The organism is Streptomyces sp. YIM S03343 (assembly GCF_054729195.1).
This window is the reverse complement of sequence record NZ_JBPUKX010000001.1, coordinates 6296180-6350688: the sequence shown is the minus strand read 5'-3', so window position 1 is coordinate 6350688 and position 54509 is coordinate 6296180. Positions and strand designations below refer to the sequence as shown.

59 protein-coding genes, 3 tRNA genes and 3 pseudogenes are annotated in these 54509 nt (G+C 70.0%); 27 read left to right on the top strand and 38 right to left on the bottom strand.

The genetic code is table 11. From position 1 onward, the window contains the following. The first annotated feature begins 22 nt into the window (after nucleotides 1-22). Both ACSYGN_RS27780 and ACSYGN_RS27775 read left to right on the top strand, forming a co-directional pair. Nucleotides 23-796: a hypothetical protein gene (locus ACSYGN_RS27780; RefSeq protein ID WP_460400249.1), complete on the top strand. Its 774-nt coding sequence runs from the start codon at nucleotides 23-25 to the stop codon at nucleotides 794-796. An 81-nt stretch (nucleotides 797-877) separates the two neighbouring features. Continuing rightward, nucleotides 878-1624 (top strand): PP2C family serine/threonine-protein phosphatase, encoded by a 747-nt coding sequence (locus ACSYGN_RS27775; RefSeq protein WP_460400247.1) that lies wholly within the window; start codon nucleotides 878-880, stop codon nucleotides 1622-1624. 181 nt (nucleotides 1625-1805) lie between these two features. Here the strand turns inward: ACSYGN_RS27775 and ACSYGN_RS27770 are convergent, their stop codons facing one another. The 20 genes from ACSYGN_RS27770 to ACSYGN_RS27675 all read right to left on the bottom strand — a co-directional run bounded on the left by ACSYGN_RS27770 (nucleotide 1806) and on the right by ACSYGN_RS27675 (nucleotide 11166). Then, complete coding sequence (locus tag ACSYGN_RS27770; protein WP_460400245.1) at nucleotides 1806-1970, bottom strand: hypothetical protein; 165 nt, start codon at nucleotides 1968-1970, stop codon at nucleotides 1806-1808. Further along, nucleotides 1967-2623 carry a hypothetical protein gene (locus ACSYGN_RS27765; protein WP_460400243.1) on the bottom strand — a complete coding sequence of 219 codons (657 nt, stop codon included), beginning with the start codon at nucleotides 2621-2623 and terminating at the stop codon, nucleotides 1967-1969. The genes ACSYGN_RS27770 and ACSYGN_RS27765 overlap by 4 nt, the downstream gene beginning before the upstream one ends. Further along, nucleotides 2616-3017 carry a hypothetical protein gene (locus ACSYGN_RS27760; RefSeq protein ID WP_460400241.1) on the bottom strand — a complete coding sequence of 134 codons (402 nt, stop codon included), beginning with the start codon at nucleotides 3015-3017 and terminating at the stop codon, nucleotides 2616-2618. Before ACSYGN_RS27760 ends, ACSYGN_RS27765 begins: the two co-directional genes overlap by 8 nt. Nucleotides 3018-3041: 24 nt before the next feature. Then, nucleotides 3042-3668 carry a hypothetical protein gene (locus ACSYGN_RS27755; RefSeq protein ID WP_460400239.1) on the bottom strand — a complete coding sequence of 209 codons (627 nt, stop codon included), beginning with the start codon at nucleotides 3666-3668 and terminating at the stop codon, nucleotides 3042-3044. Between the two features lie 77 nt (nucleotides 3669-3745). Further along, nucleotides 3746-4024, bottom strand: a complete 279-nt coding sequence (locus tag ACSYGN_RS27750) for a helix-turn-helix domain-containing protein (protein ID WP_460400237.1) — start codon at nucleotides 4022-4024, stop codon at nucleotides 3746-3748. Then, a complete protein-coding gene (locus tag ACSYGN_RS27745) occupies nucleotides 4021-4182 on the bottom strand; it encodes a hypothetical protein (protein ID WP_460400235.1) in 162 nt (53 codons plus the stop codon). The genes ACSYGN_RS27750 and ACSYGN_RS27745 overlap by 4 nt, the downstream gene beginning before the upstream one ends. Then, entirely contained in the window at nucleotides 4182-4667 is a 486-nt protein-coding gene (locus tag ACSYGN_RS27740) for a single-stranded DNA-binding protein (RefSeq protein WP_460400233.1), read from the bottom strand. Before ACSYGN_RS27740 ends, ACSYGN_RS27745 begins: the two co-directional genes overlap by 1 nt. A 20-nt stretch (nucleotides 4668-4687) precedes the next feature. Then, nucleotides 4688-4924, bottom strand: coding sequence for a hypothetical protein (locus ACSYGN_RS27735; protein ID WP_460400231.1), 237 nt, complete (start codon nucleotides 4922-4924; stop codon nucleotides 4688-4690). Beyond that, complete coding sequence (locus ACSYGN_RS27730; RefSeq protein WP_460400229.1) at nucleotides 4921-5790, bottom strand: hypothetical protein; 870 nt, start codon at nucleotides 5788-5790, stop codon at nucleotides 4921-4923. The genes ACSYGN_RS27735 and ACSYGN_RS27730 overlap by 4 nt, the downstream gene beginning before the upstream one ends. A 49-nt stretch (nucleotides 5791-5839) precedes the next feature. Beyond that, a complete protein-coding gene (locus ACSYGN_RS27725) occupies nucleotides 5840-6343 on the bottom strand; it encodes a RusA family crossover junction endodeoxyribonuclease (protein ID WP_460400227.1) in 504 nt (167 codons plus the stop codon). An 88-nt stretch (nucleotides 6344-6431) separates the two neighbouring features. Then, nucleotides 6432-6560, bottom strand: a complete 129-nt coding sequence (locus tag ACSYGN_RS27720; RefSeq protein WP_460400225.1) for a hypothetical protein — start codon at nucleotides 6558-6560, stop codon at nucleotides 6432-6434. A gap of 14 nt (nucleotides 6561-6574) precedes the next feature. Further along, a complete protein-coding gene (locus ACSYGN_RS27715; RefSeq protein ID WP_460400223.1) occupies nucleotides 6575-6973 on the bottom strand; it encodes a hypothetical protein in 399 nt (132 codons plus the stop codon). Next, a complete protein-coding gene (locus tag ACSYGN_RS27710; protein ID WP_460400221.1) occupies nucleotides 6970-7500 on the bottom strand; it encodes a hypothetical protein in 531 nt (176 codons plus the stop codon). The genes ACSYGN_RS27715 and ACSYGN_RS27710 overlap by 4 nt, the downstream gene beginning before the upstream one ends. 129 nt (nucleotides 7501-7629) lie before the next feature. Continuing rightward, complete coding sequence (locus tag ACSYGN_RS27705; RefSeq protein WP_460400219.1) at nucleotides 7630-8016, bottom strand: hypothetical protein; 387 nt, start codon at nucleotides 8014-8016, stop codon at nucleotides 7630-7632. 216 nt (nucleotides 8017-8232) lie between these two features. After that, complete coding sequence (locus tag ACSYGN_RS27700; RefSeq protein ID WP_460400217.1) at nucleotides 8233-8514, bottom strand: hypothetical protein; 282 nt, start codon at nucleotides 8512-8514, stop codon at nucleotides 8233-8235. A 16-nt stretch (nucleotides 8515-8530) separates the two neighbouring features. Next, nucleotides 8531-9091 carry a hypothetical protein gene (locus ACSYGN_RS27695; protein WP_460400215.1) on the bottom strand — a complete coding sequence of 187 codons (561 nt, stop codon included), beginning with the start codon at nucleotides 9089-9091 and terminating at the stop codon, nucleotides 8531-8533. Nucleotides 9092-9380: 289 nt separating this feature from the next. Continuing rightward, nucleotides 9381-9791, bottom strand: coding sequence for a hypothetical protein (locus tag ACSYGN_RS27690; RefSeq protein WP_460400213.1), 411 nt, complete (start codon nucleotides 9789-9791; stop codon nucleotides 9381-9383). 958 nt (nucleotides 9792-10749) lie between these two features. Beyond that, nucleotides 10750-10826 (bottom strand) — tRNA-Ile (locus ACSYGN_RS27685). Between the two features lie 189 nt (nucleotides 10827-11015). Next, nucleotides 11016-11088: transfer RNA gene (locus tag ACSYGN_RS27680), tRNA-Asn, on the bottom strand. Between the two features lie 5 nt (nucleotides 11089-11093). Then, a tRNA-Asn gene (locus ACSYGN_RS27675) sits at nucleotides 11094-11166 on the bottom strand. A 183-nt stretch (nucleotides 11167-11349) separates the two neighbouring features. Here ACSYGN_RS27675 and ACSYGN_RS27670 point away from each other — a divergent pair. The 4 genes from ACSYGN_RS27670 to ACSYGN_RS27655 all read left to right on the top strand — a co-directional run bounded on the left by ACSYGN_RS27670 (nucleotide 11350) and on the right by ACSYGN_RS27655 (nucleotide 17285). Then, a complete protein-coding gene (locus ACSYGN_RS27670) occupies nucleotides 11350-11655 on the top strand; it encodes a YtxH domain-containing protein (protein WP_460400211.1) in 306 nt (101 codons plus the stop codon). 157 nt (nucleotides 11656-11812) lie between these two features. Beyond that, nucleotides 11813-13267, top strand: coding sequence for an FGGY family carbohydrate kinase (locus ACSYGN_RS27665; RefSeq protein WP_460400209.1), 1455 nt, complete (start codon nucleotides 11813-11815; stop codon nucleotides 13265-13267). Between the two features lie 356 nt (nucleotides 13268-13623). After that, nucleotides 13624-15357: an ABC transporter ATP-binding protein gene (locus tag ACSYGN_RS27660; RefSeq protein WP_460400207.1), complete on the top strand. Its 1734-nt coding sequence runs from the start codon at nucleotides 13624-13626 to the stop codon at nucleotides 15355-15357. Then, nucleotides 15357-17285: an ABC transporter ATP-binding protein gene (locus tag ACSYGN_RS27655; RefSeq protein WP_460400205.1), complete on the top strand. Its 1929-nt coding sequence runs from the start codon at nucleotides 15357-15359 to the stop codon at nucleotides 17283-17285. The genes ACSYGN_RS27660 and ACSYGN_RS27655 overlap by 1 nt, the downstream gene beginning before the upstream one ends. Before the next feature lie 160 nt (nucleotides 17286-17445). Here ACSYGN_RS27655 and ACSYGN_RS27650 read toward each other — a convergent pair whose 3' ends face one another. The 5 genes from ACSYGN_RS27650 to ACSYGN_RS27630 form a co-directional block, all read right to left on the bottom strand. Next, nucleotides 17446-18705, bottom strand: a complete 1260-nt coding sequence (locus ACSYGN_RS27650) for an RNA polymerase sigma factor (protein WP_460400203.1) — start codon at nucleotides 18703-18705, stop codon at nucleotides 17446-17448. 256 nt (nucleotides 18706-18961) lie between these two features. Next, a complete protein-coding gene (gene dnaG, locus ACSYGN_RS27645; protein ID WP_460400201.1) occupies nucleotides 18962-20884 on the bottom strand; it encodes a DNA primase in 1923 nt (640 codons plus the stop codon). 300 nt (nucleotides 20885-21184) lie between these two features. Then, on the bottom strand, nucleotides 21185-22450 hold the full coding sequence (locus tag ACSYGN_RS27640; RefSeq protein WP_460400199.1) for an NAD(P)/FAD-dependent oxidoreductase: 1266 nt from the start codon (nucleotides 22448-22450) through the stop codon (nucleotides 21185-21187). Between the two features lie 151 nt (nucleotides 22451-22601). Beyond that, nucleotides 22602-24002, bottom strand: coding sequence for a deoxyguanosinetriphosphate triphosphohydrolase (locus tag ACSYGN_RS27635; protein ID WP_460400197.1), 1401 nt, complete (start codon nucleotides 24000-24002; stop codon nucleotides 22602-22604). Nucleotides 24003-24182: 180 nt separating this feature from the next. Then, on the bottom strand, nucleotides 24183-24980 hold the full coding sequence (locus tag ACSYGN_RS27630) for a sirohydrochlorin chelatase (RefSeq protein WP_460400195.1): 798 nt from the start codon (nucleotides 24978-24980) through the stop codon (nucleotides 24183-24185). Between the two features lie 277 nt (nucleotides 24981-25257). Here ACSYGN_RS27630 and ACSYGN_RS27625 point away from each other — a divergent pair, with 277 nt between their 5' ends. From ACSYGN_RS27625 to ACSYGN_RS27615, 3 genes are all read left to right on the top strand, one after another. After that, the gene (locus tag ACSYGN_RS27625; RefSeq protein WP_460400193.1) at nucleotides 25258-25962 is read left to right on the top strand and encodes a SanA/YdcF family protein; all 705 of its coding nucleotides are present in this window, start codon (nucleotides 25258-25260) and stop codon (nucleotides 25960-25962) included. A 114-nt stretch (nucleotides 25963-26076) separates the two neighbouring features. Then, complete coding sequence (locus ACSYGN_RS27620) at nucleotides 26077-28185, top strand: molybdopterin oxidoreductase family protein (RefSeq protein ID WP_460400191.1); 2109 nt, start codon at nucleotides 26077-26079, stop codon at nucleotides 28183-28185. A 127-nt stretch (nucleotides 28186-28312) separates the two neighbouring features. Continuing rightward, nucleotides 28313-28834 (top strand): DinB family protein, encoded by a 522-nt coding sequence (locus tag ACSYGN_RS27615; protein ID WP_460400189.1) that lies wholly within the window; start codon nucleotides 28313-28315, stop codon nucleotides 28832-28834. 204 nt (nucleotides 28835-29038) lie between these two features. On the opposite strand, the pseudogene arsM reads toward ACSYGN_RS27615, so the two are convergent. Beyond that, nucleotides 29039-29783, bottom strand: a pseudogene (gene arsM / locus ACSYGN_RS27610) (arsenite methyltransferase); the annotation flags it as partial. Between the two features lie 173 nt (nucleotides 29784-29956). Between arsM and ACSYGN_RS27605 the strand changes: the two are divergent. Continuing rightward, entirely contained in the window at nucleotides 29957-30322 is a 366-nt protein-coding gene (locus tag ACSYGN_RS27605) for an ArsR/SmtB family transcription factor (protein WP_460400187.1), read from the top strand. 69 nt (nucleotides 30323-30391) lie between these two features. Here ACSYGN_RS27605 and ACSYGN_RS27600 read toward each other — a convergent pair whose 3' ends face one another. From ACSYGN_RS27600 to ACSYGN_RS27580, 5 genes are all read right to left on the bottom strand, one after another. Further along, nucleotides 30392-30634, bottom strand: a complete 243-nt coding sequence (locus ACSYGN_RS27600; protein WP_460400185.1) for a thioredoxin family protein — start codon at nucleotides 30632-30634, stop codon at nucleotides 30392-30394. A gap of 17 nt (nucleotides 30635-30651) precedes the next feature. Beyond that, nucleotides 30652-31701: a permease gene (locus ACSYGN_RS27595; protein WP_460400183.1), complete on the bottom strand. Its 1050-nt coding sequence runs from the start codon at nucleotides 31699-31701 to the stop codon at nucleotides 30652-30654. Continuing rightward, nucleotides 31698-32033 carry an ArsR/SmtB family transcription factor gene (locus tag ACSYGN_RS27590; protein ID WP_460400181.1) on the bottom strand — a complete coding sequence of 112 codons (336 nt, stop codon included), beginning with the start codon at nucleotides 32031-32033 and terminating at the stop codon, nucleotides 31698-31700. Before ACSYGN_RS27590 ends, ACSYGN_RS27595 begins: the two co-directional genes overlap by 4 nt. Nucleotides 32034-32232: 199 nt before the next feature. Then, on the bottom strand, nucleotides 32233-33318 hold the full coding sequence (gene arsB / locus ACSYGN_RS27585) for an ACR3 family arsenite efflux transporter (protein ID WP_460403789.1): 1086 nt from the start codon (nucleotides 33316-33318) through the stop codon (nucleotides 32233-32235). Nucleotides 33319-33335: 17 nt separating this feature from the next. Continuing rightward, nucleotides 33336-33644, bottom strand: a complete 309-nt coding sequence (locus tag ACSYGN_RS27580) for an ArsR/SmtB family transcription factor (protein WP_460400179.1) — start codon at nucleotides 33642-33644, stop codon at nucleotides 33336-33338. A gap of 91 nt (nucleotides 33645-33735) precedes the next feature. Here ACSYGN_RS27580 and ACSYGN_RS27575 point away from each other — a divergent pair, with 91 nt between their 5' ends. Further along, complete coding sequence (locus ACSYGN_RS27575; protein WP_460400177.1) at nucleotides 33736-33903, top strand: hypothetical protein; 168 nt, start codon at nucleotides 33736-33738, stop codon at nucleotides 33901-33903. Between the two features lie 32 nt (nucleotides 33904-33935). After that, nucleotides 33936-34355: an arsenate reductase ArsC gene (locus ACSYGN_RS27570; RefSeq protein ID WP_460400175.1), complete on the top strand. Its 420-nt coding sequence runs from the start codon at nucleotides 33936-33938 to the stop codon at nucleotides 34353-34355. Nucleotides 34356-34573: 218 nt separating this feature from the next. On the opposite strand, the gene ACSYGN_RS27565 is transcribed toward ACSYGN_RS27570, so the two are convergent. Next, on the bottom strand, nucleotides 34574-35062 hold the full coding sequence (locus ACSYGN_RS27565; RefSeq protein ID WP_460400173.1) for a GNAT family N-acetyltransferase: 489 nt from the start codon (nucleotides 35060-35062) through the stop codon (nucleotides 34574-34576). A 136-nt stretch (nucleotides 35063-35198) separates the two neighbouring features. On the opposite strand from ACSYGN_RS27565, the gene ACSYGN_RS27560 reads away from it, so the two are divergent. Both ACSYGN_RS27560 and ACSYGN_RS27555 read left to right on the top strand, forming a co-directional pair. Further along, the gene (locus tag ACSYGN_RS27560) at nucleotides 35199-35366 is read left to right on the top strand and encodes a hypothetical protein (RefSeq protein ID WP_460400171.1); all 168 of its coding nucleotides are present in this window, start codon (nucleotides 35199-35201) and stop codon (nucleotides 35364-35366) included. Between the two features lie 52 nt (nucleotides 35367-35418). After that, nucleotides 35419-35747, top strand: a pseudogene (locus tag ACSYGN_RS27555) (low molecular weight phosphatase family protein). 92 nt (nucleotides 35748-35839) lie between these two features. On the opposite strand, the gene ACSYGN_RS27550 reads toward ACSYGN_RS27555, so the two are convergent. From ACSYGN_RS27550 to ACSYGN_RS27540, 3 genes and pseudogenes are all read right to left on the bottom strand, one after another. Further along, nucleotides 35840-36085: a hypothetical protein gene (locus tag ACSYGN_RS27550; protein WP_460400169.1), complete on the bottom strand. Its 246-nt coding sequence runs from the start codon at nucleotides 36083-36085 to the stop codon at nucleotides 35840-35842. After that, nucleotides 36082-36330 carry a hypothetical protein gene (locus tag ACSYGN_RS27545; protein WP_460403787.1) on the bottom strand — a complete coding sequence of 83 codons (249 nt, stop codon included), beginning with the start codon at nucleotides 36328-36330 and terminating at the stop codon, nucleotides 36082-36084. Before ACSYGN_RS27545 ends, ACSYGN_RS27550 begins: the two co-directional genes overlap by 4 nt. A 102-nt stretch (nucleotides 36331-36432) precedes the next feature. After that, a pseudogene (locus ACSYGN_RS27540) lies at nucleotides 36433-36795 on the bottom strand (ATP-binding protein); the annotation flags it as partial. A gap of 190 nt (nucleotides 36796-36985) precedes the next feature. On the opposite strand from ACSYGN_RS27540, the gene ACSYGN_RS27535 reads away from it, so the two are divergent. Both ACSYGN_RS27535 and ACSYGN_RS27530 read left to right on the top strand, forming a co-directional pair. After that, complete coding sequence (locus tag ACSYGN_RS27535; protein WP_460400167.1) at nucleotides 36986-37873, top strand: helix-turn-helix domain-containing protein; 888 nt, start codon at nucleotides 36986-36988, stop codon at nucleotides 37871-37873. A 3-nt stretch (nucleotides 37874-37876) separates the two neighbouring features. After that, complete coding sequence (locus tag ACSYGN_RS27530) at nucleotides 37877-38071, top strand: DUF397 domain-containing protein (RefSeq protein ID WP_460400165.1); 195 nt, start codon at nucleotides 37877-37879, stop codon at nucleotides 38069-38071. Between the two features lie 1033 nt (nucleotides 38072-39104). Here ACSYGN_RS27530 and ACSYGN_RS27525 read toward each other — a convergent pair. Continuing rightward, nucleotides 39105-39476 (bottom strand): AAA family ATPase, encoded by a 372-nt coding sequence (locus ACSYGN_RS27525; protein ID WP_460400163.1) that lies wholly within the window; start codon nucleotides 39474-39476, stop codon nucleotides 39105-39107. 473 nt (nucleotides 39477-39949) lie between these two features. Here ACSYGN_RS27525 and ACSYGN_RS27520 point away from each other — a divergent pair, with 473 nt between their 5' ends. Then, complete coding sequence (locus tag ACSYGN_RS27520) at nucleotides 39950-41101, top strand: metallopeptidase domain-containing protein (protein ID WP_460400161.1); 1152 nt, start codon at nucleotides 39950-39952, stop codon at nucleotides 41099-41101. Nucleotides 41102-41220: 119 nt separating this feature from the next. Here the strand turns inward: ACSYGN_RS27520 and ACSYGN_RS27515 are convergent, their stop codons facing one another. Continuing rightward, nucleotides 41221-41358, bottom strand: a complete 138-nt coding sequence (locus tag ACSYGN_RS27515; RefSeq protein WP_460400159.1) for an RICIN domain-containing protein — start codon at nucleotides 41356-41358, stop codon at nucleotides 41221-41223. Nucleotides 41359-41792: 434 nt separating this feature from the next. Here ACSYGN_RS27515 and ACSYGN_RS27510 point away from each other — a divergent pair, with 434 nt between their 5' ends. Further along, nucleotides 41793-43283: a hypothetical protein gene (locus tag ACSYGN_RS27510; protein ID WP_460400157.1), complete on the top strand. Its 1491-nt coding sequence runs from the start codon at nucleotides 41793-41795 to the stop codon at nucleotides 43281-43283. 48 nt (nucleotides 43284-43331) lie between these two features. On the opposite strand, the gene ACSYGN_RS27505 is transcribed toward ACSYGN_RS27510, so the two are convergent. Beyond that, a complete protein-coding gene (locus ACSYGN_RS27505; protein WP_460400155.1) occupies nucleotides 43332-44693 on the bottom strand; it encodes an MFS transporter in 1362 nt (453 codons plus the stop codon). A 136-nt stretch (nucleotides 44694-44829) separates the two neighbouring features. On the opposite strand from ACSYGN_RS27505, the gene ACSYGN_RS27500 reads away from it, so the two are divergent. From ACSYGN_RS27500 to nirD, 9 genes are all read left to right on the top strand, one after another. After that, nucleotides 44830-45399, top strand: coding sequence for a PadR family transcriptional regulator (locus ACSYGN_RS27500; RefSeq protein WP_460400152.1), 570 nt, complete (start codon nucleotides 44830-44832; stop codon nucleotides 45397-45399). Between the two features lies 1 nt (nucleotide 45400). Further along, entirely contained in the window at nucleotides 45401-46384 is a 984-nt protein-coding gene (locus ACSYGN_RS27495; RefSeq protein WP_460403785.1) for an NADPH:quinone reductase, read from the top strand. A gap of 320 nt (nucleotides 46385-46704) precedes the next feature. After that, the gene (locus ACSYGN_RS27490; protein ID WP_460400150.1) at nucleotides 46705-47250 is read left to right on the top strand and encodes a hypothetical protein; all 546 of its coding nucleotides are present in this window, start codon (nucleotides 46705-46707) and stop codon (nucleotides 47248-47250) included. Between the two features lie 201 nt (nucleotides 47251-47451). Then, entirely contained in the window at nucleotides 47452-48045 is a 594-nt protein-coding gene (locus ACSYGN_RS27485; protein WP_460403783.1) for a class F sortase, read from the top strand. Between the two features lie 141 nt (nucleotides 48046-48186). Then, entirely contained in the window at nucleotides 48187-49293 is a 1107-nt protein-coding gene (locus ACSYGN_RS27480; protein ID WP_460400148.1) for a polyprenyl synthetase family protein, read from the top strand. Next, nucleotides 49290-49970 (top strand): biliverdin-producing heme oxygenase, encoded by a 681-nt coding sequence (locus ACSYGN_RS27475; RefSeq protein ID WP_460400146.1) that lies wholly within the window; start codon nucleotides 49290-49292, stop codon nucleotides 49968-49970. Before ACSYGN_RS27480 ends, ACSYGN_RS27475 begins: the two co-directional genes overlap by 4 nt. A gap of 178 nt (nucleotides 49971-50148) precedes the next feature. After that, on the top strand, nucleotides 50149-51429 hold the full coding sequence (locus ACSYGN_RS27470; protein ID WP_460400144.1) for an NAD(P)/FAD-dependent oxidoreductase: 1281 nt from the start codon (nucleotides 50149-50151) through the stop codon (nucleotides 51427-51429). After that, the gene (nirB, locus tag ACSYGN_RS27465) at nucleotides 51429-54038 is read left to right on the top strand and encodes a nitrite reductase large subunit NirB (protein WP_460400142.1); all 2610 of its coding nucleotides are present in this window, start codon (nucleotides 51429-51431) and stop codon (nucleotides 54036-54038) included. Before ACSYGN_RS27470 ends, nirB begins: the two co-directional genes overlap by 1 nt. Continuing rightward, the gene (gene nirD, locus ACSYGN_RS27460) at nucleotides 54035-54385 is read left to right on the top strand and encodes a nitrite reductase small subunit NirD (protein ID WP_460400140.1); all 351 of its coding nucleotides are present in this window, start codon (nucleotides 54035-54037) and stop codon (nucleotides 54383-54385) included. Before nirB ends, nirD begins: the two co-directional genes overlap by 4 nt. The last annotated feature ends 124 nt before the right edge of the window (nucleotides 54386-54509 follow it).

The window sequence follows — 54509 nt, the reverse complement described above, 5'->3', positions numbered from 1 at the left end:
ACACAGACGAACGGAGCACACCATGAACGCCACCGCCAACGACCTGAACGGCACCTACTACCCCGCCGCCCCCGGCGCCCGCACCCTCCGCGACGCCCGCGACCTCTACATCAACCGGCAGCGCGTCAGCGCCACCGTCACCGACCGCCACGCCACCGTCTTCACCGGCGGCGAGATCGTGTTCGACGGCCAGCTCCCCGCCGACATCACCACTGGCCACGAGGTCAACGCCTGGGCCGCCCACACCGCCCTCGCCGCCGCCGAGACCCCCGCCCCGGCGCCCACCTTCCCGGGCAGCGTCGCCGCCCACCTCGCCGCCACCGCCACCACCCCCGACGAACACCGTGAGACCGCCGCCGCGTACGCCACCGCCCGGCAGGAGTCCTACGACCGCTGCGACACCGACGGTGCCCTCTCCCAGTGGGCGTACGGCCTCAACGAGGCCAAGCACCACCTCGCCGCACAGATCGCCGAGCAGGGCGGCACCTGGGAGTTCGCCGGGCTGTTCGACCTGAACGGCAACCCCGTCCCGGCTGTCCGCGTCCAGGGCCGCTACGGCTGGGCCTGGAAGCTCCTCGACGACAACGGCCGCACCACCGCCTGGTTCAACGAGTCCAAGGCCAAGGACGACACCCGCCGCACCGCCGCCCACGCCCGCAAGGGCTACTACGTCGGCACCGTCCGCGTCCCCGCGTACGCAGACCTCGCCGCGGGCGGCATCGGCTGCATCACCCCGGTCGCCCTCCGTAAGGACGGCTACTCCCCCGACGCCGAGATCGTCGACAACGGCCAGTAACCCCGCCCTGGAGGCCTGCCACTCGACCGGGCAGGCCCCCCACCCCGCCCGCCACACCACCACCGGAAGGGACCAGCCCTGATGCGTACCTACGCCACGGCCCAACTCATCGGCGACCGCAGCCACCAGTGCGACGCCACCGCCGTCTACACCGCCCCCACCGGCGCCCGCGCCTACGTCCTCCTCGACGGCATCGGCTCCAACGACGCCGTCCGCGACTGGACCCGCAACGCCGCCCGGCAACTTGCCCGGGCCGCCGCGCGCCGTGGGGACGCCGAGGCCGGCCTGCGCGCCGTGTACGACCGGTACGCCGCCGAGCCCGCCCGCCAGTACCGGTGGGCAGACATGCCCTCGGCCGCCGCCGTGGTCGCCGTCACCGCCCCCGGCCGCCCGCTCACCGTCGCCTGGTGCGGCGACTCCCGCGCGTACCTCTACGCCCGGGGCACCGTCACCCGCCTCACCGCCGACCACAACCTCCGCCGCGTCTACCCGGCCCGTGACGGCCGCCCCGCCGGTAACCGGAACCGCATCACCTCCTACCTCGGCTCCACCTACACCGACCAGGAGACCAAGGACCACTACAACCACCCGGCCATCGAGACCGCCACCGGCTACCCGGAGGACGCGCGTCTCCTCCTCGCCTCCGACGGCGCGTACGAGCCCCACGAGGACGCCAACCACCCCCTGCCCGCCTACCTCACCGGCCCCCTCGGCGAGGTCGCCCGCTGCTTCGTCGAAACCGCGGTGGTGACCGCCCGAGCCGTCCCCGACCCCTACGCGGACAACGCCACCGTGCTCGTGGCCGACATCCCCGCCCCCGTCCTCTAACCGCCCCGGCTGGCCCCGCCCCTCGACCTGGCGGGGCCAGCCCAACGCACCCACCCCACCGACGTCTGACCCCGGAAACGCGAAAAGGGCCCCCGAGCGGAATGCTCGGGGGCTTACGCGCGTGAACCGTCAAGACCAGCAGAGACACGCCCGGCCGTCATGACCATGGGCGGGTGTGTAGCTACGGCTGGCGGGTGTGTCGGGCGGTATGGCGGGCCTGGGTGGGGCGGCGGATGGTGCGGATGAGTGCTGCGGTCCCGGTGACAAGGAAGTTGAGGAGGCATGCGGCGGTTGCGGCAGCGGAGGCGAGGGCGGCGAGGACGTAGTCCCCGGGGGTGAGGTTCACCGCGGGTTCTCCGCGGGGTGTGGCGGCCGTGGTGGGGTGCCGAGGGCGTTGTCGAGGAGGGTGAGGTTGTCGCGGGCGTGTTCGGCGGCTTGGACGCGGCAGGAGTCGACGGTGAGCGCGTTGAAGCGGCGGAGGGTGCCGAGGGCGCGTTCCAGTTGCTGGATGCGCTCGGCGAGGCGCCGCAGTTCGTCGGAGGTGGTGGGGCCGGTCGCTTCGGCCGTTTCGCTGGGGCGGGCGGCGCGCAGGGCGGTGCGGAGGTCGGCGGCCATGGCTTGGGCGAGGGGGTCGGGGGCGTCGGCCCATACGTTGGCGAGGCGGAGTGCGGCGTCGCGTTCGGCGCGGGCCTGGGCGAGGTCGTCGTCGCGTTCGGCCAGGACGACGTCGGCCAGTTCGTGTTCGGTCATGCCGAAGGCTGGCCGGCCGCCGGGAATGGTGGGCGGGAAGGTGTTGGCCTTGAGGTTTTCGCGGATGACGGTGGCGTAGCGGTCGCGGCGTTCCTCGTCTGGGTGCCGGGGCACCTCGGGGCGTAGGGGCACGGAGGCGAGGGTGCGCGCGAGCTTCGCGAAGTCGAGCGGGGGCCGGCCGTTGGGGCGTGTCGTGCACGCGCAGAGGTCTACGTGGAGGCGGTTGGGCTCGTTCGGCTGGTCAGTCATCGGGGTCCTTGTTCGTGATCGCGGCGAGTACGGACGCGGCGGCAGCGCGTTTGGCGGGTATGTGGGTCCAGCGCTGGGCGAGGGTGGTGACGCGTTGGACGGCGGCGTGGGCCTCGGCGTCGGGGGGCGGCGTCGGCTCGGTGCCGACGGCGTGGTCCTTGCGTCTCGATGCGTGCACCCTTTTGCGTAGGTTGTTGTATTTGCGGCGTAGTCGGGTGAGGTCGCTGCTGTCGATGACGACGACGCCGGCGACCGGCCCGTGCTGCTCCGCGAGGGCGTGGAGGCCGACGCGGAGCCGCGTGCCTTCGGCGACGTTGAGGCCTCCCTTGCGTTCGGCGCGGTCGACGAGGTTGAGGAGCTGGGCGAGGGTGGGCGGCGGGGTGGTGTTGGGCATGAGGGGGGCGGTCCCGTGGTGCGGTCAGGCGGTGGTACCGGCGGGCTGTGCGGCGGAAAGGTCCGTGCCGCACGGGCAGTAGACGTGTCCGTTGCGGGCTGTAAGGCCACGCCATCGGTGGAACGGGCACGGGGCGACGAGGCCAGCGCCGGGCGGATGCTGGACGATCGCGTAATGCGAGTTGTACGGGCCGCCCATGGCGCGGAGGGGGTGGTTGTCCTGGCAGGCGAGGCAGCGGCCGACGCTGCCGCCGGGGAGTTCCTCGAACATGCCGGTGCGGGAGCCGGGGCAGTGGCGGGGCGCGGTGAGGTGCCGGGGCTGGAAGGTGAGGGTGCGCCCGGCGGGGCCGTCCGTCTCCTGGCCGGCGCCGACGGCGCGGCCGTCGCAGGTGGCGCAGATGAGGTCACCGGCGGGGACGGTGCCGGTGGTGAGGGCCTTGTGCTCGTAGATGTACGGGCCGCACCACAGGTCGTAGCTGACGACCTGGTCACCGTGCCGACGGTGTCCGGAGCGGGGGCGGTGCCAGCGGGTCATGGCCGCGGTGCGGAGGAAGCGGGGGCCCTCAAGGAGTGCGGTCGCTTCGATCCGGCCGAGGTAGCTGGTGGTGGGTGGGAGTAGGAGGACGGTGGCGGGAGGGTCCTGCTCGGTCATGCCGTACCTGCTTGAGGGGCCGCCCCCGGGCCGTCTGTGTGGCGGCCCGGGGGCGGAGAGGCGGGGTGCTGGGGTAGTCAGTCGGCGTCGCCGCGGATGGCGGCGACGAGTTGGGCGTAGTGCGCGGCCTGCTGGTCGGGGCTGGTCGGCATGCGGCCGTCGGGCGGCCGGTATTCCTTGACGCGGCCGGTGGGGACGGCCTCGGCGTACAGGCGGCCGAGGACGTCGGCGGGCGGCATGCGGAGGGCTCGGCGGGCCCGGGCCACGGTCATCGGGTGGCAGTGCACGCGGGCGGCGATGGAGCTGTTGGTGTGCCCTTCGCGGATGAGGGCGGCGATGTCGGCGCGGACTTTCATTCGCTGAACTCGGCTTTCTGGTCGGTGAGTTCGGTGCGGTGGAAGGAGCTGGGGCGGTGTGCGTCGCAGCGCCAGCCGGCCGCGTAGAGGCGGGCGGGGGCGCCGCAGAGGGGGCGGCCGGTGTCGCAGCGCCCCGGCTCCGCGGGTGGGGTGGCCACTAGAACGGGGGTTCGTCGTCGTAGTTGCCGGCGCCCTGCCCGTTCCAGCCGCCGCCGGCGGGGGCGCTGTTGGCCCACGAGTCGCCGCCGCTGGCGTTGTCCTGCTGCTGGCCGTCGTTACGGCGGGCCTTGTCGACGCGGGCGGTGGCGTTGCGGAGGGACGGCCCGACTTCCTCGACGTCGAGTTCGTACACGGTGCGGCGCGTGCCTTCGTTGTCCTCGTAGGAGCGCTGCTTGAGGCGGCCCTGGACGATGACGCGGGTGCCGCGCTGGAGGGATTCGGCGACGTTCTCGGCGGTCTTGCGCCAGGCGGAGCAGGTGAGGAAGAGGCTTTCGCCGTCCTTCCAGCCGTTGGTCTGCTTGTCGAAGAAGCGGGGGGTGGAGGCGACGCGGAACTTTGCGACGGGCTGTCCGGAGGGGGTGAAGCGAAGTTCGGGGTCGTCGACGAGGTTGCCGACGACGGTGATGAGGGTTTCGCCTGCCATGGCTGCGTGTGTCCTGTCGTTCAGGCCGCGGTGTCGCGGTGGGCGGTGAAGGGGGCTCCGGAGCGCCGGTAGGTCTGGAAGCCGGGCGGGTTGCCGATGTGGAAGCAGGGGCAGTAGCGGCACTTGTAGACCTGGAGGTGGCGGCGGCCGGGCTGGCGACGGAGCCACTTGAGGGCGCGTTTGGCGTCGCCGCGGGTCTCGTACGGGACCTTGGTCCGGCAGGAGATGTCCTCGTCGCGGGTGGCCGGGCTGGTCATGCCGACCTGGCCAGGCCGAGGTAGAGGGCGCGGTCGGTGAAGCGGGGCTCGTCGACCCAGCACGGCTGTTGGCCGCTGGCTGTCCGTTCCTGCTCCTTGATTCGTTCCCAGGCGCGGCAGGCGGAGCCGTGGGTCATGCCGAGTCGTTCGGCGATGACGTCGAGGGGCATGTCGAGGTGGCGGGTGCCGTAGCGGATGGCGAGGGTGCGTGTCCGCCCCGACATGCGGACCTTGTCGCCGTCGAGGGCGCGTTGCGCTGCCGCATGGTCGGGGGATCCGAAGTGGCCCTGGTGGTCCTGCGCGCCGGTGCGGGGCTGTGCTCGGGGGTCGTCGATCTTGTCGTCGTCCCAGGCGAGGGGGGTGAAGCACTTCGTGTACTGGGCGTCGTGGCGGGCCTGTTCGGCGTCGTGGACGGGGATGCCGTGTGTCTCGGGGGTCCAGGCCCATCGCTGGTCGTAGAGGGCGCACACGGCGAGGTGGTCGATGACGGGCAGTTGTTCGACGACCGGTTCGGGGTGCTGGGTGTAGAGGTCGACGACCTTGTAGGCGGGCCAGTCGAGGGCGGCGGCGAGGGCGGGGAGGGGCCAGCCAAGGGCGTGCAGGGCGCGGAGTCGGCGGCGGGTGCCGGTGCTGCGCGTCAGGGCGTGCAGGCCGGCCGTGTCCGGGATGCGGAGGGAGCGGATGCGGTGCTCGACGTCCCAGCCGATCGGGCCAGCGCGGAGGGCGCGGTGCAGTTGCTCGGCGTTGATGAAGGCGCGGGCGGTGATGTCGCGGTCGGTCAGGCCGGTGTGGCGGAGTGCGCGGAGGTGCACGGCGGCGGGCAGGCTGCGCACCATCCGGGTGACCGGGGCGGTTGCGGTCGTCATGCTGCTCGTTCTCCTTCCTAGGGTGTGGTGGTGCGCCCGGTGTGGCTGGTCACGACGCCTGCTCGCGGGCGGGGACGAGGTCGGGCTGGTCCCGCCAGATGAGGACGACGGCGCCGGGCTGGGCGAGGGGGTACGGGCCGGTGCCCGGGTAGTTCTTCGACATGTCGAGGTAGCGGACGACTCGGGCGTCGTCGGCCCAGACACCGGCCTGGGTCAGGGCGTCCTCGGTGGATCGGAGGAGCTTGGACAGGTCTGGGTAGACGGTGTGGGCGGTGCGGTCCTTGGGCATCCGCTGGGGTGCGGGGAGCGTGAAGTGCATTTCGGCGACGAGGGGGCCGTCGAGCTTCACGAACCGGCCGCGCTGGAGGAGGATCTTCGTCTGCGCGGCCTGCTTGACCGAGTCGCGCCAGGGCTTGACCTTCTTCGACGATTCGACGAGGACGGGGACGAGGTTGCCCTTTTTGGAGAGGCGGTTGCCGACTGGCTTCTTGCTGCCCTGGGGGGCGGGGATGCCGTAGACGGTGAGGACGAACGCGGGCTGCGGGATGGTCACAGGGGTTCTCCGAGCAGGTGAGGCGCCCGGCCGCCGCCGCGCAACGGCGGCGGCCGGGGCGGGGGCGGCCGGGGCGGGGGCGGTCCGGTCAGTCGAAGCTCTCGACGGAGATGAAGAAGCGGCCGTCGGTGGTCTCGACGCCGATCTCGCCGTCGTCGATGACGTCGGCGGAGAGCACGTCGTCGTTGCAGGTGAGGGCGTCGCGAATGAGGCTCATGAGCTGCTCACGGGTCACGGGGTGCTCCGGGGGGTGTGGCGGTCCTGGCCGGGGGTGCCGGTCGCGCGGGTGATGAGCCAGAGCGGGGTGGGCGTCTCGGCGAGGCGCGGCATGACGGGCTGGGCCTGCGCGGTGCAGTCGGCCGTGTCAGCGCGGACCTGGTCGAGGTCGTCGGGGTAGGTGACGGCGGCCCGGTGCAGCCTGTGGTGACGGCAGTAGACGAGCGCGTCGAACGGCTGCTCGGCGCCGGTGAAGAGGAGGGTGGTGCCCTCGTCGTCGGTGAACGTGGCGGTGCCGTCGGGGAGACCGGTCCAGTCGTCCAAGGTGATGGCAAAGCCGCAGACGACGCCGTGGAGGTAGGCGCGGGCCTGGGCCTCGTCGGCGGCGGTCGGCGCGGGCGTGGTGGCGTTCACTGCGCGCCCCCGCCGGTGAGTTCACGGAGGCCGACGAGGTGCCGCAACTCACCGGCGGCCCATGCGGCGGCGACGGCGGTCTTGGCCTCGTCGCCCTCGAAGCGGACCGAGTGGGTTCGGGTGCCCTCCTTCATCCTGATGCCGTTGACGGGCACGATCTCGCCGCCCGACGTGACGGCCTCCGCGGCCTTGGCCTTCGTCATCTCGGCGAAGAGGGCAGTGAGGTAGGCGGGCCGGACCTCGCGGATGGTGACCTGACGCTCCACCAGTTCGCCGGGAGCGTGCTCGGCAACCCAGTCGAGGAACTGCTCCTCGTCGGTGATCTCGGGCTTGGGGTCGGGGTTGGTGGCGACGACGGAGGCGACCTTGCGGCCACCGGGGAGGCGGATGCCCAGTTTCTCGATGTCGGTGGACTCCAAGGTCTCCTGCATCGTGGTGCGGAGGCCCTTGACGTAGTCGGCGACCTTGTCCTTCAGGAGGGTCCCGACGGCCTCTTCAAGGGCCTGCTGGGCGAGGTTGGTGCTCACGTGTGCTGCTCCTTGCAGGGTTGGGGCCGGGCCGTCGCCGGTCGAGGGGCGGCGGCCCGGTGCTGGGGTGGTGGCGCGGCCGGGCGGGCGGGAGGCGGTGCTCAACCGCCCGCCCGGCCTGCTTGGGGGTCAGGCGCGGTAGTAGTCGGCCCAGAGGTCGTAGCCGTGGTCGCCGGGGCCGCCGGTGTTGTCGGCGTGGCACTGGTCGCAGCGGATGATCCCGGCGTCTTCCTCGGCGAGGGCGCCGTCGACGAGGTCGGCGCACCCGTAGCACCGGGCGATCTCGCAGCCCGGGGTGAGGGCGAGGCCGATGGACCAGGCCGCGAGCACGCTGAGGGAGAGGCGTTCGGTGCGGTCCATATAGGGGACGGGCGGGGTGTCCTCGGCGAGGCCGTCGGCGGTGCCGAGGCGGTTGAGGACGTGCCCGACGACGAACCGGGTCTGGGTGGTGGTGAGTTCGGCGGCGGGGATGCGGCGGCGCCCGAGTGGCGGCGCGGTGATGGTGCTGGTGGTCATGTGTCTGGGTCCTCCCATGGGGAGTTCAGGCAGCGGGACCGGGGTCCTGCTGCCTTGTCGGCACTGACCACGCTAAGGGTTTTGTGTTACGCGCGCAACATGGAACGTTCTAGTTTTCCCAGATCACAGCCGGTCCATGCAGTAATACATGCGCGCGGGGATGACGAAGGCCCCGCCCCCGGGGGATTACGGGGCGGGGCCTTCGGACCGGCGGGCTTACGCGCTGCGCCGGCCGCTCGCTGCGATCCAGCCGTTGACCAGATCACGGTGGAACTCGAGGAGCACCGACCGGGAGATGTGCTCACCGCGCCGCCCGTACACCGTGTACGTGGGGCGGTCGGCAGCCTTGTACTTGCGGCGCAGGTCGCGGGCGCTCATTGGGTGGGGGCTCGTCGCGACGACGGCCTCGGCCTCGTTCCAGTTGATGAGGTCGGGCGGCATCTGGCCGAAAAAGGCTGCGGTCACACAGCCCGCGCGACGGGCGAGGGTTTCGGGCACGTTCCTTCCACTCAGGTCAGGCGGCGTGAGCGTCGCGGTCGGTGGTGAGGTGGTGCTGAGCGATCTCGACGAGAGTGAAGACCCGCGGCTCGCCCGGCTCGACGGCGCAGCGAGCCACACTGCACGCCACGGCCCAGGCGCCATCCGGCGTGCGGGTGCCGACGAGGGACCAGCAGAGGCAGGCGGGACAACTGATCCGCCCGAGTATGCCGTCCGCCTCGCCGACGCTAAGCGCGGCCTTCAAGTCGTGGATGAGGCGCAGTCGGCCGTAGCTGCGGCGGGCAGCGGGGCTCTGCTCAGCGAGTTGTGCGGCGTACGCGGCGACCGCGGTGCGGCCGGCGGGGACGTCGTCGCTGCCGTAGCGGTGCGCGAACGACGCGAGGGCCTCGTCGAGTTCGAGGGCGAGGTCGTAGACGGTGAGGTTGTACGGCGTACCGGCGGCCGAGCGGCTGGCACGCCTCTCGGGCAGGGCGAGCGCGCCATCGAGCCGGGTCGTTCCTGCGGTCGACCAGTACGGGTCGGCGGCGATTGCGTACGCGAGGGCGGAGCGCTGGTGCGTGGGCCCCTTGTTACTCATGTGACGCCCCTCGTTCATCGGTGAAGTGCGCAGCAGTGGCCGCATGTCCGAATGTTCCGCTCCGGTTGCGGCCAGCGTTCGACATCTTGCCAGGTGTGATCACTTGTGCGGGGTTCGGCTGGTCGGCCAGGGTAGACGTCGCCGGACCTTTACCGAACACTTGCACGATTTTTACAGTTGGTGTGTCAGAAAACTAAGGCCGCCCGCACAACCCTTCCCGACGTGCCCGTGTTTGACGGGGTGTGGGGGGTGTGGGGCGGCCTGCTCGATACGGAGCGCCTGGTGGGGGTCAGGACTGCACGTGTGCAGCCTCCGAGGCACTGGCAAGGTCCCGGAGAATGCCGGTGATCTCGACCGCCGAGGTGAGATCAACACCGGCGTCGGGGTTCGGCGGAAGCCGGTCGCCGTGTCCCTCGCGAAGCACGACGAGCCCGGAGACGAGACGTTCGAGTTCCTTGGTGACGAGCCGGATGACGGCGCGCGTCTCGGCACCGCCGAGGGCGATGCCCGCTGTGTCGAACACCCCGACCCAGTGCCGATATGCCTGCAACACAAGGTCGTTGTCGACGACGTCACCCACGACGGTGGCGTGAGCGGAACTGCCGTCCGGGGCTTTAACGCCGCGGCGGCCGGATAGGGAGACGACCGGGGCGAGCGTGTGCTCGCCGCCGGGTTCCGGCTGCGGGGCCGTCGCTGGCATGCGTGTCTCGTTTCGTGCTGAGGGGCGTGGCGGCGAGTGTGTAGACAACACCGGACTGCGGTACCTCTACCCCGCAGCGTGGCAGACCCGGACCCGAATCCGCTACCAGGGCCGGGCCATGAATGTCGACTCGTACGCGCGAGCGCTCAGCATAGCCGCCGGTAACGTCTCCTCCGCTCGTGCCCAGTTTTGCCGACATGATCACGAGCGGGGAAGGCGGCCAGTCCCACAAAGGAGCCGGGATCATGATCCCGGCATGCGGGCGATTGTAGACAGGTCTCACGGCAAAGCGGTAGCCCCCAGCTTCCAGGGGTGACCGGCCGGGGTGAGACTCGGGCAGCGTGCCGTGCGGTTGTCCTGGGTGATGTCCCCACGGTGCGGCTTGTTCTTGCCCCCTCCGGCCGAGGGCCGCGACCCGCGCGCGACTACAACCTGCGCCTTCGGCGGAACAGCAACCACATCGCCCACGCCACCCACTACCTCAGCCTTAGGAACGGACACCAGCCCACCGAACTGAGGCGGGTCCGTGAAGAGGGTTCCTGATTCGTGCAACAAACCGGGGCTCTCGGGGTCCTACAAACCGCGCCGGTCACCCTCCAATAAACCGTGCCGGTCGGGGTCCTACAAACCGCGCCGATTGCTTTCGGCGGTTTCGTCCACTCTGTCCTGCCCCGTGGGCGCCGACCACTCGAGGACGGCCCGCCACGGCTGCCCTGCCCCTCACGGTGACTGGCGCTCGCCATAGCGAGGAGCGGAGCCCGTGTGTGCTACGTCCGCGGGCGGCGAGCCATCCGCCCGCAGGGGCCGGGAAGCCGAACTCGCCGCGCCGAAGAACAGGGGCCGACACTTCGGGCGAGCATCGGGCGAGCTAATGATCATGAACGCTTTGCGGGCGAGTCGACGGCCATCGATGTGACTCCTGCTTCGCAGGTCAGATCGATTCCGCGCGCGTAGCGAGTGGTGGGGCGGGTGGGACTCGAACCCACGGCCGACGGATTATGAGTCCGCTGCTCTAACCGGCTGAGCTACCGCCCCATAGCGGCGTGTCGCGTACATGTGTGCGCGCCGTCTGCCGCAGCATAGCCGCTCATACGATCTCCTGCTTCGGATGGTCCGCTTGTCACGGGCCTCGTGACCACGAGGACCGCGCTGCGGCGTGCGCGATTCCCGAAGGCACGGGTGCGGGCATGAAAAAGGACCCCGACGGGGTCCTCGTTCAGCATGCTCCCCCGACTGGACTCGAACCAGTAACCTGCCGGTTAACAGCCGGCTGCTCTGCCAATTGAGCTACGGAGGACCGAGCTCCCCCGACTGGACTCGAACCAGTAACCTGCCGGTTAACAGCCGGCTGCTCTGCCAATTGAGCTACGGAGGAATGCCTCGTCGCATCGAACCCGTCTGCCTGGGTATTCGCCCGGGGAGCGCGCGCTCGCTGCGACACATACATTAGCGCAAGCTGGGGGGTGCTCCGCCAATCGGTTCCCCAGGCGTCCACGGAGCACGCGCAGGCAGCACCACAGGGCAGCACCAGTGGCTAGGCAAGGGAAGGGTGGCCGTCATGCGTTACCGGCTCACGTTCATCGCCGGACTCGTCGTCGGTTACGTGCTCGGCACGAGAGCGGGACGCGAGCGCTACGAGCAGCTGAAGAAGTCCGCCCAGCAGGTCGCCCAGAACCCCGCGGTGCGCAACACCGCGGAGAGCGCGGCGCAGCAGGGCCGCGAGATCGCCGGGCGCGCCTATCACGCCATGAGCGACCGCGTCGGCGACCGTCTTCCCGACTCCGTGGCCCAGCGCGTGCGTTCCCTGCGCGAGCGCAACGCCACCGGCGCCGGGCACGACGACTGGGGCAGCAGCAACGCGTAGCTCGATCCCACGTCACCGTCTCCCGTGCGTCACTCATGACTCACCTCATGCGTCACTCATGTGGCGTACTCCCCGCCCATAACATGCGCCTCCCCACGCACACAGGGGCCATTGGACTCTGCACAGCCACCACTCGGTGTGCGGCAGAATTTTGGCCATGGGGATAGTCGCCGGGCTGGACAGTTCGCCCGAATTCACTCGTATCGTCGTCTGTGACTCGGATACGGGGGCCGTGCTCAGGCAGGGGTATGCCGCGCATCCGCTCGAGGGTGCCGACGGCGCCGGTCGCCCGAGTGACGTGGATCCGCAGGCCTGGCTGCTGTCCCTGGGCGAGGCCGCGGGCGGCGGGCTGCTGGAGGGCGTCCAGGCCATCGGCGTCTCCGCGCAGCAGAACGCGCTCGTCCCCCTCGACACGCAGGGCGGCACCGTACGGCCCGCCCTCGTCGGCGGCGACAAGCGGGCCCAGGTCGCGGCGGCCGACCTCGTCGACGCGCTCGGCGGACGCGCCGCCTGGGCGCAGGCGGTGGGCTGTGTCCCGCAGGCCGCCCAGCCGGTCACCAAGCTGCGCTGGCTCGCCAAGAACGAGCCGGACAACGCCCGCCGCACCGGTCTGCTGCTCCAGGCCCACGACTGGCTGGTCTGGCAGCTGCTGGGACGGCCCGCGCGCCGCACCACCGACCGCGGCGGCGCCTCCGGCACCGGGTACTGGTCCGCGGCGACCGGCGCCTACCGGCCCGACCTGGTCGAGCTGGCGCTCGGTCACCAGACCCTGCTGCCCGACGTCATCGGGCCCTCGGAGGCCGCCGGTACGACCCCGGAGGGGCTGCTGATCTCCGCCGGCACCGGCGAGACCATGGCCGCCGCCTTCGGGCTCGGCATCGGTCTCGGCGACGCCGTCGTCTCACTCGGCGCCTCCGGCTCCGTGATGGCCGTCCACCCCGAGGCCCTCACCGATGGCAGCGGAATCATCACCTCCCTCGCCGACGCCACCGGCATGCACCTGCCCGTCGTCACCACCCTGAACGCCGTACGCGCCCTGCGCGGCACCGCCGAACTCCTCGGGCTGCCCGACCTCGAAACCCTGTCGGATCTGGCGATGAAGTCGACCCCCGGGTCGCACGGCCTGGTCCTGCTCCCCTACCTGGAGGGCGAGCGGACGCCGAACCTGCCGCACACCGCGGGCACTCTCGCCGGGCTGCGCCGTGAGTCGATGAAGGCCGAGCATCTGGCGCGGGCCGCGTTCGAGGGGATGCTGTGCGGGCTCGCCGACGCGCTGGACGTGCTGCGCGGCCGGGGTGTCGACGTACGGCGGATCTTCCTGCTCGGCCCGGCCGCCGAACTCCCCGCCGTACAGGCCGCGGCGCCCGCGCTGTTCGGCGCGCAGGTCGTCGTACCGCAGCATGCCGACTACGCCGCGATCGGCGCCGCCCGCCAGGCCGCGTGGGCGCTCGCCGTGTCCCAGGGCGCCCTGGACCCGCGTACCCCGCCCGCCTGGCAGGGCGCGGCGGCACAGGTGCTGGAGCCCGGGGAGGAACTGGCCGTGGGTCAGGCGGTGCGCCAGCAGTACATGTCCGTACGGGAGCAGACCCATCCGGGGGCATTCCGGTCGTAGCGCCGGTGACGGCTGTCGTAGTCGTGCGGCGGTCGTGCTGCGTTCGTGCGGCGGTCGTGCTGCTTTCCGGTCGCCGCGCCGCGACACGTCGTCAGTACTCGTCAGCAGTCGCCGACAGCCGCCGGCCCGCGCGCAAGAGGCGACCGGCCCCTTCTCCACGGGTCGCACGCCCCGCTCGCCATGGCCGAACGCCCCCGGGACCGCAGTTCAAACGACCCCGGAGCACTCCGCCGACCCCGCTGCTGGCTTAATGGGTTGAGGTAACACCGGTGGAGTGTTCGACGATAGGGGCCAAGGGCAATCAAAACGCCCCCTCCATGCCGACCGCCCCTGCCGCCGACTCCGAGAGAAGTAGCGTGCTCATACGACTTCTGCGGACCTTTCTCAGGCCCTACAAGAAACCCATTGTTCTGCTGGTGGCGCTCCAGTTCCTCCAGACCTGCGCCACCCTCTATCTGCCCACGCTGAACGCGCACATCATCGACAACGGTGTCGTCAAGGGCGATACCGGATACATCCTGACCTACGGCTCCCTGATGATCGGCATCTCCCTGGCGCAGGTGGTGTGCAACATGGGGGCCGTGTACTACGGCGCCCGCACCGCGTCGGCGCTGGGCCGGGACGTCCGGGCCGCCGTGTTCGACCGGGTGCAGTCGTTCTCGTCGCGCGAGGTCGGGCACTTCGGCGCGCCGTCCCTGATCACCCGTACCACCAACGATGTGCAGCAGGTCCAGATGCTGGTCCTGATGTCGTTCACCCTGATGGTCTCAGCGCCGATCATGTGCGTCGGCGGCATCGTGCTGGCGCTCGGCCTGGATGTGCCGCTGTCGGCGGTGCTGGTGGCCGTCGTACCGGTGCTGGCCATCTGTGTGACGCTGATCGTGCGCAGGCTGCGGCCGCTGTTCCGGGCCATGCAGGTACGCCTGGACACGGTGAACCGGGTGCTGCGCGAGCAGATCAGCGGCAACCGCGTCATCCGCGCCTTTGTGCGCGACGACTACGAGAAGGACCGTTTCGGTAAGGCCAACGCCGAACTGACGGATATATCGCTGGCGACCGGCCGGCTGCTCGCGCTGATGTTCCCCATAGTGATGACGGTGGTGAACCTGTCGTCGATCGCCGTGGTGTGGTTCGGCGCACATCGCATCGACAGCGGCGGGATGCAGATCGGCGACCTCACCGCGTTCCTCGCCTATCTGATGCAGATCGTGATGTCCGTCATGATGGCCACCTTCATGTTCATGATGGTGCCGCGCGCCGAGGTCTGCGCCGAGCGCATCGAGGAGGTCCTCGACACCGAGAGCAGTGTGGTGCCGCCGTCCGCGCCGGTCACCGAGCTGCGCCGGCACGGCCATCTGGAACTGCGGGGCATCGGGTTCCGCTACCCGGGTGCCGAGGAGCCGGTGCTGAAGTCGGTGGACCTGGTGGCCCGGCCCGGTGAGACGACCGCGGTGATCGGCTCGACCGGCAGCGGCAAGTCCACACTGCTGGGCCTGGTGCCCCGGCTGTTCGACACCACCGAGGGCCAGGTGCTGGTCGACGGCGTGGACGTGGCCGACGTGGACCCGAAGCTGCTCGCCAAGACGGTCGGCATGGTGCCGCAGAAGCCGTATCTCTTCGCCGGGACCGTGGCGACGAACCTGCGCTACGGCAGCCCGGACGCCACCGACGAGGAACTGTGGCACGCGCTGGAAGTGGCGCAGGCCAGGAACTTCGTCAGCGAGCTGGAGGGCGGGCTGAACGCGCCCATCGCGCAGGGCGGGACGAATGTCTCCGGCGGTCAGCGCCAGCGCCTCGCCATCGCCCGCACCCTGGTGCAGAACCCGGAGATCTACCTCTTCGACGACTCCTTCTCCGCCCTGGACTACGCCACCGACGCCGCCCTGCGCGCCGCGGTGGGCCGGGAGACCGCGGAGGGGACCGTGGTGATCGTCGCGCAGCGCGTGGCGACCATCCGGGACGCCGATCGGATCATCGTCCTGGACGAAGGCCGGGTCGTCGGCACCGGACGCCATCACGAACTGATGGCGGACAACGAGACATACCGGGAGATCGTGCTCTCCCAGCTGACGGAAGCGGAGGCCGCCTGATGGCAGGGCCCATGGGGCGGATGATGTCCGGGGGCGGCCCGGAGAACCGCTCGATCGACTTCAAGAACTCCAGCAAGCGGCTGATCGGCAACTTCAAGCCGGAACGCGCCGTCATCGGCCTGCTGCTGCTGTGCGTCGTGGTGAGCGTCACCCTGAGCGTGATCGGCCCGAAGATCCTCGGCAACGCCACCGACCTGGTGTTCGGCGGGATCATCGGCCGCCGGATGCCGGCGGGGCTGACCAAGGAGCAGGTCCTCCAGTCGATGCACCAGCGCGGCCAGGGCGCGGTCGCCGACATGCTCAAGGGCACCGACTTCACCCCGGGCAAGGGCATCGACTTCGGCGCGGTCGGCAATGTGCTGCTGCTCGCGACGGCCGCGTTCCTCGCCGCCGGCGTGCTGATGGCGGTGGCGACCCGCCTGGTGAACCGGTCCGTCAACCGCACGATGTACCGGATGCGCCAGGACGTCCAGGCGAAGCTGTCGCGGCTGCCGCTGTCGTACTTCGACAGGCGCCAGCGCGGTGAGGTGCTCAGCCGCGCCACCAACGACATCGACAACATCGGGCAGACGCTCCAGCAGTCGATGGGCCAGCTCATCAACTCGCTGCTGACCATCATCGGTGTGCTCGTGATGATGTTCTGGGTGTCGTGGCTGCTGGCCCTGGTCGCGCTCATCACGGTGCCGCTGTCGTTCATCGTGGCCATGCGGGTCGGCAAGCGCTCACAGCCGCACTTCGTGCAGCAGTGGCGTTCGACCGGCAAGCTGAACGCGCACATCGAGGAGATGTACACCGGCCACACGCTGGTGAAGGTGTTCGGCCGTCAGGAGGAGTCGGCGAAGCAGTTCGCCGAGCAGAACGACGCGCTCTACGAGGCCGGGTTCAAGGCGCAGTTCAACAGCGGGATCATGCAGCCGCTGATGATGTTCGTGTCGAACCTGAACTACGTCCTCGTCGCGGTCGTCGGCGGTCTGCGCGTGGCGTCGGGCGCGCTGTCGATCGGTGATGTCCAGGCGTTCATCCAGTACTCGCGGCAGTTCTCGATGCCGCTGACGCAGGTCGCCTCGATGGCGAACCTGGTGCAGTCGGGTGTGGCGTCGGCGGAGCGGATCTTCGAACTGCTGGACGCCGAGGAGCAGGAGGCGGACCCGCTGCCCGGCGAGCGTCCGGCCGAACTGCGCGGCCTGGTGGAGCTGGAGAACATCTCCTTCCGCTACGACCCCGACAAGCCGCTGATCGACGACCTGTCGCTGAAGGCGGAACCGGGACACACGGTCGCGATCGTCGGTCCGACCGGCGCGGGCAAGACCACGCTGGTCAATCTGCTGATGCGGTTCTACGACGTCTCGGGCGGCCGCATCACGCTCGACGGCGTCGACATCGCGAGGATGTCCCGGGACGAACTCCGTGCCGGAATAGGAATGGTGCTCCAGGACACCTGGCTGTTCGGCGGCACCATCGCGGAGAACATCGCCTACGGCGCCTCGCGCGACGTCACCCGCGGGGAGATCGAGGAGGCGGCGCGGGCTGCGCTGGCCGACCGTTTCATCCGCACCCTGCCGGACGGTTACGACACGGTGATCGACGACGAGGGCTCCGGGGTGAGCGCCGGTGAGAAACAGCTGATCACCATCGCGCGGGCGTTCCTGTCCGACCCGGTGATCCTGGTCCTCGACGAGGCCACCAGCTCCGTCGACACCCGTACCGAGGTGCTGATCCAGAAGGCGATGGCCAAACTGGCCCACGGGCGCACGTCGTTCGTGATCGCCCACCGGCTCTCCACGATCCGGGACGCGGACACCATCCTGGTGATGGAGAACGGCGCGATCGTCGAACAGGGCGCCCACGAGGACCTGCTGTCCGCCGACGGCGCCTACGCACGCCTCTACAAGGCCCAGTTCGCCCAGGCGGTCGCGGAGGTCGACTGAACGGACGGACGCACGGATACCGCTGAGGTGTCGGGGGCCGCTGACCAGCGGCCCCCGTCGCGTTCCGGCCGGCCCCGCGACCGGTCGGCAGATCTCAGACGGGCCTCAGACGGGCCTCAGACGGGCCTCAGGCGGACCTCAGGCGGACCTCAGGCGGACCTCAATCCAGATACCCCCGCAACTGGTCCGCGAAGGCGTGGTCGCGGAGCTTGTTGAGCGTCTTCGACTCGATCTGCCGTATCCGCTCGCGTGTCACGCCGAAGATGCGGCCGATCTCCTCCAGGGTGCGCGGGCGGCCGTCGACGAGGCCGTAGCGCAGCTGCACGACCTTGCGCTCGCGTTCGCCGAGCGTGGAGAGCACCGCCTCCAGATGCTCCCTCAGCAGCAGGAACGCCGCCGACTCGACGGGGCTCGCGGCGTCGCCGTCCTCGATGAGGTCGCCGAGCGCGACATCGTCCTCCTCACCGACCGGGGCGTGCAGCGACACCGGCTCCTGGGCCAGGCGCAGCACCTCGCCGACCCGCTCCGGGGACAGGTCGAGATGGGCGGCGACCTCGTCGGCGCTGGGCTCGTAGCCGCGTTCCTGGAGCATCCGGCGCTGGACGCGGACGACACGGTTGATGAGCTCGACGACATGGACGGGAACGCGGATGGTGCGGGCCTGGTCGGCGAGGGCGCGGGACATCGCCTGGCGGATCCACCAGGTGGCGTAGGTGGAGAACTTGTAGCCGCGGGCGTAGTCGAACTTCTCGACGGCGCGGATGAGCCCGAGGTTGCCCTCCTGGACGAGGTCGAGCATGGTGAGCCCACGTCCGACGTACCGCTTCGCCACGGACACGACGAGCCGCAGATTGGCCTCGATGAGCCGCCGTTTGGCCATCCGCCCCATGACGACCAGCCGGTCCAGGTCGAGCGCCAGCTCGCTGTCCAGGTCGGGGGTGCTGCCGAGCTTCTCCTCGGCGAACAGTCCGGCCTCGACGCGCCGGGCGAGCTCGACCTCCTCGACGGCGGTGAGCAGCGAGACGCGGCCGATCTCACGCAGATACTGCCGGAACAGGTCCGAGGAGGGCCCGGCGGTCTCGGTGACCCGGGCGGGCGGCGGCTCGACGGCTTCGGGCGTGTCCTCCAGCGCCTCGGCGGGCGGCTCCTGCGGCTCCGGCACCGTCTCGGGGTGGTGGGCGGCGCGGTTCTGCGACGGCACGCCCGGCGGCGCCTTGTCGGCATGGGTGAGGGCGTGGGTCAGGGTCTGGGTCTGCACGGGGGCGACCTCCAGGGTGATCGCTGCTGAGGCGTGCGGCAGCGCTGCTTCGAGGGCGGAGTCGGCGGCCATGCCGCTGTCCGTCCCGTACTCGATGAGCGGATCCGCGGTGGTGCGGGACCCGTGGGTGACGAACCGGCCGCGCTCCGAGGACTCAGGCACCGCTTCCAGTGTGGAGTACGACACACAGCCGCCACGAGGGGCGTGCGGTGACTTTTTGCGTCCGTGCCCGTCCGGTAAGTGACCGGACCCGGTCAGACCGTTTCCCCCATAGCCCGTCCGGCGTTTGAGGACGAGGCCCGAAGGGCCGATAGGGGGTCTGGGGGCGGAGCCCCCAGGGACGGGAACGGGAAGGGGCGGCGGGGGCGAAAAACCCCACCCCGCACCAGGGGCACCCCACCCGCCCCCAAGGGGACCGTCAGAGCGCCGCCGCCCCCTGCCCCCGCAACGCCTGGTCGTACTGCTGCAGCACCCACAACTCGTTCTGCACCGCCGCGAACTGCGCCGGATCGGCATGAGACCCGAGCCGGGCCAGCGCAGACTGGATCTCACGGATCCGCCGCTCCACGGCCCGACGCCGAACAGCGACCAACTGCTCCCCGGCATACGTCTCATCGACCGTACGCCGCATGATCGCCTCAACAGCCAGCTCAGTGACCATGGCCCGCACGCTGTCGTCCGGAGCGACCTCCCGCACCCGCATCAGATACTCCTGCGGATCCTGCGTCCCGTACTCCGCACCACCCGCATCCAGCACCGCCTGCCGTACGGCCGCATAGGGCGCCGCGGTGAACTCGTCGACGCCGTACGCGTCAAAGGCCGGGGAGACCAGTTCAGGCCGCTGGAGAGCCAGCTTGAGCAGCTCGCGCTCGGTGGCGTAGACGGGGTTGCGCAGTTGGAGCGCCGGACCGCGCACAGCAGGCCGAGCGGAGGCGGAGGCTGCGCCTTCGTACCGCTGCGACGAAGTCCCCGCACCCCGCCCCGGTGCCGGACGGCCGTCGCCCCGCTCACGGGCCCACCGGGCCAGCTGGGCGACCCGCTTGACGACGAACTGCGTGTCGAGGATGCCGAGCATCCCCGCGAGCTGGACGGCGGCTTCGTGCTGGGCGCCGCTGTTCTTGATGCGGGCGACGACAGGCGCGGCCTCGTCGAGGGCGGCGGCGCGGCCGGCCGGGATGTCGAGGTCGTAGCGCGCGGTGATCTGGCGCAGCGCGAACTCGAAGAGGTGGGTGCGGGGTTCGGTGAGGTCGGCGACCGCCTCGTCGCCCTTGGCGAGGCGCAGCTCGCAGGGGTCCATGCCGTCGGGGGCGATGGCGATGTAGGTCTCGGCGACGAACTTCTGGTCGTCCTCGAAGGCGCGCAGGGCCGCCTTCTGCCCGGCCGCGTCGCCGTCGAAGGTGAAGATGACGCGGGCGCTGCCGTTGTCCATGAGCAGCCGGCGCAGGATCTTGATGTGCTCGCCGCCGAACGCGGTGCCGCAGGTGGCGATGGCGGTGGTCACCCCGGCGAGATGGCAGGCCATGACGTCGGTGTAGCCCTCGACGACGACGGCCCGGCTGGCCTTGGCGATGCTGGCCTTGGCGAGGTCGATGCCGTAGAGGACCTGGGACTTCTTGTAGACGGCGGTCTCGGGGGTGTTGAGGTACTTGGGGCCGTTGTCGGACTCGTAGAGCTTGCGGGCGCCGAAGCCGACGAAGTCGCCTCCGATGTCGCGGATCGGCCACATCAGCCGGCCGCGGAAGCGGTCGATGGGGCCGCGGCGGCCCTCCTGGGCGAGGCCGGACAGCAGGAGTTCCTTGTCGGTGAAGCCCTTGCCGCGCAGATAGCGGGTGAGGTGGTCCCAGCCCTGGGGGCTGTAGCCGACGCCGAAGTGGACGGCGGCGGCCTGGTCGAAGCCGCGCTCGGCGAGGAAGAGGCGGCCGGTCTCGGCCTCGGGGGCGAGGGCGAGCTGTTCCGCGTACCAGTCGGCGGCGATCTTGTGGGCCTCGATCAGGCGGATGCGCTCGCCGCGCTGGTGGGCGGGGTTGTAGCCGCCCTCCTCGTAACGCAGGGTGATGCCGGCCCGGGCGGCGAGGCGCTCGACCGCCTCGGAGAAGGTGAGGTGGTCGACCTTCATCACGAAAGTGAGGGTGTCGCCGCCCTCCTGGCAGCCGAAGCAGTGGAAGAGTCCCTTGCTCGGGCTGACCTGGAAGGACGGCGATTTCTCGTCGTGGAAGGGGCACAGGCCCTTGAGGTTGCCGCCGCCCGCGTTGCGCAGTTGCAGGTACTCGGACACCACGGAGTCGATCGGGACCGCGTCCCGGACCGCCTTCACGTCCTCGTCGTTGATCCGTCCTGCCACGCGTGAATTCTACGGTGGCCCGCCGACAGCTCCGGTGACCTGCGGGGGCCCGGTGACCCGCCGGGCGGGTGACCTGCGTCGCCCTGGTATCCCCGCGGGGCGGGTGACCTGCGCCGGCCTGGTGGCCCCGCGGGGCGGATGACCTGCGGCGCAGACGACCCGTAGCACCTACCGGCAGTCCGTAGTACAGGCGACCCGCGGAACAGGCGCCCCCGGGGCGGGCCGGAGCGCACGGCGGCGCCCGGGGTACCCCCTGCGGGGCCCCGGGCCCCGGGCTCCCTGGGCGGACCGCCCGGCGGGCTACGGCTGCAGCAGGCTGTCCAGCGGCACGTGCGGGTCGGCGAGGGCGTCGGTGTCCACCGGGGCGGCGGAGCGGATCAGCTTCTGGATGGTCTCTGTGACGTCCCACACGTTGACGTTCATCCCGGCCAGCACGCGTCCCTCCTTCACCCAGAACGCGATGAACTCCCGCTTCCCGGCGTCCCCGCGGATCACCACCTGGTCGTACGACCCCGGGGGCGCCCAGCCGCTGTACTCCATCCCCAGGTCGTACTGGTCGGTGAAGAAGTAGGGCACGCGGTCGTAGGTGACGTCCTTGCCGAGCATCGCGCGGGCCGCGACGGGGCCGCCGTTGAGGGCGTTGGCCCAGTGCTCGACGCGCAGCCGGGTGCCGAACAGGGGGTGCGGGAAGGCGGCGACGTCACCGGCGGCGTAGATGTCGGGGTCGGAGGTGCGCAGCCACTCGTCGACGACGATGCCGCCGCCGTGCGCGCGGTCGGCGATCTCCAGACCGGCGGCCTCGGCGAGCCCGGTGCGCGGGGCGGCGCCGATCGCGGCGAGCACGTCGTGCGCGGGGTGCTCCTCGCCGTCGTCGGTGCGGGCGGCGAGGACCACGCCGTCCTGGCCGACGATCTCGGTGAGCCGGGCGCCGAAGTGGAAGCGCACCCCGTGCTCACGGTGCAGGTCGGCGAAGAGGGTGCCGAGCTCGGGGCCGAGGACGCCGTGCAGCGGGGTCGACGAGGGCTCGACGACGGTGACCTCCGCGCCGTACTCCCGGGCCGCCGCCGCGACCTCCAGGCCGATCCAGCCGGCGCCGGCGATCACGAGGTGCCCGTTGTCCCGGCCGAGGGAGGCGAGGACGCTCTTGAGCCGCTCGGCGTGGGCGAGGCGGCGCAGATGGTGGACGCCGACGAGGTCGGTGCCGGGGATGTCGAGGCGGCGCGGCTCGGAACCGGTGGCGATGAGCAGCTTGTCGTAGCGGACGATGGTGCCGTCGCCGAAGCGGACGGTGCGGGCCGAGCGGTCGACGGCGGCGACGGTCTGACCGAGGTGGAGTTCGATGTCGTTGCGCGCGTACCAGGCGAGTTCATGGACGTAGACGCTGTCGCGGGCCTCCTTGCCGAGGAGATAGCCCTTGGACAGCGGCGGCCGCTCGTACGGGTGGTCGCGCTCGTCGCAGATCAGTATCACCCGGCCGCTGAACCCTTCCGCACGGAGCGTCTCGGCCGCCTTGGCTCCGGCCAGACCTCCTCCGACGATGACGAATGTCTGATCAGCGTCGACCACTTGTTGCCTCCTCGTCAGGGTTCCGCCACCTGTGAGCGTCCCGCACGGTGCGTGATGCGGGAAGAGGGAGTGGCCCAATCAGGCCACGGAGGGTTACATTCGGGCTCTTCTTCGTTCGCAGAGGCCCTGTCCGGCCCCGGGGTACGCCCCGTCAGGCCCCTTGCGTGGATCTCGACTTCCGTTGTGTCAGGTGTGTCAGGCGGGCGTGCATCGAACGCGCCGACGCGTCCGTGAGAGACGCTATCTGATCCACGATCACACGTTTGCGCGCGCTGTCGTCGGGCGCCTCGTCGAACAGCGCGCGGAATTGGGGGTCGAGGCCTTCGGGCGCGCCCGCGGTGAGCGCCGCGGCGAGTTCGGCGACCACTATGCGCTGGTCGGCACGCAGCCGTTCCTGTTCGGCGCGCTGCATGACGAAGCGGACGGCGACCGCCTTGAGGACCGCGCACTCCATGCGGGTCGCGCGCGGGACGACGAGTTCGGCCCCGTACCGCGTCAGTCGCCCGCTCCCGTACGCCGCGCGTGTCGCGCCCTCGGCGGCCAGGCAGAAGCGGCCGATGAGCTGGCTGGTGGCGTCCTTGAGACGGGCCTGGGCGACGGCCGAGCCGTCGTAGCCGTGCGGCCACCACTCCTGTTCCTGGAGGCGGTCGAGGGCTGCGGCGAGTTCGGCGGGGTCGGTGCCCGCGGGCACATAGCGCCCGACGGCGACCTCGAAGACCGCCTGCCGCTCCGGCTCGGCGCGCAGGGAGGCCGGGTCGATGTGGCCCGCGTGCAGACCGTCCTCGACGTCGTGCACCGAGTACGCCACGTCGTCCGACCAGTCCATGACCTGCGCCTCGAAGCAGGTGCGGGTGCCGGGGGCCTCCTTGCGGACCCAGTCGAAGACCGGGCGGTCGTCCTCGTACACCCCGAACTTCGCCGAGCGCGGGTCGGTGGGGTGGGCGCCGCGCGGCCAGGGGTACTTGGTGGCGGCGTCGAGGACGGCGCGCGTGAGGTTGAGACCGACGGAGCCCTCGGGGGTGAACCGCTTGGGCTCGATACGGGTCAGCAGCCTGAGCGACTGCGCGTTGCCCTCGAAGCCGCCGCAGTCCTGGGCCAGCTCGTTGAGCGCCTGCTCGCCGTTGTGCCCGAAGGGCGGATGGCCCAGGTCGTGGGAGAGGCAGGCCGCCTCGACCAGGTCAGGGTCGCAGCCCAGGGCGGCGCCCAGCTCACGGCCGACCTGGGCGCACTCCAGGGAATGGGTGAGCCGGGTGCGGGGACTCGTGTCCCAGCCCAGACCGGCGGCGCCGGGGGCCACCACCTGCGTCTTGCCCGCCAGGCGCCGCAAGGCGGCGGAGTGCAGCACACGCGCACGGTCACGCTGGAAGGCGGTGCGACCGGGACGCTTGTCGGGTTCGGGAGCCCACCGCTCGGCGGCCGACGCGTCGTACGCGGAGCCGGAGGGGTCGGCGGGGTGAGCAGGGTCGACGGGGCGGGCAGGGTCGACGGGGCGGTGTGCGGGGGTCTCCGGTGCGGGTTCGTGACGGCCGAGGGCGGGTGTGGTGCCTTCCATGTCTACGACAGTAAGCGTCGGCAGTGACAATCGGGGGCACGGCGGGGGTGGAGTTGCGGCGTCGCCCGGCGTGTCACGGCGATTTCAGGCCGCCCGTTCTCAGGCCGCGACCGGTTTTGCGCCGCCGCAGCTTTCGGAGGCCGCCGCAGGTTTTCGGACCGCCGTTCCCAGAGGGCCCGCTCAGGCCGCTGAGGTGGCAGTGGCGGCCAGTGCCTGGTCGTAGCGGTGCAGGACCAGGCGGGCCATGGCCGAGTGGTCGCCGAGCGGCGCGGCGGCGATCCAGGGGGCGGCCTCGGCGCACTGGGTGGCGAACCGGCCGGGCGCGGTGAAGCAGGAGGCGACGGCGACCCGGCTGCGCCCGCGGGCGGCCAGCTCCCGCAGGGCCTCGGGGACGGTGGGCGAGGCGGCGGAGGCGTAGGCGGGGACGACGGGGACACCGAGGCGGTCGGCGAGCAGCCGTGCGGTACGGCGGGTGCCGGTGGCGGACTCCGGGTCGCGCGACCCGGCCGCGGCGAGCACGACAGCGCTGACCCGGCGCTCGTCATCGGTCATCCGGGTGGGCCAGCCGGCCTCGGTGAGCCGTGCGTGCAGGGTCTCGGCGAGCAGGGGGTGCGGTCCGAGCGGTGCGGCCACGCGCGCGCGTATGCGCGCCTCGGCGGCCATCTCCGGGATGTCGTGCTTGACGTGGTAACCGCGGCTGAACAGCAGCGGAACGAGAACAGCCTCGGCGACCGACGGCGTGTCGAGCGCGGCAAGCGTCTCCGGCAACAGGGGTGCGTTCAGCTCGATGTGCCCGAGGTGCACGGCCGGCCCGGGCCACTGCTCGCGGACCCGCTCCTGGAGGGCACGGACGGTGACCAGCGCGCGGGGGTCGCGGCTGCCGTGCGCCACGAGGACCAGCGGGGGCGGTCCGACCGGTCCGGGACGCCGCCTGCCGTCGAGGGCGGCGAGGCCGCGGGGGGGCTTCGAGGCCGTCATGGAGGGATCCTCGCGAGCAGACATTGCACAGCCGTTGCATGGCAGTGACGGGTATTTTCGGGGAGTTCACGGTGGTGGGGCGGTGGGTGTGAGGTGCGTGCCCCTGCCACGGTGTCACAGGGTTGATACGCACGCCCGCCAACCGGATCGCCATGAGCTGCGTCCTCTTTGACCGAGGGCGACCGATACGACGATACGACGTTACGACGCTACGTCGTTCCCACGGGCCGGGCAGCCGACCGACCGACGGGCCGACGGACCGACCGAGGGGCACCATATGAAGATCCACATCCGCCGCCCGGCATGGTTGCCGAGTTGGCTGCGTCTGCCGCGCACCCGCACCGGGCAGCGGCGGGCGGCGCAGGCCGTGATGGCCGGATGTGTACTGGCGCTGCTCCCGTCGACATGGCTGTACGTCTCGACGGGCGACCGGCTGCGCACCACGGCCGACGTGCCGCGCACCGATGTGGCGGTGGTCTTCGGCGCGGGACTGTGGAAGGGCGAGCCGTCGCCGTACCTCGCCCACCGCTTGGACGCGGCGGCGAAGCTGTACCGCACCGGGCGCGTCAAGGTCCTCCTGGTCACCGGCGACAACAGCCGCAAGGACTACGACGAGCCGGACGCGATGCGCGTGTATCTACGGAAGCACGGCGTGCCGGACGACCGGATCGTGAGCGACTACGCCGGTTTCGACACCTGGGACTCCTGCGTACGCGCGAAGAAGATCTTCGGCGTGAACCGTGCGGTCCTGATCAGCCAGGGCTTCCACATCCGGCGTGCGGTGGCGCTGTGCGAGGCGGCGGGCGTGACGTCGTACGGCGTGGGGGTGGACGCCAAGCACGACGCGACCTGGTACTACGGCGGCACCCGCGAGGTGCTTGCGGCGGGCAAGGCGGCGCTGGACGCGCTGTTCCACCCGGACCCGCAGTTCCTCGGCCCCAAGGAAACGGGAGTGACCAGGGCACTGGCCGACGGCCGCTGACCAGGGGCGCGTGCCCACCTCACCGCGCCCGCCCGGCGGCGGGGAGGTCGGCTTCGCTGCCGCGTAACAAAGCGTCGTCACGCCACGTAACACGCCCGAAGCACGCTGAACGGCATGCAGAACTCCGCGACGCCCACGCACTGCCCGTACTGCGCCCTGCAGTGCGGGATGAATCTGACGCCGACCGCCGACGGGTCGGTCGAGGTGACCGAGCGGGCGGACTTCCCGGTGAACCGGGGCGCGCTGTGCGGCAAGGGCCGTACGGCTCCGGCGGTGCTGTCGTCGCGGGTGCGGCTGACGTCGCCGCTGGTGCGGTCGGGCGGCGGCACCCTGGTCCCGGCTTCGTGGGAGGAAGCGCTGGACCGGATCGCGGCGGCGATGGCCTCGATCCGCTCGGAGTACGGCGCGGACGCACTCGGGGTGTTCGGCGGAGGCGGCCTGACCAATGAAAAGGCGTACACGCTGGGCAAGTTCGCGCGGGTGGCCCTCGGCACCTCGCAGATCGACTACAACGGCCGTTTCTGCATGTCCTCGGCTGCGGCGGCAGGTACGAAGGCGTTCGGCCTGGACCGCGGCCTGCCGTTCCCTCTCTCGGACATCCCGAGGACGGGTTGTGTGATCCTGGTCGGCTCCAACCTCGCGGAGACGATGCCACCGGCGTTGCGCTACCTGTCCGAACTCCAGGCGAACGGCGGCACGTTGATCGTCGTAGACCCGCGCCGTACGAAGACCGCGGAGGGCGCGGACCTCCATCTCGCACCCCGCCCCGGCACCGATCTGGCCCTCGCACTGGGCCTGTTGCACCTGATCGTCGCCGAAGGCCGCACGGACGAGGCCTACATCAGCGAGCGCACCACGGGTTGGGAGGAGGCGCGGGCGGCGGCGATGGCGCACTGGCCGGAGTACGTGGAGCGCATCACCGGCGTGCCGGTCCCACAACTCCGCGAGACGGTACGGCTGTTCTGCGAACCGACGTCCGCGATGGTCCTCACGGCACGCGGACCGGAGCAGCAGTCCAAGGGCACGGACACCGTGGGGGCGTGGATCAACCTGTGCCTGGCCACGGGCCGGGCGGGCCGTCCGCTGTCCGGGTACGGCTGTCTGACCGGGCAGGGCAACGGACAGGGCGGACGCGAACACGGTCAGAAGGCCGACCAGTTGCCGGGCTACCGCAAGCTGACGGACCCGGAGGCGAGGCGTCACGTGGCGGAGGTATGGGGCGTAGACCCGGACTCCCTCCCCGGCCCGGGCCGCAGCGCCTACGAACTCCTCGACGCCCTCGGCACGGACATCCGCGCACTGCTGCTGATGGGCTCCAACCCGGTGGTGTCGGCGCCCCGCGCGGCCCATGTGGAGTCCCGTCTCCGCTCGTTGGACTTCCTGGCGGTGGCGGACGTGGTGCTGTCGGAGACGGCGGAGCTGGCGGACGTGGTCCTGCCGGTCACGCAGTGGGCGGAGGAGACGGGCACGACGACCAACCTGGAGGGCAGGGTACTGCTGCGCCGCCGCGCGATCAGCCCGCCCGAGGGCGTACGCAGCGACCTGGAGGTACTGCACGGCTTGGCGGAACGGCTGGGCGGCGACGAGAACTTGGAGAAGAAGTTCCCGACGGACCCGGAGGAGGTCTTCGAGGAGCTGCGGAGGGCGAGCGCGGGCGGCCCGGCAGACTACTCGGGGATCACATACCGGCAACTGGCGGCGGGAGAGGGCGTGTTCTGGCCTTGCCCGGCACCGGAGGCGGAAGCGGGCTGTGACGGGGCTGCGGGCACCCCCCGCCTGTTCCTGGACCGTTTCGCGACCCCGGACGGCCGGGCCCGCTTCACCGCCGTCTCACACCGCCCGCTGGCGGAGGAGCCGGACGCCGAGTACCCACTGCTGCTGACGACGGGGAGGGTGGTGGCCCAGTACCAGTCCGGCGCGCAGACTCGCCGCGTGCCCGAACTGAACGCGGCGGCGCCGGGCCCGTTCGTGGAGCTGCACCCGAGGCTTGCGGCGCGGCTGGGGGTGGAGGAGGCCGACCCGGTGGCGGTGGTGTCGCGACGCGGCAGGGCAGTAGCCCCCGCCCGCATCACCCCGGGCATCCGCCCGGACACGGTGTTCATGCCGTTCCATTGGCCGGGCGAGGGCCGAGCGAACACGCTGACCAACCCGGCGCTGGACCCGACATCGAGGATGCCGGAGTTCAAGGCGTGCGCGGTGCGGGTGGAGGTGGTGGAGCGGTAGCAGTTCGGCGGAGGTTGCTGCGGCTCAGGCCCGTCCCGAACCACGCGTGATGGGATCTGGTGCCGAGCGCCTCGGCGAGGGTCACAATGGGGCCAGTGGGGCCCGTGGCCGCGCCTGGGAGGGAACGATGGACCGGGAAGTCGTTCATACAGAGCTGCGGCACACCAGCGCAACCTTTCACCGACTGCTGGACTCGGCGAGCGCCGACGACTTGCGCCGTCGGAGCAACGGAACCCGTTGGACCAACGAGCAGCTGCTGTACCACATGGTGTTCGGCTATGTCGTCGTCCTGGCGCTGCTTCCCCTGGTGCGCTTGTTCGGTCGTCTTCCGCCGGGGGCGAGCCGCGCTTGGGCACGGCTGCTGGATGCCTCGACGCGTCTGTTCGACGTGATCAACTACTGGGGTGCCGTGGCGGGCGCCCGGGTCTACAACCACCGCCGCATGGGTGCGAAGTTCGATCGCACCCTTGCGGCCCTGTCCCGCCGCCTGGACGCGGAGCCGGACACGAGGCTGGCGCGCACGATGCACTTCCCGGTGCGGTGGGATCCGTTCTTCAAGGAGGCGATGACCCTTGAGGACGTCTACCGGTATCCCACCCGGCACTTCGACTTCCACCGCGCCCAGCTGACCCTGGGCGCGGTGTCCTGACCGTGCCGAGGACTGCTCCGCGGGGTCAGCTCCGGCAGCCGCATCCGGAGGCTGTCTTGGCCTCGGTGACGGTGAGCGCGGGATCGGCGGAGGATTCCGCCGGGGTGCAGCAGTCACTGACCCCGCAGCATGCCTCGCCCGATGCGGCCTGGGCGGCAGAGTCCTTGGCGTCGGCAGGCTTGGTGTCTGCCGGCTTGGTGTCTGCCGGCTTGGTGGCGCGGACGATGGCGGAGTGCATACCGTCGGCGACCGTGTGGGTCGGGGTGATCTCGACATCGGTGAACCCGGCGGCTTCCAGGCCCTGACGGTATTCGGTGAAGGTGAGGGCTCCGGCGATGCAGCCGACCCATTCACCGCGCTCGGCCCGCTGCTCGGGGGTGAGGGTGTCGTCCGCGACGACGTCGGAGACGCCGATGCGGCCGCCGGGGGCGAGGACGCGGAAGGTCTCGGCGAACACGGCGGGCTTGTCGGTGGACAGGTTGATCACGCAGTTGGAGATGACGACGTCGATGGTGTTCGCGGGCAGGGGGATGGCCTCGATGGTGCCCTTGAGGAACTCCACGTTGGTGGCGCCCGCCTTACCGGCGTTGGCCAGTGCGAGGGCGAGCATCTCGTCGGTCATGTCCAGGCCGTAGGCCTTGCCGGTGGGGCCGACGCGGCGGGCGGACAGCAGGACGTCGATGCCACCGCCGGAGCCGAGGTCCAGCACGCGTTCGCCCTCGCGCAGTTCGGCGACGGCGGTGGGGTTGCCGCAGCCCAGGGACGCGGCGACGGCCTCGGCGGGCAGGGCGTCGCGCTCGTCCGCCGCGTACAGGCCGGAGCCGAAGTTCTCGTCCACCTCGATCACCTGCGGCCCGCAGCAGCCGGCGCCGCCCTCGGTGACCGCGGTCGCGGCGGCCGCGTAGCGTTCGCGGACGGTTTCGCGCAGGTCGGCGGAGGTCTCGCTCATCGTCATGCCCCTTCGTCCGGCCGGGCGGGAGCTGCCCCCCCATAGCCCAGCTGTATCGACGTTTGTAGATGCAATACTGCGTCTAGATTCGAGAAACGTCAATATTGAAGTCTATGGATATCATGCGGCGCCCCGACCTTCCGGCCTGCTTCGACATCTGTCAACATAGAGGCATGTCGAACGCGAAGATGCTGCCGGTGGTGGAGGCGGACGTGGCCGTGCCGTGCTGCCCGCCGGTGACCGAACGTCCGCTGAGTGCGGAGGAGTCCGAGCGGGTCGCGGCGATGTTCAAGGCGCTGGGTGATCCGGTGCGGTTGCGGCTGTTCTCGCGGATCGCCTCGTCCCCGGACGGGGAGGCGTGCGTGTGTGACATCTCCGAGGTCGGGGTGTCCCAGCCGACCGTGTCGTACCACCTGAAGAAGCTCAAGGATGTGGGCCTGCTGACCTCCGAGCGGCGCGCCACCTGGGTGTACTACCGCGTCGCACCATCGGTGCTGGCCGCCATGAGCGGGATGCTCGGCGCCGCCGCGACCGGCTGACGCGGCCGTAACAGGCCGCAGCCCTGCTGCGGGAACAGGGCTGCTGCGGGGACGGCGATGGGGGTTCGGTCAGCCGACGGCCGTGGTGAGCAGCTCGCGGATCTGGGCGGTGGTCGGTACGCGGCCGGAGACAAGGACCTTGTCGTCGACGACCAGGCCGGGGGTGCGCATGATGCCGTAGCCGGCGATGGCCGCGTAGTCGGTGACCTTCTCGACGGTGGCGTCCAGGCCGAGTTCCTGGACGGCTTCACGGGTGTGGTGTTCCAGGGTCTGGCAGTTGGCGCAGCCCGGGCCGAGCACTTTGATGATCACGGTCGTGGGTCCTTCGGTCAGGTGAGGATGAGGTTGAACAGGTAGCCGACGGCGGTGATGCCGGTGGCGACGACGGCGATGAAGGTCGCCAGGAGCTGCGGCTTGAGGACCCGGCGCAGCAGGATCATCTCGGGAAGGGACAGGGCGACGACGCTCATCATGAAGGCGAGCAGAGTGCCCATGGGCAGGCCCTTTTCGTGGAGGGCCTGGACCAGGGGCATGATGCCGGCGGCGTTGGAGTACAGGGGGACGCCGATGGCGACGGCGACCACGACGCCGAAGACGTTGCCAGGTCCGGCGTAGCGGGTGAAGAAGTCCTCAGGGGCCCAGCCGTGGATGAGGGCGCCGACGCCGATACCGGCCAGGAGGTAGGGCCAGATCTTGCGCAGGATGCTGCCGACCTCTTCGACGCCCATCTGAACGCGCTGGCTGACGGTGAGTCCGGCGGTGGAGTCGATGACCTGGCCGCCGAGGCGTGTCTCGAAGACGAACGGTTCGACCCATCGCTGGACGCCGAGGCGGCCCAGGGTCCAGCCTGCGCCGATGGCCACGAGGAGTCCGGCGCCGATGTAGAGGGCTGCGATGCCCCAGCCGAACAGGGAGACCAGCAGCCCGATGGCGATCTCGTTGACCAGGGGGCTGGCAATGAGGAAGCTCAGGGTCACCCCGATGGGGACCCCTGCGGCGACGAACCCGATGAACGCGGGCACCGCGCTGCACGAACAGAACGGGGTGACGACGCCCAGCCCGGCGGCCATGACGTTGCCGACGCCCTCGCGACGGCCGCCGAGCAGGGCGCGGGTGCGTTCGATGCTCATGTAGGAGCGCAGCACGGTGACGACGAAGATGATCCCGGCCAGCAGCAGGGTGATCTTGACGGTGTCGTAGCAGAAGAAGTGGACCGTTTCCGTCAGCCGGTCGGAAGGGTCCAGGCCGACCGCGTCGTACAGGAGCCGGTCCCACACCCAGCCGTTGGCCTGGTAGGCGGCCACCCACACGAGCGCGGCACCGGCCAGCACCAGGCGCCGCCGGGTGGGCGAGGCGGGCAGGTGCTCGGCGATGCTCACAGCTCCACCTTTCCGGGTGCGGGCAGCCCCGGAAGGGCGGCGTGCAGGCGGGCGAGCGCGTCCCCGGCAAGGGCGTAGTCGATCCAGCGGCCCCGACGGCTGGAGACGACCAGTCCGGCCTCCCGCAGCACCTTCAAGTGGTAACTGAGCAGGTTCGCCGGGATCGGAAGCTGCTCCTGCAACCGGCAAACGCAGGCCTGACCGTGCGTCAACTGCTGTAGCAGCGACCACCGCACGGGATCGGCCACGGCCTGGAGCAGGGCCACCGACCTGTCCACACCCGTGGTCCCGGCAGCGGTCGGCACGTCGCCGGGCAACGTCACTTCGGTCATCGTCGGTTCAATTCTGGTTGATATGGACGACAGGGGACCGGACGCTCCCGGCGCTTCCCGCAGCGGGAGTGGCAGAGTCCTGTTCGGCTCGGTCGATTCAAGAGACGTTGAACTGTTCGTCTCCATGCTGTGTCTGCGGAGCGGGCGAGGTCAGGGGACCTACGTCCCTTCACGAGGGTCGGGCGGCCCTCACGCCACCTCACGTCTCCAGCACCGCCGCACCCCGGGCGAAGCTCTTGCGCCAGGCGAGCGAGACGTACACCAGTGCCACCAGGACCGGGACTTCGATGAGCGGGCCGACGACCCCGGACAGGGCCTGCCCGGAGGTGACACCGAAGGTGGCGATGGCGACGGCGATGGCCAGCTCGAAGTTGTTGCCCGCCGCGGTGAAGGCGAGGGTGGCGGTGCGGTCGTAGGGCAGGCCGATGGCCTTGCCCAGCGCGAAGGTGCCGAACCACATCACGCCGAAGTAGCCGAGCAGCGGGAGCGCGATCCGTGCTACGTCCAGCGGCTGGGAGGTGATCGTCTTTCCCTGGAGGGCGAAGAGGATGACGATCGTGAACAGCAGCCCGTACAGCGCCCACGGCCCGATCCTGGGCAGGAACCTGGCCTCGTAGCCGGTACGCCCGAGCTTCTTCTCGCCCAGGCGGCGGGTGAGAAATCCGGCGGCGAGCGGGATGCCGAGGAAGATGACCACGTTGAGGGCGATCTTCACCATGGAGATGTTCAGGTGGCTGCCGTCGCCCAGGCCGAGCCAGCCGGGCAGCAGGTCCAGGTAGAGCCAGCCGAGCAGGCCGAAGGCGAGGACCTGGAAGACGCTGTTGAGGGCGACCAGGACGGCGGCGGCCTCGCGGTCGCCGCAGGCGAGGTCGTTCCAGATGATGACCATGGCGATGCAGCGGGCCAGACCGACGATGATCAGGCCGGTGCGGTACCCGGGCAGGTCCGGCAGGAAGATCCACGCCAGGCCGAACATGACAGCGGGTCCGACGAGCCAGTTGATGACCAGGGAGGAGACCATCAGCCTGCGGTCACCGGTGACGGAGTCGAGCCGGTCGTAGCGGACCTTGGCCAGCACCGGATACATCATGATGAGCAGGCCGATGGCGATCGGCAAGGAGATCCCGCCGATCTCCACCGCGGCGAGGGCGTCGTTCAGGCCGGGGACGAGCCGTCCGAGCCCGAGGCCGACAGCCATCGCGGTGAGGATCCACACCGCCAGGTAGCGGTCGAGGGTGGACAGCCGTGCGGCGACCGGCAAGTCCCCGGTCGCCGCACGGGTCATGGCGGGCTCGGTGGAGGTCACGGGCAGGCCCTCTTCGTCTCGGCGCCGGCGCGGGCGGTGGCGGCGAGCTCGGCGAACTGGCCCGCCAGGGTCTCCAGGACTTCGGGCCTGAGCCGGTAGTAGGTGAACCGGCCGCAGGGCTCGGTGTCCACCACACCTGCGTCCCTCAGCACCTTCAGATGGTTGGACAGGTTGGTCTGGCGGGCGCCGGTCTCCTCCACCAGGTGCGTGGTGCACAGCGTCTCGCGGGCCAGCAGGGTCACGATCTGCAACCTGAGCGGATCGGACAGCACCCGCAACAGGTCAGTGTCGACTGACATCAGCATGGACTGATACTGTCACATCAGCTGAGGCTGATACCAGCCGGGACTGATACAAGCCGCGGCCGATCTGCAGGCCCGTCAGAAGGGTCTTCCCATGCCAACCTCCCCCTCACCGCCTCCCGTTCTGCCTGACGCCAGACCGGCCGCGGGCGCGGCCCGGCTGGTTGCGGACCCCTTCGGCGCCCCGATCAGAGTCGTGCGCAGCATCTGCGACGACATCAACACGCGGATCACCGACCCGCCGGCCTCGCCGCCCAACTGACCCACCCACACCCCGAAGAAAGAGCACGCCCTATGTCTGCCGCCCCGCTCGCCTCGGTGCTGTTCGTCTGCGTCCACAACGCCGGCCGCTCCCAGATGGCCGCCGGATTCCTCACCCACCTCGCGGGCGACCGGATCGAGGTCCGCTCCGCAGGCTCCCTCCCCGCCGACCAGGTCAACCCGGCCGCCGTGGAGGCCATGGCCGAGGTCGGCATCGACATCACCGACCAGAAGCCGAAGGTCCTCACCACCGAGGCGGTCCAGGCATCCGACTACGTCATCACCATGGGCTGCGGCGACGCCTGCCCGATCTTCCCCGGCAAGACGTATCTCGACTGGCAGCTGGACGACCCGGCCGGCCAGGGCGTCGAGGCGGTACGCCCGATCCGGGACGAGATCAGGAAGCTGGCGGAGGGCCTGATCGAGGAGATCGCTGCGGAGAAGACCGCGTGAGCGGCCATTCGTGCGCGACGACACCGACGCGCGCCTGACCGGTTTGCCAGCCGCACTTACGGCCGGATGAAACACAACCCCACGCGCTCCGCTCTGGCCGCCAGCGGGCGGCGACCGTCCGGACCTGCTCGCAGGGGGCGCACGCCATGGATGAGTGAGGCCTACTGGATCTTTCGGGGCGGGCCAGCCGGCCGGCGGGGCTCGTATCGGGGCAGAAGTCACACGACAACGGGGCTGCGCCGTTCCACGAGGACGACGTCGCGCCAATGGCCGTGATGGCGGCCGATGCGCTCCCGGGTCCCGATGACGCGGAAGCCGACTTGCCGGTGCAGGACGAGGCTGGCGGTGTTCTCAGGGAAGATGCCGGATTGGATGGTCCAGATCCCGGCCGCCTCGGTGGAGTCGATGAGCGCCTTGAGCAGCGCGGAGGCCACTCCACGGCCCCTGGCGGCGGGGGCGACGTACACGGAGTGCTCCACGACACCGGCGTACGCGCAGCGGTCGGAGACCTCGGTGGCGGCGACCCAGCCGAGCACCGCCCCGTGCTGGTCGACGGCGACGAAGCGGTGCTCGGGCAGCTTCGCAGCATCGAACGCCTGCCAGGTCGGCGCTGTCGTCTCGAAGGTGGCGTTGCCTTCGTCGACGCCCGCCTGATAGATGGCCAGAACCTCGTCGGCGTGCGCGGCAGTCAGAGGCACGATGGTCACGCTCGGTGGTGTGGTTTGTCTGGACACGGTGACCCATCCCTCTAGTTCGATGAATGTCTATGTTGACGCATATCAAATCAGGTGCCATGCTGGGCGCGCAAGACACATAGACGGAAATCGAAACAAGGAGCGAATCATGGCAGCCGGCTTGATCCGTAAGGTCCGCGCCCGCTCTGCTGCCAAACACCTGGCCGGTGTCCAGTTCTGCGACAGCTGTGCGCAGGTGTGCGATGCCGCTTGCCGGGCCGACGCCTGGCACCGCAGCGTGCAGCTCGCGCTCACCGTCTACACCCGCGCCCACTGAGCTTGCACACTTCCGCCGCGGTCGTGTCCCGCCTCACGACCCGCCTCGCGGTGTGAGCGAGCTTGCTCAACTTGGCCTGGCAAGCGGCGCGCCGACCGCCCTACGGGGACACGGCTGCCGCATCGCGCCCGGCCGACGACCTGTCGCCGACACCACGGGCGACCCCCCAGCCGTGGCTATGCGGCGTGACATCGTCATCACCACCGGGCTACGGGGGCGCCTGCCCGGTTCTGCCCGGTCTTCCCCGGCAAGAATTACCTCGACTGGCAGTTGGAGGACCCGGCGGGCCAGGGCATCGAGGCAGTACGACCGATCCGCGACGCCATCGAACAGCGGGTGCGCGGCCTGCCCACCGAACTCGGTATCCCGGCCTCCGTCTGACCGCCGCGGCAGGGCACGGTCCCGTATCGACGGGCAGGCACACGGCATTGACGGCCGCCCCGGTCACTCGATGCGGCCGGGGCGGGCGTTGCTCAGGACGGCCCGGGAACGAGCCGGACGACGGTCACGGTCAGCACCGACCCGGAGACGTAGTACAAGACGATGGCGCCCAGCACAGCGGCCTCGCGCCGGTCGCGTTCGCCGCGAACGGCCGTGGAACCGTGTCCGTACGGGTCCCGCCCGACGGTCCGCGCCATGGCCTGCCGGAACGCCCCGGCGTCGGGCATCTTGGCGAGGGTGTCGTCGGCGGGCGGGGCGTAGGTGATGCGGTAACTCAAGCCGCGCCCCGCCTCTCGGCCTCGTCTGCGGCGAGCCGCTGCAGCAGGGCCTCGGCCGCCGGGTCCGGCACGGCCTCCAGCATCCAGTGCCGCATCACGGCGTGGATGTCGTGCACACCGGCCTCGTTGATGGCGTGGTCGAAGTCCTCGCGCCGCTCCTCGGGAAGGGCGGCGCGGATGTCGGGGATGCTGTTCGGGACATCCACCTCGGCGCCGTCGACGAAGGTTCTCAACGGTTCGGCCATGATCGTCCTCCTGGGCGACGCTGCGGTACTGGCGACACGGTATGCGGCCGGGGCCCTGCCGGGCACGACATCGAGCTCGCACCACACGGACTTGCCGACGGCGAGCTGACTGACCCCCCACCGGTCCGCGACCTCGCCGACGATGAGCAGGCCACGCCCGAACATGTCGTCCTGGGACGGGACACGCGGACTCGGCAGGGACTCCCCCTTCGGGTCGGAGACGGCAATCCGAACGGCGCTTTCGCCAAGGGTGAGTTCCACGCGAAAGAGGCGGTCCCGAAGCACTCCGTGCAGCACGGCGTTACCTCCGAGCTCGGAGACGAGAAGGGCCGCGTCGGCGGCAAGTTCAGGGTGCCCCCATTCGGTGAGAAGCCGGTGGGTACGGCGGCGGGCGAGGGTGACGCTCTTGGGGAGCGGGGTGTAGTCGAGGCGGTCGTACCGGAGAGGGGGTTGGGGGGCGACCATGTCGCTCACCTCCACGGGCATGAGGGCGCACGGAATCAACCAGCTGCGCTCTGCGAGCAGTTCGTCACCGAAGGTAGCTTCACGGCCAGCTCCACTCAACCTCTTCCCGGTAGATATCCACCGATCGTGTTTGCCAGCCCTGCCTCAGACCCAGCACACTGGCCGCGCACGCCACCGAAGGAGCGACCAGGTGACAGCGAGTCAGGCACGTCAGGGCAACAGCACATCCAGCGTCCTCGGACGCAGGCTCGGCGCCGAACTCCTCAAACTCCGCACCACAGCAGGCCTCACCCAGCCCCAGGCCGCGAAAGTACTCACCGCGTCCACGGCGAAGGTCGCGAAGATGGAGGGCGGCTGGGTTCCCGTCCGCGACCCGGACATCCGGGCCCTGTGCGAGCTGTACGGAGTTCACGACCCCGGTGCCGTCGGCGCCCTCCTGGAGTTGGCCAGAGTCGACCGCGAGCGCCGCAAGGCCAAGGGCTGGTGGAACGACCATCCGATCCACGGCGTCATGCAGGAATACGTCAGCCTGGAAAGCGTGGCGACGACGATCAAAGCCTGGCAGCCCGCATTCATCCCCGGACTGCTCCAAACGCCCGCATACGCAACGGCCTTGCGAGAGTGCCTCACCACTCCCGAGGTCAAGGGTCCAGAGCGTGACGATGAGTTCGTCGCCGCTCGACTCGCTCGCCAGCAACGCCTGTCCCAGGACTCGCCGCTGACACTGCAGATGGTGGTCTACGAAGCGGTTCTCCACAATCTCCCTGGCAGCGCCACAACGGCCCATGGACAACTTGACCATCTCTTGCAGATGACCGAGCTTTCGAACATCTCGATCCGGATCTTCCCCTTCGGCGGAATCCCCCATCCGGGATTGAATGGCCCGTTCAACATTCTGTCGTTCGCCGAACCGGGAGCCATGGACATCGTCTACGCGGAGACGCCCTTCACCCAACGATGGGAAGAAGGCGGTGACAGGGCGTTGGCCTACGGCGGACTGTTCGAAACGATCAGCGAACACTCCTTGGACACGAACGCCTCGGCATCACTCCTCCGCAAATTGAGAAGGGAACGGTGAACCGTGCCGTACTTCCAGTACCGTAAGTCCAGTTACAGCGATCAGGTGGCCGAGTGCATCGAGATAGCCACCAACGTCCCCACCACGGTCGCGATACGTGACTCCAAGAACCCCACAGGCCCACGCATCCGAATAACCCCTGAGGCCTGGTCAAACTTCCTGGAAGCCCTGCTTCTCACACCTCCAAGCCACTACTGAGATCACCGCCGCCCGCCATGGCGGGATGGAGTCACGACACGTCAATGGTGCGGTATAACTGGTCACGTTTACGGCTGCACCGCCCTGCACGCCGAATCTCATCCCGTTACCAGGCGTTGTTAGGCGTTGAAATCGTGTCGCGACACCCCACCAGAACCTTCTTCAATACTCCGCGTACTACCTTCGGATTTTCCGGTGTCCTTGCATGCCTGGGCATTTCGGCAGCACTTGGCACCGTTGGGGATTCCAATTCGTCGACACACCCAGACTATGTTCTGAGCGTGTGCTCGGCACTGTTGGCGTGGGCATTCTGGGTGGATGCCGTGCGGCCACATGTCCGCATCTCCGCGTCTAAAGTCGTGCTCGTAGACGCATTTACGGTAACGCGCATCCCGATGCCACTTGTACAACGCTTCGTCTACGATCAAGGCGTAAGCATTGAACTGCGAGAGGGGCAGCGCATCGATTTCGACGCGCTCACTTCGTATCCGTTCTACGGAATCCCTGGGCATCCGTACCTGAAGTCGAGATGCCGGGCAATGAACGCATGGATCGAGTCATCCCGTACGGAGTTTCCTCCGGAGTCGGGATCGAAAATAGAGAGGACTCGGGCATGGAGGCTGACGGATCTTCTCCTCTTTGCCGCCTGGGGGTCCTTCTGGTGTGGATTGGGGCTGCTTCTCGGGTTGAAGTGATGCACGTCGGCGAGCCAACATGATGCACGCTCAGCGGACGTAGACCTGACCAGAGATGCCGCACCCGGTAGGGCGCCGCACCAACGACAGACCCCCACTGCGACCTCGACAGCAAGGTGTCCGATTCTTACGGTGCGTGGGTTGCGGCATCTGGCGTCGTGCGTGGCCGGGCCGGTCAGGCATCGAGGAGTGCGCGGACGTCCTTGACTACGGCGGTGATGTCGAGCGGTTGACTGGTGTCGACGGTCAGCAGGGGTCCGCCCAGTCGCAGTGGGCCTGGGTAGGTGGCGCGGATCGTACCGACGCGTTCGGCGACTTGCTCGGCGGTGAGTTGCGGGTCAAGGTGGCCGGGGTGGCAGACCCGTTTCTGGAAGCGCTCGGCGGCGAGTGCCGGGTCGCAGTCGCAGAAGATCTCGATCAGGCGGGAATTGAGCCGGCGTAGGCGTTGGGGTGCGGTGTCGCGGTTGCCACCAGTTGTCGAGCACGGCTTGTTTGGCCTGGGCTGCGATGGTGAAGAGGAGGTCGTCGCCGGCGCGGCTGAGCCGGTGGCGCCATGTGTGGTCGCCGACGCCGAGGGAGTCGAAGAGGGCTTCCATGATTGCGTCCTTGTCGATGCGAGGCCATCCCAGTTGATCGGCGAGACGGCGGGACAGGGTGCTCTTTCCGCTGGTGGGGAGGCCGGAGACGATCACGAAGACGTTGTCGGTCACGACGTCAGTGTGGAGTGATGTCGTGTCTGGTCGGGTTGGAGCTGCGGGGATGCCGGGCTCCGCTGGACGTGAACAGCGTCACGGCATTGGATTTCGTGGGCTGCGGCGCAGTGTCCTTCGAGGGTGAGGGCGCAATAGGTGCGCCAGCGGCCGGGGCCGCGGCCAGACGGCTTGCCCATGTGCCGGACGTCCTTGACTCCGTTTTGCGCTGAGGCGCCCTCCGTTTCACCCCTCGGGGCGGTTTTGACCGTATTAAGTCACGTCTGTCTCACTGTGGCCGCGATGGTCGTCCCATGAATGAGATGCAAGTACCGCGCGGTGGGGCTCCGGCGGAAGGTCGGGCCTACGAGGTGACCCGGTTGCCGTGTGAGAGAGGAAGACCGCAGCCGACCGGCCGTAGCCCGCGTCCCCCACTCCGGGACAGACATGCAATGCGCTTCCGGATCTACCGAACGCGGCGCCCGCTCCCCCTCTTGGCCCTGTGCGCCCTCGCGGCCCTGCTCGCCCTGACCACCGTCCCCGCCCAGCGCGCCAGCGCCGTCAACGGAAGTACCTCGCAGTGCGCGCTGCAGGGCCAGGGAAACACGGTCAACGAGGGCCAGAACACCGACTACACCCAGTTCCTGAATCCCCTCGGCACCAAGAACATCGGCGTGGTCTACGTGGACTTCCCCGACGTGGCCGGCGCCGGCGATGTCGCGGACTACTACAACCTCCTGTCCCCGGCCGCCGACTGGGTGTGGAACGCCTCGTACGGCAAGACCTGGCTGAACATGCGACCGGTGGTGAACCGGTGGGTCCGGATGCCGTCCGCCTCCAACGCCTACGGCACCTCCAGCCCCACCTACCAGCAGCACTCCCGGTACGTGACCGACGCGCTCCGGGCCGCGGCCGACGGCGGCGGCGACCTGGCCGGGTACGACATGTTCTACATCGTCTCCACCGCCCACTCCCAGGTCAGCGGCTCCCACGCATGGTTCTGGACCCCCACCCGACCGATCGTCATCAAGGGCACGACGATTCGTTGGGCGGTGACGTTCGGCACCGACATGTGGCACTGGGGTCACAAGGTGGCCGCCCACGAGACCGCGCACGCCTTCGGAGCACCCGACCTGTACGCCTTCAGCGGCGATCAGCACCGGTACGTCGGCGGCTGGGATGTCATGGGCTATGTGGCCGGAGCCGCCCCGCAGTACTTCGGCTGGCTCTCCTGGAAGTTCGGCTGGACCGGTGACGACCAGGTCGTGTGCGTGTGGCAGAACAAGACCCAGAACACCGCCACTTTGAACGGGGTGGAGTACACCGGCGGCGCCAAGCTGCTGGTGGTCAAAACCGGCACCACCACCGCCTACGTCGCCGAGGCCCGCAGGAAGGCCTACAACGACTCCGGTGCCTGCTCCTCCGGCGTTGTCATCTACAAAGTCGACACCTCCGTGACGAACGGCCAGGGACCGATCCGCGTGGTGTCCAACCCCAACGCCGCCACGCCGTCGGCAGGCTGCGGCACGCTGGACATGGCCACCTGGCAGCCGGGCCAGACCTTCTACGACCGGGCCACCAACGTCCAGTTCACCGTTCGGTCCGCCGACGCCTACAACAGCACGGTGAACGCCATCAAGTGGTAGCCACGGCGGCTGACGGCTCTTCCTCTCCCTCAGCATCCCCTGACGTGGGGTGAGCCCCGGTCTCGCGGTGCGTCTGCACCAGGAGACCGGGGCCATTGGGGGTGACTCGGATACGCGGGCTAGGGAATGGGCCGCCACTTCTGGAGGCTGTTGCCCAGGCAGTCGTAGACGCGAAGGCGGGCGCCCAGCACGGCGTTCTCCAGTGGGTCCAGGCACTTTCCGGTTCCCGCGTTGAAGTACGCCTGGCTGACCGGCATATACAAGCAGACTCGACATGCATGTCCCGCATCGCCTTCAACCGGGTGAGTTACGCAACCCGGGACCAGGCGCTCAACCACGGCACCCAGCGTGACCAGGCCATCTTCCCGCCCTCCCGAATAGCGGTTCTTGGAAGGAGTGATCTCCTGGGCATATCGGGACACTCGCTAGACTTCGGCAGGACTTCGGCAGCGAACGCCGACGACGTCTGGCCGTTGCGCGCCCTCGTGGGGGAGGAAATCGCATGCAGGACCCTTCGGACTCGACGACGACCGCATCGACGGTCCTGGTGGAGGTGCTCCCAGGGGTTGCTGTCGTCTGCGGTGAGGTCCCGGCGGAACTCGAGCCCGATCTGATCGACTTCGGGCTCGTCTCGGCCGCCGACCGCCAGCAGATCTCCACAGCCCTCGCCACGATAGGGAACACAGCAACCGTGGCCGGCAACCTCGGAAACACACTCGCTAGTGTGCAGGGGCTCTACAGGCTCAGCGACGCGACACAGGCGCTGCTGAAGGCCGGCGGAACGCTCGCCGTCAAGGACGGCGCGAACCTCGGAGCAGTGTTCGCGGGCGGCAAGATAGCCGGTCAGGCCCGCCTCATCCCCTTGACCGCGGTGAGCGCGGCGCAGACCGCGGCCGCGATCGGGCCCGCGCTGGCCATGGTCGGCCTCCAGATGCAGCTGAGTGAGGTCACGCGCCTTGCCAGGACCAACATCGCACTGACAAGCCAGGTACTCACCACCATCCGCAACGAGCAGTGGGCCGAACTGACGGGCCTCGTCGCCACCGTCGATCGCGCAGTCGACCACGCGCGAGAGGTCGGATCGGTACCGACCACCTTGTGGCACAAGGTCGCGGACAAGGAGGCGGACCTGGGTAAGCAGCTCGAGCTGTACCGGCTGAACGTCCGCGACCACATCGGGCAGATCCATGAGCTCGACCCGCGCGGCCGCCGTGAGTATCTCCAGACGAACGCCGCGGCGATCTTCTTCGACGCCAACGCCCTCCTGTCCTCCCTCAAGGCATGGACCGGATATCAGGCGCTCCACGCCGCACGGGCCAGGGCCGCCGGCCCCGACGACGCCGCCGAGGCGCGGCTCGTCGACATCATCGCGCGCGACACTCGCGAAGAGCTCGACTCCGCTCTCGCCGAGACGACAAGCCTCGTCGACTCGCTGACGCGGGTGCTGCGAACCATCGCCTTGCTCCCCGGACGCGAGACACTGTCACAGTCATTGACGGCGAAGCGGAAGGATGCAAAGGCGGCCCGCGAGATCTCCGCCCGTCTTCTGGAGGCGATCGAGCCTCTCGCCGATGCTCTCCGTCCGCCGGCCCCTCCGCTCGAGGCTCCGGACGTCGTCTGCGCACCCGAGTCGCTGCCTCTCGCGCCGTACCTTCGCATCCTGCGATGGTTCCTCGAGGACGGTGAGGCCCTACGTGCCCTCGGCTTCCCCGACCAGCTCGATGCCCTCGGTCCCCTTTCCACGATCGTCGGCGGAGCGAAGGAGAAGTTGACGGCGGCGATGGACAAGGCCGCTGCCAAGACACTGGTCGCCGTGACGGATCGCCGCATCATTACGGCCAAGTCGAACGCATTCCTTGAGCAGGGCGAGATCCGTCAAGCCATCCCGATCGACCAAGTGCGCTACGTCCGAGCAGCGACCGCAGCACAGGACAGAAGCGGACGCCTGGCGATCGACCTCATCACGCGCGACGAGAACTTCCGGTGGCTGCTCCGTGCTGACATCGACAACACTCAAGTGGACGCGCTCGCCGCCGTGCTCGCCGAGTCGATGGCGATCCCGGACAGTGAACGCGATGCGCTTCAACGGCGGCGCTACGTCCCCATCGAGGCGGGCACGAAGGGCGAGAGCACCGGCACGAGGTCTACGGAACCGACTGGCTCCGCCGAGGCCACGACCTGAGATGCCGAGTAGGCCTCACCAAGCTGTCTGACAAGGAGCCGTATGCGGTCAGCGGCGGGCCTTGGACTCCCGAGCGGGGCTGTCGTGGCGTGATGTCCGGGCCGCCGGGGCGGTTTCCGGGAGGCGGGCCACGACGGGGAGGGCCGCCAGGGCGACGGCGGTGACGAGGGCGCCCGGGATCAGTGTCCAGCCGGTGGCGTCGACCAGGGCCTGGGAGGCGTACGGGGTCAGGCCGCCGAAGAGTGCGGTGGCGGCCGTCGCTCCGAGAGCGAGGCCGCTCAGGCGCTGGGCGACGGGGAACTGTTCGGCGACCGCGGAGGCGGCAACCGCGCTGAAGCCGCCCGCGACGCAGGCCAGGACGACTGCTCCGACCAGTGCCGCGGCGAGGCTGCGCCGGAGCATGAGGCCGAACATGGCCAGGGGCAACACCACGGCCAGGGTGCCGAAGAGCATGAGTGCGGGGCGGCGGCCGATGCGGTCGGACAGGGCTCCTGCGAACGGTGTGACGACGATGACGGCGAGCGCGGCCACCGTGGACAGCCTCAGCGCGTCGGCCTCGCCGAAGCCGCTGACGGCGCCGAGGTAGGTGGGGACGTACGTAATGCCGACGTAGTAGGTCACCGAGGCGAGTGCCGAGATCGCGAAGGTGCGGTACAGGGCGGGCCGTTGGGTGCGCAGGGTGGTCAGGAGCGGGCTTCGCTCCCGGTCCTCGGCCGCTTCCCGCTGGTGCCGGGTGAAGGCGGGGGACTCGTGCATGGTCGAACGGGCGATCAGGACGCCCGCGGCGAGCAGGGATCCGAACAGGAAGGGGATGCGCCAGCCCCATGCGTCCAGGTCGGGCCCGGAGACGAAGGTGACGGTGAGAGCCGCGACCCCGGCGGCGAGCAGGGCGCCGATCTCGCTGGCGGCGGAGGCCAGGGACGCGACCAGGCCGCGGCGGCGGGGCTCGGCTCCTTCGACCAGGTAGGCGGTGACGCCGGTGTACTCGCCGCCCACGGCGAAGCCCATGACGCAGCGCATCAGCAACAGCAGGGCCCCGGCCGCGGCGCCGGTCTGTCCTTGGGTGGGCAGCAGGGCGGTGACCAGCATCGCGGCGGTCATCACGCTCATCGACACCAGCAGCACCCGGCGCCGACCCAGCCGGTCCCCGACGTGCCCGAAGGCCATCGCGCCGAGCGGACGCATGAGGTAGGCGACGGCGAAGACCGCCAGGGTCACCAGGAGCGAGGAGGAGCCGTAGCCGAAGAACACCCGGGACAACACGGTGGTCATGTACAGGTACAGCGTGAAGTCGTACCACTCGACCACGGTCGACAGAGCCGCCACCACGATGGAGGACCGGGGCAGGACGGCCGGCGGCGATGCGGGCGCGGGCGGAGACGGGGACGGGGACGATGCGAGAGAGTCCATGACCTGCCTTGGGGGGACGGCGAACGCGCTGGGCCGGGTGGCTGCGCAGTGGGCGGCGGTACGACGACCGTAACATCGAATCGATGTAAACCTCGTTTCGATGTGCACCTCGTTTCGATGTGCCATGCTGGAGTGCATGCTCGAACTCGCGATACTTGGCTTCCTCGCGGAAGGCCCCCTGCCCGGACACGAGTTGCGCCACCGCATCGCGCGGCTGACCGACTACAGCCGTCCGGTCAGCGACGGCACGCTCTACCCGGCGCTGAACCGGCTGACGAAGGCCGGACTGATCGAGCGGCACCCCGCCCCCGAAGCGGGCGGCAGCCGGTATGTGCTGAACCTGACCGCCGCGGGCCGCGAGGACATGTACCGGCGCCTGCGTGAGCCGGCCGAGCACGAGATCACCGACTTCTCCCGGTGGTTCACCATCCTCGCCTTCCTCTCCCTGCTGCCCGGCACCGCCGAGCAGCACGCGGTGCTGCGCCGCCGCCTCGACTTCATCGAGACGCCTGCCAGCTTCTTCTACGACGGTGACGAGCCACTGCGCGCCGAGCAGGTCACCGACCCCTACCGCCGCGGCATGCTCCTCACCGCCCGCGCCACCAACCGCGCTGAACGCGCCTGGCTCCACGAGGCGTTGGGTGACGACGGCGCTGAGGGCGCGGATGTGATGCAGAAGCCCCAGACCCGTGATCCGGAGGACTGAGATGATCGCGTCCTGGTACGACAGGCAGGGCCCCGCCGCGGAGGTGCTCCAGGTCGGCGAGCTGCCGGACCCCACCCCCGGTCCCGGCGAGGTCCGGGTCCGCGTCACGGTCTCGGGCGTCAACCCCGGCGAGACCAAGAAGCGGCGCGGCTGGCTCGGCTCGGCGATGCCGTATCCGCGCGTGATCCCGCACAGCGACGCGGCCGGAGTCGTCGACGCGGTCGGTGAAGGCGTCGACGCTCACCTCGTCGACCGGCGGGTGTGGGTGTACGGGGCCCAGTCCTACCGCCCCTTCGGCACCGCCGCCCAGTACACCGTCGTCCCCGCCTCGCAGGCCGTGCCCCTGCCCGACCACCTCTCCGACGACCTCGGCGCGAGCCTGGGCATCCCCGGCATCACCGCGCACCGCACCGTCTTCGCCGACGGCCCCGTCGACGGCAGCGTGGTGCTGGTGCAGGGCGTCCTCGGCGCGGTCGGCTCGCTGGCCGCGCAGCTCGCGCACTGGGCCGGGGCCACCGTGATCGGCACCGTACGGCGGGGCACCGACCTTGAGCGCGTCGACCCGACGGCGGTGGCGCACGCCGTCGCCCTCGACGCCGCCGACCCTGCCGCCGCGATCCGCGCCTACGCGCCCGAAGGCGTCGACCGGGTCATCGAGGTCGCCCTGTCCGACAACGCCGACCTGGACTGCGCCGTCGTACGCGACAACGCGGTCATCGCCGCGTACGCGACCCGCGCCGACCGCCCCGAAATCCCCTTCTGGCCCCTGCTGTTCAACAACGTCACCCTGCGCATGTTCGGCAGCGACGACTTCCCTGCCGAGGCCAAGCGCCAGGCCGCCCGCGACCTCACCGCCGCGGCTGCCACGGGAGCCCTCACCGTCATGACCGGCGCCCGCTACCCACTGAGCGACATCACCGAGGCCCACAACCGCGTCGACGCCGGACTCCACGGCCGCGTACTCGTCGACATCCCGCAACCGTAAGCGGGCCAAGTCCCTCGGACGGCTCGGGCATGGTTCGGCCAGGGTGTGGACAATCCAGGGAACGTAAGTTCGATACGCGACGCTTCAGGTCCGTCACCCGTTCACACCCCCGCGCCCCACTCTTTCGCCGTGCGGCCCCGAGCGGCCCAAACCAATCCGCTGACCTGGGGAAACACCCCCTTGCCCGAGGCAATCACCCACCCCCTCCCCCCGTTCCTGACGCCCTCTCAGCGAGCGCCCCCGCCCCACTCCCCCTTTCCTCAAAAGTGACCGGAAGCGACCGGAAGTGCAGGCACCGCTCAGGAACCGGAGGAGTCCCGATGCGTCGTAGCGCTCGTCTGCTGGCCAGTGCCGCGCTTGCCCTCGGGGCCGGTGGGCTGGCCGCCGGGATTGCTTACGGCGTCCACGGGCAGGTGCTGGAGCTGGTGCCGTCCACCGCTGTGCCCGGGGACGAGGTCACCGCCAGGACCACCGACTGCCCCGATCGGGGTAAGGCCACAGGCGACGCCAGTGCCGTCGGCGGCGGTGCCTTCACGCTCGCGCCCTCGCCGGGCGGCACCGGTGCGGCCGGGCGGTTCCGGGTGCCGGAGAGTGCTCAGCCGGGGACGTACGAGATCGTTGCCCAGTGTGCCGGCGGCAAGCAGGAGGTCAGCGGGGATCTGGTGGTGTCGCTGACGCCGCCGCCCAGCCCTGAGCCCACGCACTCCGCCGGTGGTGGCCTTCCGCACGGCAGTGTGAAGACGGGGGTCGGTGGCGCCTTCGGGACCGACCCCGTGCAGACCGCGGCCGGTCTGGCGGCTCTCGCCGTCGCCGCCGCGGGCGGTACCTGGCTCCTGCATCGCCGGGCGAGAGGCGACGGGATCTGACGGACACCCTCCGCTGTCCGTCCGCCGGTACCGCACTTCCCCTCCCCCTCCGGGTCCGACGCCCCTCGTGGCCCGGAGGGGGACAGAGGGCGGAAAAGAGGGGTTCCTGTGCCTCGCAGAAGCAGAAGCAGAAGCTGGACCAGAAGTGGAAGCAGCCGGTGTCGTACGGGGTACCCGCGTCGTCGCCTCGGCAGCGTCTCCATAGCCGGTGTCACCCTCCTCGCCCTCTGTTCCGGTGCCCTGCTGCTGCACAGCGGGGCCGAGGCTCATCCGCCGCCGCAGCCCGCCGCCGAGGCGCGCGTCGATCTGCGGGTCGAGCGGCCCGCCGTGCCCCCGCTGCCGCCCTCCCCTCCCGACCGCATCCGCATCCCCGCCATCCACGTCGACGCGTCCCTCATGGGTCTCGGGCTCACCCCCTCCGGCAGTCTCGACGTACCGCCCCCCGAGCGGACCGACCTCGCCGGGTGGTACGAGGCCGGCACCACCCCGGGTGAGACCGGCACCGCCATCGTCGCCGGCCACGTCGACAACGCCGACGGGCCCTCCGTCTTCTACGACCTGGGCGCCCTCAAACGCGGCAACACCGTCGAGGTCGACCGGCGCGACGGGAGCGTCGCCCTGTTCGTCGTCGACTCCGTCAAGGTCTATTCCGCCAAGGAATTCCCCGATCAGAAGGTTTATGGGGCTGCAGATCGGCCTGAGTTGCGTGTTATCACCTGTGGCGGCGGGTATTCCCGTGCCACCGGATATCAGGGAAATGTTGTTGTGTTCGCCCATCTGACCGGCAGTCGGTGAATTCCGACCCCGGCCACCGCGTCCAGAGCGCGAATCGGCCAGATTCACAGGAAACATGCCCGACCTGGCGAAAAGACGATCTTGACCGGATCTGTGGGGCGGCCGGACCATGCGCTTGTGTGTGCGAACCGGATAGAAGCGATGGTGCGCCGTGACGCGGCGCTTCTTGAGGACGATCTGCGCTTATTTCTGGGCGCGTTGAGTACCGCGGAGGGGGCGGAGGGGGCGGCGGGCGTCTACGGCGGCGCCCTTCAACGGTGCCTCTCCTTTCCCGTGGCCGATGCCCTCGGGTCCAAGGTGGGGCAGCAGGCCCTTCCCCCGACCCCTGACTCACCCGGCGGGCAGGCTCCGCTGCGGCCCTCGTTGGTCTACTGGGCCTACCGCAACTACCGTGGTTTCCCGGACGTTTCCGGGGCCGAGGCCCATCTCGCCGATCTCTCCGTCATCCGGCGCACCGCCGTCTCCGTACGCGTCCTGCTCAAGGCCGCCGTCGTGCTCGACGACATCCAGGACGGCAGCGACATGCGGTACGGCGAGCCCGCGCTGCATGTCACCCACGGCATACCCGTCGCACTCAACACTGGGTCCTGGCTGATCGCGGAGGCGTTGCGGTACGCCGCCCACCCCGAGGTCGTCAGCAGTCTCGTCCGGAGCATCGGCGGCGCGTTCACCGGGCAGGCCGCCGACCTGGCCGCCCGAACCGACGTCACCCGCGCCGAGTTGCTCGCCGCCTCCCGCGACGACCGCGTGCGCTTCTGGGAGTCCGTCGCCGTCCTCAAGACCGGCACCCTCTTCCGCAGGCCCCTCGATGCCGCCATCGCCGGTCTCGGTGTCGTCGCGGAGGACCGAGACACCCTTGACGAGGCCATGCGCCAACTCGGGCTCGCCAGCCAGCTGTTCAACGATCTCACCGACCTCGTCCCCGAGTTCGGCGGCGCCAACCTCCACGAGGACTTCGACGGGCTGGGCAACCGGGTGTTCCTGGAACTGCTCAGCGCGCCCTTCGAAGACGCCGCTCCCGCCGGCAAAGAACTCCAGGACCTCGTCCTCGGCCACCCCGACTTCCACGACACTCTCGTCTACCTCGCCGCCGAAGCCGTCGAGCTGAAGCGGGCCGCCAAGGACGCCGTGCACTCCGTGTGCCGCTCCGAGGACAGCGCCGCCTACTTCGATCTGACCATCGAGCGCAAGGGTCACCTCATCGACCGCCTCCACGACGCCCTACGCCGAGCAGGGAGCGGATCTTGACGGACACCACCGCGGCACCCCTCTCCGCCTCCGTCCGGCTGCACACCGCCCTACGGCCCTGGCACGACGCCCTCGAAGCCACCCCGTTCGCCCACGCCCTGCTCTCCGGCACCCTGCCCCTCGACCGCTACATAGGCCAACTCACCGCCTACCACGGCATACTCGGCGCCCTGGAGGAGGAACTTTCGCGCAGCAACTCCCCCACCGTCACCGCCGTCTACGACGACACCCTCGCCAAACTCCCCCTCATAGAGCGGGACTTACGCCACTTCGCCCAGCCCGGAGTCCGGACCACAGAGCCCGGAGTCCCTCAACTCGGGATCCGGACCGCAGAGCCCGCCGTCCGCGCCTTCGTCGCCGACATCCACCGCACCGCCACCACCGCGCCCCCCGAACTCCTCGGGTTCCTCTACGTCCTCGAAGGCTCCACGATGGGCGCCCTCTATCTCCTCCGCTTCGTCCGCGACACCTTCGCCCTCACCGCCGGTACCGACGGCGTCGCCTACTACGCCAGCGGTGACCGCGAGCGGTGGCGCCGTCTGATCGCGCGCCTCGACGCCGCACTGCCCGACGCCGACGCCCAGGACCAGGTCCTCGCCGCAGCCGAGCGCGCCTACCGTCACACCGCCGCCGTGACCGAGGCCCTCTCCACCGGCCTCCTCCCCCACGCCTCGTAGACAATCTCGCCGACCCACTCCCACCTGCGCAAACAGCCCGCCCCCCAGCTCCTCACAGGCCGCCCCCACCCCCGCCCAGACCCCTCACACCACCCCCCGCCCCCCGCTGAGGGCAGCGTTCCCCGCGGGAAACAGGGGTGATGCGGCCGGGTAACGTCCGCCCCGCACGCTGCCGTGCATGACCTCGAATTCGCGTGTGGTGGTGATCGGCGCCGGCCTCGCGGGCGTACGGCTCGCCCAGCGGCTCGGTGAGCTCGGCACGCCTCCGCTGCTGATCGGCGAGGAGGAGCACGCGCCGTACAACCGCGTGCTGCTCGCCGAGGTGCTGGCCGGACGGTACGCGCCCGAGGTGATCGCGCTGCCCGCGCCCGGCGGGCTGCTGCGCGGCCGGGTCACCGGGATCGACCGCGCCGGGCGGACCGTGAGCTGCGCCGACGGCTCGGTGATCGCATACGACACCCTGGTGCTCGCCACCGGGTCCAATCCGGTGCTGCCGCCGCTGCGCGGCCTGTTCACCGGGCGGCACGGCGAACTCCCCGAAGGCGTCCACGCGTTCCGCACCATGGACGACTGTCTCGGACTCGCCGAGGCGGTACGGCCCGGGGTGCGCGCCGTCGTCATCGGCGGCGGGCTGCTCGGTGTGTCCGCCGCCCGCGCCCTCGCCGCGCGCGGTGCACAGGTGGTGCTCGCCCAGCAGGCCGAACGGCTCATGGAGCGCCAGCTCGACCCGAGTGCCTCGAAGCTCGTCCGGGGGTACCTCCGGGATCTCGGTGTCGAGGTGCACACCGAGTGCCGGGTGCGTGATGTGCGCTGCGAGGGCAGCACCCCGGGTGCCGCCGCGCGGGTCCGCTCCGTCGAGCTGGCCGACGGTTACACCCTCGACGCCGATCTCGTCGTCCTCGCCTGTGGCACCCGCCCGCGCACCGGGCTGGCCGAGGAGGCCGGGCTCGCGGTGCACAACGGCGTGATCGTCGACGACGAACTGCGTACCTCCGACCCTCACATCCATGCCGTCGGCGACTGCGCTCAGCACGGGGGAACCGTCTACGGTTTCGCCGCTCCCGCGCTCGAACAGGCCGAGACGCTGGCCGGGGTTCTGACCGAGGTACAGACCTTCGTCCCAGTAGGGGGGCCGGTCGGGTCCATAAATACGAGTAGCAAATTCCAATATAGTGGCACCCGCGCCCTCACCCGCCTCACGCTCTCCGGAGACGAGGTCCTGGACCTCGCCGCATTCGGGCGAACAGAGGCGGAGCCGGGCGACGACGTGATCCAGCTCACCGACGCGACGCGCGGTACCTATCGCAAAGTCGTCGTTCGCGACGACCGTCTGGTCGGCGGGGTCCTCGTCGGCGCGCTCGGCACCGTCGGCGTGCTCGCCCGTGCCTGGGAGGGAGCAGAGTCGCTCCCCGATACCGGCCATCTGCTCCATCTGCTGACCAATGACGGAGGCTCCTGATGCCTACGACCGCATCCGCAGGGGATCTCTCCCGCCCCGCCATCGTGCTCATCGGCCACGGCATGGTGGGCCAGCGCTTCCTCGAGGCGCTCGCCGACCGCGGCCTGACCGGTACGCACCGGGTGGTCGTGCTGTGCGAGGAGTCGCGCCCCGCCTACGACCGTGTGCATCTGACCTCGTATTTCGCCGGCCAGACGCCCGATGAGCTGTCCCTGACGGACAGGGCGTTCATCGAGGAGCACGGCATCGAGCTGCGCGTCGGGGACCCGGCCGAGAGCATCGACCGCCAGGCGCGCACCGTCACCGCCCGCTCGGGGGAGGTCTTCGGCTACGACGTCCTGGTGCTTGCCACCGGCTCCTACGCCTTTGTACCGCCGGTGCCGGGCAAGGACGCCGAGGGCTGCTTCGTCTACCGCACCATCGACGACGTCCTCGCCATCGAGGAGTACGCGAAGGCGCAGGCCACGACGGGTGCGGTGGTCGGCGGCGGGCTGCTCGGGCTGGAGGCCGCGGGTGCGCTCAAGGGGCTCGGGGTCATCACCCATGTGGTGGAGTTCGCGCCGCGGCTGATGCCGGTGCAGGTCGACGAGGGCGGTGGCGCGGCGCTGCTGCGCACCATCCAGGACATGGGGCTTGGCGTTCACACGGGCGTGGGCACCACGGAGATCGTCACCGACGAGTCCGGCCGTGTCAGCGGCATGAAGCTGTCCGACGGGTCCGTGCTCGCCACCGACATGGTGGTGTTCAGCGCCGGTATCCGGCCCCGTGACCAGCTCGCCCGGGACTGCGGACTCACGGTGGGCGAGCGGGGCGGCATCGCGGTCGACGAGCAGTGCCGCACCCTCACCGACCAGCACGTCTTCGCCATCGGCGAGTGCGCGATGACGGCGGACGGTCTGGTCTACGGCCTGGTCGCGCCGGGTTATGAGCAGGCGCTGACGGCCGCCTCTACGATCGCTGAGGACGAGGCGTCCTTCACCGGCGCCGACCAGTCCACCAAGCTCAAGCTGCTCGGCGTGGACGTGGCCTCCTTCGGCGACGCGCACGGCACCACCGAGGACTCCCTGGACGTCGTCTACTCCGACTCCCGCGCCGGTCTCTACAAGAAGCTCGTCATCGGCCGCGACGGCACCCTGCTGGGCGGAATCCTGGTCGGGGACGCTGAGGCGTACGGCACACTGCGGGCGCTCACCGGTTCCGTCCCGCCGGTGGCGCCGGAACAACTGGTCCTCCCCGCGGGGGCGAGCGGTCCAGTCCAGCTGGGACCCTCGGCCCTTCCTGACGATGCGGTCATATGTTCTTGTCACAATGTGACCAAGGGCACAATCCGCGCCGCCGTGACGGAGCACAACTGCACCACCGTGCCCGAGGTGAAGAAGTGCACCAAGGCCGGAACGGGCTGCGGAAGCTGCCTCAAGGTACTCAGCCAGCTCGTCACCGCCGAACTGGAGGCGTCCGGCGTCGAGGTCGACAAGGGGCTGTGCGGCTGCTTCTCCCAGACCCGCGAGCAGCTCTACGAGATCGTCCACACGCTGCGCATCACCTCGTACCGGGAACTGCTCGACCGCCACGGCCGCGAGGCCGCCCGGGGCAGCGAGGGCTGCGAGATCTGCAAGCCCACCGTCGGCTCGATCATCGCCTCCCTCGCGCCGACCATCGGCGCCAGCGGCTACGTCCTGGACGACGAACAGGCCGCGCTCCAGGACACCAACGACCACTTCCTCGCCAACATCCAGAAGAACGGCTCCTACTCGGTCGTCCCGCGCATCCCCGGCGGTGAGATCACCCCGGAGAAGCTGATCGTGATCGGCGAGATCGCCCGGGACTTCGGCCTCTACACCAAGCTCACCGGCGGCCAGCGCATCGACCTCTTCGGCGCCCGCGTCGAACAACTCCCGCTGATCTGGACCCGGTTGGTGGACGCCGGCTTCGAGTCCGGGCACGCCTACGGCAAGTCGCTGCGCACGGTGAAGTCCTGTGTGGGCCAGACCTGGTGCCGTTACGGCGTCCAGGACTCCGTACGGATGGCGATCGAACTGGAGCTGCGCTACCGGGGGCTCAGGTCGCCGCACAAGCTGAAGTCAGCCGTCTCCGGATGCGCCCGCGAGTGCGCCGAAGCCCAGTCCAAGGACTTCGGCATCATCGCCACCTCCAACGGCTGGAACCTCTACGTCGGCGGCAACGGCGGCGCGAGCCCCCGCCACGCCGACCTCCTGGCGCAGGACCTGTCCGACGGCGAACTCATCCGGCTGATCGACCGGTTCCTGATGTTCTACATCCGCACCGCGGACCGTCTGGAGCGCACCGCGTCCTGGCTGGACCGGATCCCCGGCGGGCTCGGCCATGTGAAGGACGTGGTCGTGCACGACTCGCTCGGTATCTGCGAGGAACTGGAGATGCTGATGGCGGACCACGTCGCCCACTACCGCGACGAATGGGCCGAGACCATCAACGACCCCGAGCGGCTCGCCCGGTTCGTGTCCTTCGTCAACGCCCCCGACACACCCGACCCGGTCGTCGGCTTCGTCCCGGAGCGCGACCAGATCAAACCTGACCTGCCACTGCTCACCATCGGCCACCGTCCCCTGGAAGGAAGTGCCCAGCGATGACCATGGCACCCGAGAAGACCGACCTGAACGTCCAGATCCGGCTGGAGAAGGACTGGTTCACGGTCTGCGATCTGAACCGGCTGCTGCCCGGCCGCGGTGTTGCGGCCCTGCTGGCGGACGGACGGCAGATCGCTGTGTTCCGTGACCGGTCGGACCGGCTCTACGCCATCGACAACCGTGACCCGTTCACCGGTGCGGCCGTCCTCTCCCGCGGACTGACCGGCACCAGCGCCGGTCACCCGTTCGTGTCCTCCCCGCTGCTGAAGCAGCGCTTCGACCTGGAGACCGGGCAGTGCCTGGACGACGAGTCGGTGCGGGTGGCGGCGTACGAGGTCAGGGCGGCCTGACCCGCTGATCGCCGGTCTGACCGCCTCACGCGAAAGGGCGGCTCCCCCGCTCGCCTCGCGAAGGGGCGGCTCCCCGCGCGGGCCCCGCACAGGCCTCGCCCGGGGTGCCGCCCCCTCCTTTTCT

What these genes read in the sequence shown, in the direction of transcription:
- ACSYGN_RS27780 (WP_460400249.1), top strand. Translation starts at nt 23, where the DNA reads ATGAACGCCACCGCCAACGACCTGAACGGCACCTACTACCCCGCCGCC.
- ACSYGN_RS27775 (WP_460400247.1), top strand. Translation starts at nt 878, where the DNA reads ATGCGTACCTACGCCACGGCCCAACTCATCGGCGACCGCAGCCACCAG.
- ACSYGN_RS27765 (WP_460400243.1), bottom strand. Translation starts at nt 2,623, where the DNA reads ATGACTGACCAGCCGAACGAGCCCAACCGCCTCCACGTAGACCTCTGC.
- ACSYGN_RS27760 (WP_460400241.1), bottom strand. Translation starts at nt 3,017, where the DNA reads ATGCCCAACACCACCCCGCCGCCCACCCTCGCCCAGCTCCTCAACCTC.
- ACSYGN_RS27755 (WP_460400239.1), bottom strand. Translation starts at nt 3,668, where the DNA reads ATGACCGAGCAGGACCCTCCCGCCACCGTCCTCCTACTCCCACCCACC.
- ACSYGN_RS27750 (WP_460400237.1), bottom strand. Translation starts at nt 4,024, where the DNA reads ATGAAAGTCCGCGCCGACATCGCCGCCCTCATCCGCGAAGGGCACACC.
- ACSYGN_RS27740 (WP_460400233.1), bottom strand. Translation starts at nt 4,667, where the DNA reads ATGGCAGGCGAAACCCTCATCACCGTCGTCGGCAACCTCGTCGACGAC.
- ACSYGN_RS27735 (WP_460400231.1), bottom strand. Translation starts at nt 4,924, where the DNA reads ATGACCAGCCCGGCCACCCGCGACGAGGACATCTCCTGCCGGACCAAG.
- ACSYGN_RS27730 (WP_460400229.1), bottom strand. Translation starts at nt 5,790, where the DNA reads ATGACGACCGCAACCGCCCCGGTCACCCGGATGGTGCGCAGCCTGCCC.
- ACSYGN_RS27720 (WP_460400225.1), bottom strand. Translation starts at nt 6,560, where the DNA reads ATGAGCCTCATTCGCGACGCCCTCACCTGCAACGACGACGTGCTCTCC.
- ACSYGN_RS27705 (WP_460400219.1), bottom strand. Translation starts at nt 8,016, where the DNA reads ATGACCACCAGCACCATCACCGCGCCGCCACTCGGGCGCCGCCGCATC.
- ACSYGN_RS27695 (WP_460400215.1), bottom strand. Translation starts at nt 9,091, where the DNA reads ATGAGTAACAAGGGGCCCACGCACCAGCGCTCCGCCCTCGCGTACGCA.
- ACSYGN_RS27690 (WP_460400213.1), bottom strand. Translation starts at nt 9,791, where the DNA reads ATGCCAGCGACGGCCCCGCAGCCGGAACCCGGCGGCGAGCACACGCTC.
- ACSYGN_RS27670 (WP_460400211.1), top strand. Translation starts at nt 11,350, where the DNA reads ATGCGTTACCGGCTCACGTTCATCGCCGGACTCGTCGTCGGTTACGTG.
- ACSYGN_RS27665 (WP_460400209.1), top strand. Translation starts at nt 11,813, where the DNA reads ATGGGGATAGTCGCCGGGCTGGACAGTTCGCCCGAATTCACTCGTATC.
- ACSYGN_RS27655 (WP_460400205.1), top strand. Translation starts at nt 15,357, where the DNA reads ATGGCAGGGCCCATGGGGCGGATGATGTCCGGGGGCGGCCCGGAGAAC.
- ACSYGN_RS27635 (WP_460400197.1), bottom strand. Translation starts at nt 24,002, where the DNA reads ATGGAAGGCACCACACCCGCCCTCGGCCGTCACGAACCCGCACCGGAG.
- ACSYGN_RS27630 (WP_460400195.1), bottom strand. Translation starts at nt 24,980, where the DNA reads ATGACGGCCTCGAAGCCCCCCCGCGGCCTCGCCGCCCTCGACGGCAGG.
- ACSYGN_RS27625 (WP_460400193.1), top strand. Translation starts at nt 25,258, where the DNA reads ATGAAGATCCACATCCGCCGCCCGGCATGGTTGCCGAGTTGGCTGCGT.
- ACSYGN_RS27620 (WP_460400191.1), top strand. Translation starts at nt 26,077, where the DNA reads ATGCAGAACTCCGCGACGCCCACGCACTGCCCGTACTGCGCCCTGCAG.
- ACSYGN_RS27615 (WP_460400189.1), top strand. Translation starts at nt 28,313, where the DNA reads ATGGACCGGGAAGTCGTTCATACAGAGCTGCGGCACACCAGCGCAACC.
- ACSYGN_RS27605 (WP_460400187.1), top strand. Translation starts at nt 29,957, where the DNA reads ATGTCGAACGCGAAGATGCTGCCGGTGGTGGAGGCGGACGTGGCCGTG.
- ACSYGN_RS27590 (WP_460400181.1), bottom strand. Translation starts at nt 32,033, where the DNA reads ATGACCGAAGTGACGTTGCCCGGCGACGTGCCGACCGCTGCCGGGACC.
- arsB (WP_460403789.1), bottom strand. Translation starts at nt 33,318, where the DNA reads ATGACCCGTGCGGCGACCGGGGACTTGCCGGTCGCCGCACGGCTGTCC.
- ACSYGN_RS27580 (WP_460400179.1), bottom strand. Translation starts at nt 33,644, where the DNA reads ATGCTGATGTCAGTCGACACTGACCTGTTGCGGGTGCTGTCCGATCCG.
- ACSYGN_RS27575 (WP_460400177.1), top strand. Translation starts at nt 33,736, where the DNA reads ATGCCAACCTCCCCCTCACCGCCTCCCGTTCTGCCTGACGCCAGACCG.
- ACSYGN_RS27570 (WP_460400175.1), top strand. Translation starts at nt 33,936, where the DNA reads ATGTCTGCCGCCCCGCTCGCCTCGGTGCTGTTCGTCTGCGTCCACAAC.
- ACSYGN_RS27560 (WP_460400171.1), top strand. Translation starts at nt 35,199, where the DNA reads ATGGCAGCCGGCTTGATCCGTAAGGTCCGCGCCCGCTCTGCTGCCAAA.
- ACSYGN_RS27545 (WP_460403787.1), bottom strand. Translation starts at nt 36,330, where the DNA reads ATGGCCGAACCGTTGAGAACCTTCGTCGACGGCGCCGAGGTGGATGTC.
- ACSYGN_RS27515 (WP_460400159.1), bottom strand. Translation starts at nt 41,358, where the DNA reads ATGCCGGTCAGCCAGGCGTACTTCAACGCGGGAACCGGAAAGTGCCTG.
- ACSYGN_RS27505 (WP_460400155.1), bottom strand. Translation starts at nt 44,693, where the DNA reads ATGGACTCTCTCGCATCGTCCCCGTCCCCGTCTCCGCCCGCGCCCGCA.
- ACSYGN_RS27500 (WP_460400152.1), top strand. Translation starts at nt 44,830, where the DNA reads ATGCTCGAACTCGCGATACTTGGCTTCCTCGCGGAAGGCCCCCTGCCC.
- ACSYGN_RS27495 (WP_460403785.1), top strand. Translation starts at nt 45,401, where the DNA reads ATGATCGCGTCCTGGTACGACAGGCAGGGCCCCGCCGCGGAGGTGCTC.
- ACSYGN_RS27490 (WP_460400150.1), top strand. Translation starts at nt 46,705, where the DNA reads ATGCGTCGTAGCGCTCGTCTGCTGGCCAGTGCCGCGCTTGCCCTCGGG.
- ACSYGN_RS27480 (WP_460400148.1), top strand. Translation starts at nt 48,187, where the DNA reads ATGGTGCGCCGTGACGCGGCGCTTCTTGAGGACGATCTGCGCTTATTT.
- ACSYGN_RS27470 (WP_460400144.1), top strand. Translation starts at nt 50,149, where the DNA reads ATGACCTCGAATTCGCGTGTGGTGGTGATCGGCGCCGGCCTCGCGGGC.
- nirB (WP_460400142.1), top strand. Translation starts at nt 51,429, where the DNA reads ATGCCTACGACCGCATCCGCAGGGGATCTCTCCCGCCCCGCCATCGTG.
- nirD (WP_460400140.1), top strand. Translation starts at nt 54,035, where the DNA reads ATGACCATGGCACCCGAGAAGACCGACCTGAACGTCCAGATCCGGCTG.